This is a genomic window from Myroides sp. C6-3, assembly GCF_050522425.1.
Lineage (GTDB): Bacteria > Bacteroidota > Bacteroidia > Flavobacteriales > Flavobacteriaceae > Flavobacterium.
This window is the reverse complement of sequence record NZ_JBMVQP010000006.1, coordinates 1-57,671: the sequence shown is the minus strand read 5'-3', so window position 1 is coordinate 57,671 and position 57,671 is coordinate 1. Positions and strand designations below refer to the sequence as shown.

Sequence of the window (57,671 nt, the reverse complement as noted above, 5' to 3'; positions counted from 1 at the left end):
TGCCAAGTGCTAACCCAGAAGAGGTAAGCGATGACATTGTTGATCTATTGGGTTGTGATTACGAAGAAATTATTCCTGCTTCTGGTAAAACAGGGCTAGGAGTAGAAGAAATATTATCAGCGATTATTGAAAGAGTACCAGCGCCAAAAGGAAATGTAGAAGAGCCGTTACAGGCCCTTATCTTTGACTCTGTATACAATCCGTTTAGAGGAATTGAAGTAATTTTCCGTGTAATCAATGGAAAAATTACAAAAGGACAGAAGATTAAATTTATGGCTACTGGTAAAGAGTACTTCGCGGATGAAATTGGTACTTTAAAGTTGAATCAAGTACCGAAACAAGTGATCTCAAGTGGAGACGTAGGCTACTTAATCTCGGGTATTAAAGAAGCAAGAGAAGTAAAAGTTGGGGATACGATTACAGATGCTAAAGTGCCTACACAAAATATGATTGAAGGATTCGAAAACGTAAAACCAATGGTATTTGCTGGTATTTATCCTGTAGATACAGAAGATTACGAAGAATTGCGTAACTCGATGGAGAAATTGCAGTTAAACGATGCTTCTTTGGTATTTGCTGCGGAGAGTTCGGCTGCTTTAGGATTTGGTTTCCGTTGTGGGTTCTTGGGAATGTTGCACATGGAGATTATTCAAGAGCGCTTAGAACGCGAGTTTAACATGACGGTAATTACAACCGTTCCCAACGTGTCTTACTTAGCGTATACCAAGAAAGATCCGGAAACGCCAATTGTGGTTAACAACCCTTCGGACTTACCTGAACCTTCAAAATTAGAACGCGTAGAAGAACCGTATATCAAAGCAACGATCATTACAAAAGCGGATTTCGTGGGACCAGTAATGAGTTTGTGTATAGAAAAACGCGGAATTATTACCAATCAAACGTACTTAACGGAAGACCGTGTAGAATTGATGTTTGACATGCCTTTGGCTGAGATTGTATTCGATTTCTACGATCGCTTAAAAACAGTATCTAAAGGATATGCTTCGTTTGATTATTCGCCAATTGGAATGCGTACGTCGAACTTAGTAAAAGTAGACGTGATGTTGAACGCAAACGTAGTAGATGCCTTGTCGGCACTAATGCACGCTGATAACGCTTACCATATTGGGAAGAAAATGTGTGAGAAATTGAAAGAATTGATCCCACGTCAACAGTTTGATATTCCAATTCAGGCTGCTATCGGAGTAAAAGTAATTGCCCGTGAAACGGTAAAAGCCTTGCGTAAAGACGTTACAGCAAAATGTTACGGAGGGGATATCTCTCGTAAACGTAAATTATTGGAAAAACAAAAAGCAGGAAAGAAACGCATGCGTCAAGTAGGAAACGTAGAGATTCCACAAGAGGCGTTTATGGCTGTATTAAAATTAAATGACTAAGGCGAATTCGCCGCAAGATAAAAGACTATCTCAACTTGAGATAGTCTTTTTTTTTGTTTAAAAAGAAGTATTAAGCACCAAAGAACAACCTCTTTGGCCAGAAGCACCACAGAACTATGTTTTTAAGGGTAAAACATACGTTTTAAGAGCAGAAGGCAAACAAATGGATACTTATCTTTATGTGGATGATTCAGGGCGGGAAAAGGCCTTTAAATTATTTGAGGACTATAAATTATATTTGAGTGTGGATGGCGGTGATGAGCAATTGGTGTTAGATATCCCCCATTTCAATGATACGTTTGTAAAAGTACTGTTTGTGGGCGATTTAGATGGAGATGGAAATTTGGACTTTATTTTTGATACTTCTGAGCATTACGAACAAAAGCAAATCGAAGTGTACTTGTCAAAAGGAGCGAAACACCTTCTTTATTTGGCTGGAAGGACAAGTGTAGATTTTAGTTGTTAAACAATACTGTAGGAGGGAGGATTCGCAACTCTAGTGGTACCGTTCGATGGGGATTAGAGTACTCTTGTTCGGGGTGTATCCATAGTGAGTCCATGGTGAGTCCATAGTGAGTCCATTAAAACTAAGTTTTCAATAGAGGCACTATGGACTCACACTGGAGGTATTGCTGAGGCATCCAAAAGGAAACCTATATGTACCTTGACTATAGCTTTTAGATTCTGCTATTTCAAGATGGAACAAGACGTAAAAAAAAGAGGGTGTCACCTTTTGGGACACCCTCTTTTAGTACGTCTATTTTGTTTTAAAATCACCCACGTAAATGGTGGTGAATTTCGAAGGTTGCAAGTATTTATTAATTGCAGCATTCACTTGTTTTACGGTTAGTTTCTCAATATCAGCATTTAACTTGTCGAAATCGCTGAATGGAATGTCGAATGTCAAATATAAATTTGACAAGGAAAGCAAGTAGTTATCATTGCCAAGCGCTGCTTGTCTACTGCTCTTCCAACTTATTTTATTTGCTTTTAGCTCTTCTTCTGTAATTCCATCGGCAACTAGTTTTGTAAACTCCTCCTTGATCGCAGTTTCGACTTCTCCTTGCTTTGTTGGATTTAAGAAGGCGAAAATCATCCAACTTGCAGTGTTGCTTTTCGGATTATTCGGTACAGTTAAATTCGTACCTGCTCCATAGCTAATTCCTTCTTTTTCACGTAGTCTTTGTGGAATACGAGCCGTCATAAATCCACCACCCATGACTTCGTTTGCAAGCGTTAAGGCAGCATAATCCGGGTTTGATTTATTCATTTGGAAATTTAATTGTCCAACAGCTGCAGCATTCTCTTTGTCTGGTGTAAGGGTAATTTCCTTTCCTTTTTTGGTTTCAAAGAAAGTAGGATACGCTCTTTCAAAGGGGGCGTTGTTGTTCCAATCTCCTAAAACATGCTCCAATAATCCTTTGGCTTCTTCTTGGTTTTCCATACCTAAGACCGTTGCAACTCCATTGTTGGAACCAAAGAATTTTGCGTAGAACTCTTTGATGTCTTGTGTGGTAACAGCTTTTGCTCCATCAATATCTTCTTGTGTAGAAGAAGCATAAAAAATACTGCCCTTCTCTTCGTTTGAGGTCGCTTGTGCTAGTTTAGTAAAAGCAAGTTGTTCCGGATCATTTAAAGTACCCTCCAAATAGGTAATGTGTTCTAATTTTAATTTAGTCAATTCACTTTCAGGAAATACAGGATTCTTCAATACATCGTTTAAAATATCCATGGTTTCTTTGATTGTATTGCGATAAGAAGAAACTGAAATTAAAATGTGTTGACCTGAGAAACGAATACTAAGGCTTGATTTTAATTGATCCAATTGGTCCTGGATTTCTTGTTTTGATCTTGTTGTTGTCCCGGTGGTCAACAAATTAGCAGTAAAACTTCCAATGTATTGTTTGTGGAGTAAATCTTTTTGGTTTCCAACTGGAATTTGTGCAAAAATAGTGACTTTTTCTCCTTTTAGATCTTTGTCAATAATGCCGTATTTCATTCCATTGCTCAATTGACCAGTGGTATAGTTCTGCTCTAAGTTGGCAATCGTTGGTGCAAAAGCTCTAATATCGTGAGACGTTTCTTTTCCTTTGTACTCTTTTACTAAATGCTCAATATCAGAATTTAAGAATTCATCTGGTTTTACGCGAACTTCATCTTTGGTTGGAATAAATAAACCAATGGTTCTGTTGTTGTCTTTAAAGTATCTATTCGCTACGCGTTTGATATCTTCTACCGTTAGGTTTTCAATGTTATCACGGTGTAAGAAAGCTAAACGATAGTCGCCAGAGCCGATGATTTCAGTTAAGTTAATCGCCGTTTCAATGGTGTTGTTTTGAAGAGCCTCGATATCTTTAAGCAAACTTGTCTTTGCGCGATCTAAGTCTGCTTGCGTATATTGAATGTCGGCAATTTTTGCTACTTCGGTTTTAATGTCGGTTAACGTAGTTAATTGATCCTTGTCATTTGGCACGTCAAAGTTAAACAACATAAAACTAGCATCTCGTACAGTAGGACTATAAGCCCAAAGCGAAGAGACTTTTTGTGTTTCAACTAGCGCTTGGTGTAAATACCCCGATGGATCGTTGTTTAAAATATACTCTAGTGCTTCTAAAGCGGCGAAATCTTTATCCGCATAAGAAGCAGTATGGTATAACATTTGAATGTGTTTGCTATCTCCACTGCGCTTTACTTCAATGTATTTTTCACCATCTTGAGCCGGTTCTACCGTTAAGATTTCATCTAATATACGTGTTGGTCTTGGAATTACAGCAAAGTATTGCTCGATATACTCGATTGCTTTTTGTTCTTCAAATTTTCCAGCTACCACTAGTACAGCATTGTCTGGTTGGTAGTATTTTTCGTAAAAGCGTCTAAGTTGAGGTGTTTTTACGCGCTCAATATCTTCTTTAGATCCAATAGTACTCAAGCCGTAGTTGTGCCATAAGTAGGCCGTATTCGCCGTGCGTTCCAGTAATACACTAGTTGGATCATTTTCTCCAATCTCAAACTCATTGCGTACGACGGAGAACTCCTTGTCTAAGTCCTCTTGAAGAATGGTGGCATTGACCATGCGATCGGCCTCCATTTCTAAAGCCCAGGCTAAATTCTCGTCTGTAGCAGGGAAAATCTCATAGTAATTCGTTCTATCGTAATACGTTGTTCCATTTGCTGCACCTCCTTTATCCGAAAGCATTTTTTTGATGTCTCCTAAGTTTTTAGTGCTCTTAAAAAGCATGTGCTCTAATAAGTGAGCCATCCCTTTTTCTCCGTACCCTTCGTGCTTAGAACCCACTTTGTAAACAATGTTTACCACTACGTTGTTTTGGGAAGCATCTGGAAGTAATAAAACTTGAAGTCCATTGCTGAGTTTGTATTCTTTAATGTCTTCAACTTGGGTAACAAAAGTCGCTTTGCTTTTCTGTTGTGCGATTGTAAAATTGGTGAAACCAATCGCACTCGCCAGTACAAGGGTGTAAAAAATTCTTTTCATCTAGATTGATTGTGATGTGTTATCATTAGCTATAGCTAAGTCTCCTGTTGGAGATTTAATTCTATAAGAGATAGGTCGCTATTTTTTATAATTGTTACCGATGTAGCGTTGTAAATATGTTAAAAAACGTACAAAAAAAAGCACTTCGTTTAGGCGAAGTGCTTCGTTTGCTTTTTCATCAGACAAGAAATAGCGTGCTTAATACTTGTCTTTAAACTGATCAAATTGATACAGCAACGTTTGTTTATCTGTATATCCCGACTGTTTCCACAAGAGCTTTCCTTGTCTAAACAACATCAAGGTAGGAACACCTCTCATGTTGTATTGTGTACTGTATTGTGCGGTTATCGCTTGATTTTTATCCACGTCAATTTTGATAATAGTAATCGCCTCTTTTAAAGTTGCTTTTACTTCTTCCAAAACTGGGGCTTGCATTTGACAAGGTCCACACCAGGTAGCGAAAAAGTCGACCAATACAAATTGATCTGATTGAATTAACGCTTCAAACTTTGTCATGTCTTTTATTTTAAATTAGAAGAACAGGTAGAAGTACAGCTGTTGTCTTCTAATGCAATTCCCGTGTTTTTGATTGCTCCAAATCCACCAATAACGTCAATCATGTTGTGATATCCTCTAGCCTTCAAAATAGAAGCAGCAATGAGCGAACGATATCCACCTGCACAGTGAATATAGAAGTTTCCTGTTGTAGGGAATGTTGCTAAATGATCATTTAAGAAATCTAGTGGGGTGTGATTTAGATTTTTGTATTGAATGTGTGAAGCATTGAATTCTCCTTGTTTTCTCACGTCAAAAATGGTGATATCTTCAGTATTCATCGCTGTTTCTAACTCACTAGCTGTTACTTGTTGGATGGTGTCATATTCTTTACCTGCGTTTTTCCATGCGTCAAACCCACCTGCTAAGTAGCCAAGTGAATTGTCATACCCTACTCTAGATAAGCGGATGATACATTCTTGTTCACGACCTTCCGGAGCGATAATCAAGATGGGTTGTTGGATATCTGTAATTAGCGCACCTACCCAAGGAGCAAATTGCCCATCCAAACCAATGAATATAGATCCCGGAATATGGCCTTGGGCAAAGTCAGCTGCTGCACGAACATCGAGTAGTAAAGCACCAGATTCTTCTGCTAACACTTCGAAATCATTGGGCTGTAGGGCTTGGTTTTTTTGAATGATATTTTCTACGTTGTCGTACCCTTCTTTATTGAGCTTTACGTTTAATGGGAAATAAGCAGGAGGAGGAAGTAAGCCATCTGTTACTTCTTTGACAAATTCAGCTTCCGTCATATCTGCACGTAAAGCGTAATTGGTTTGTTTTTGATCTCCTAAGGTTCCAACGGTTTCTTTACTCAAGTTTTTTCCACAAGCAGATCCCGCGCCGTGTGCTGGATACACAATAACATCATCCGCTAATGGCATGATTTTATCGCGTAAACTGTGGTATAAAGTAGCGGCTAATTGTTCTTGCGTTAAGCTAGCTGCTTTTTGTGCTAAATCAGGACGACCTACATCGCCTAAAAATAAAGTATCACCAGTGAAAATAGCGTGATCTTTGCCGTTTTCATCCTTTAATAAATAGGTTGTACTCTCCATCGTATGACCTGGAGTATGCAAGGCCGTAATGGTGATATTTCCCAATTGAAACACTTCGTTATCTTGAGCAATATGTGCTTTAAATGTCGGGTTGGCATTTGGACCATATACAATAGGTGCGCCCGTTTTTTCTGCTAACGTTACGTGTCCACTAACGAAATCCGCATGAAAATGCGTTTCGAAAATGTACTTAATCTTCGCTTGATCCTTATCTGCTTTGTCCACGTACTGTTGTACTTCGCGTAAAGGGTCGATAATAGCAACTTCTCCATTGCTCTCTATATAGTAAGCACCTTGTGCTAAACATCCCGTATAAATTTGTTCTATCTTCATAAGTCTTGTTTATTTTATTGATTAGTAAAAGTAAGAAGATGTTTTGACTTGTGCTGTAACTTAGGTTACAAACTAAAAAAACACTTCTTTGCTGAATATGTATAAGGCCATGAGGAGTACAAAATAACCAAAGCCTTTTTTTAAGTTGTTGTCTGGGATATAACGCGTAAGGAATATGCCCAAGAAGATCCCAGCGACCGAAATGGCGCTAAAGGTTAACAGTAGATTCCAGTCAATCAAGGGGTTGTTTAGGTCACCTAAAAAACCGACGAGCGATTGGATCGCCACGATAAACAAGGAGGTCGCCACGGCTTCCTTCATGTTGCTGTTGGCAAATAAGACCAAGGCGGGAATGATTAAAAAACCACCACCTGCACCTACGGTACCCGCTACAATACCGATCAAAACGCCTTGGAGAATTAATCTACTTTGTTGCGGTTCATGCTGATGGGGTGTAATGGTTTTGGGGCGAATCATCTTCACGGAAGAGGCGAACATTACTAGGGCAAAAAGGACCATAAGGACTACATTCTTCGAAAGAGAAATAGATCCAAGGTTGAAGGTGTCAGGCACTAAAGGCAATACAAAAGCGCGCATTGCATATACCGCTAGTAGCGATGGAATTCCAAAGAGCAAGACTAGTTTGTAATTTACTTTGCGCTTGATTGCGTTTTGTATTCCGCCTACTAGGGCTGTTGATCCTACGATAAAAAGAGAGTAGGCCGTTGCCAAAAAAGGTTCTATTTTTAGGATATAGACCAAAATAGGAACCGTTAGTATAGATCCTCCACTGCCAACTAAGCCCAGTGAAATTCCCACTAAAAGTGCTAGACTATACCCGATAATTTCTACCTCCATAAGCCATTAGTTTTTGAGCAATTCAATGTATTTTCTGTTGAGGCGAATGATGCCTTGATTTTCTAAGGTTTTTAAAATACGAGAGATCACGACTCTCGACGTATTGAGTTCTTCAGCGAGTTCTTGGTGGGTGTTGTGGATGAATTTGCTGTTGTATATTTTAGCTTTATCTTGCAATAATTTACACAAACGCTCTTCCATATTCATAAAAGCCAAGCTGTCAATAGCAGATAACATCTCGTTCATTCTGTTGTTGTAGCTATTCAATACAAAATTGCGCCAACTCTTATAGCGAACAAGCCAATCGTCCATTTTACCAACGGGAACTAAGATTACACTTCCATCTTTCTCGGCAATAGAGCGCACTTGGCTCTTTGTTTCACCCAAACAGCAAGTTAAGGTCATTGCGCAAGTATCACCTTCTTCGATGTAATACAGTACAATCTCTCCCTCTTTTTGGTCTTCGCGAATAATTTTAATCGCTCCAGCTAATAAAAGAGGAATTTTTTTGATGTATTCGCCGATTTCCATTAGGCGCTCACCTTCTGTAAAGTCTTTAATTGTAGAGACTTCAATGATTTCATCTAGCAATTTTGCTTCAAAAAGATTTCGATATTTCTCTTTAATAATATGTCCCATACTAACGTATCTAGTTGTTTGGAATTAAAGATAGTCTAAATGCTTTTATGTATCAAAAAATGAAGCAGAACTACGCTTTTTTTTTAATGGGGCAACCATTTTTTTATCAGTCCATAGCACCAAGTACCTAACAATGCGCCGATAATGGCAATGATAATCGGATAAAAACCCGCGCCAAGCAAGGCGAACATCGGACCAGGGCAAGCGCCACCTAGAGCCCATCCCAGACCAAAAAATGTACCGCCAATTAAGTAACGGGGAATACTTTTTTCTTTTGGAGTGAAAACAATGGGATTACCTGAAAAATCGTTGCTGTTTTTTTTCTTGATATAGAGTGTAGCAAGTACAGCAAGTGTTAGCGCAGTTCCCATGATTCCATACATGTGGAAGCTGTCAAAGTGAAACATTTCATAAATTCTAAACCAAGAGGCTGCACCTGACTTGAACATGCCAATGCCAAATAACATACCGACCAATAAATAAGCTAATTTTTTCATAGTGTTTCAATTAAAATAGGAAGGGAAAAATAAGGTGTACCATGATTAATCCACCAATAAAAAAACCGATAACGGCGATGAGTGAGGGTAATTGAAAGTTACTCAACCCAGTGATGGCATGTCCAGAAGTACATCCACCTGCATATCTCGATCCAAAACCAACAAAAAAACCGGCAAGAAGGAGTAAAACAATGGTTTTGAAAGAAGAAAAAGCCTCTCCACCGAAGAGTTCTGTGGGAACATAAGCCTGACCAGCACTCTCAATACCTAAGTCACGTAATTTCTGAATGGTAGATTCTCCCAAAGGGATGGCTGCTCCCTCTATACTTAAAAAGTGATAGGCAATAAATCCGCCAAGTATTGTTCCTACTAGGAAGAGCAAGTTCCACGTTTGGGCTTTCCAATTGAAACAGAAAAAATCACAGGTTTTTCCTGCGCCCATCATCGAACACATCGTTCGTAAATTGGAAGAAAAACCAAAAGTTTTCCCCATGAAAAGGAGTAATACTAATGTTGTAGCGATAAAAATACCACCAATATACCAAGGCCAAGGTTCGTAAATCCAGTGCATCATACTAAGTCTATTAATTTATATGAAACAAATATCTCCCTTATTTTATAGCTGTACAGTAACTTTTGATACATTAAAGGATAATTCTAGAAAATAGGGGTATAAATGTTATAAAAAACAAAGGAAAGTATCGGATAATGAAAAAGGATTTAGTAGCTTTATAATTAATCAACAAAAAACAAAAACTAAACGAGTACAATTATGAATACAGGAAAGAAACATAGAGTTGTTTTTCAGATGAATACAGAAAATATCAATGAGCAAAACGCATTAATGACCTATGTAACGAATGTGCGCAACCACTGGGGCGAAGATGTTGAAATCCATGTAGTAGTTCATGGACCCGCAATCGGTATGGTGCGAAAAACAAAAACAATGGTGGGCGATGCCCTAAAACAAGCGATGCAAAAAGGAGTTCAGTTCTTTGCTTGCGAAAATACAATTCGCGTGAGAAAAATAGACAAAGCTGATATTTTTGAGCATGTTGCATACGTTCCATCAGGCTTAATAGCAATTATAGAAAAACAAGAAGAAGGTTGGGCTTATATTAAATGTAATTTATAGCGATCAAAAGATCGACTCTTTTTACCTTTGTGTCTAACTAAATAAAGGCAAACGAATGAATATTGATACTGCGAACTTCACTGCTTATTTACAGGCTGAGGTAGTTGGAAATATAGGGGAGACGCATTTCGAAATTAACCGCGTTTCTGTTGACAGTAGAAGTCTGTCTAATGATCATACAACTTTATTCTTTGCATTAGTTGGGCAAAATCACAATGGTCATGCGTATATCAACGAATTGATTCAGTTGGGGATACGCTATTTTGTAGTGTCAGATCGGACAAAAATTATAGCGCAAGAAGGGGTAACGTTTTTTGTCGTTCAAAATACGTTACACGCCTTGCAGCAAGCAGCTACTTGGAATAGGGCTAAATTTGATATTCCCGTTATCGGCATTACTGGAAGTAGAGGAAAAACGGTAGTGAAAGAATGGTTGAATTTCTTGCTGAGTAAAGAGTATTCCATCATTAAAAGTCCGAAGAGTTACAATTCACAAACAGGAGTTCCGTTGTCGATTTTCGGCATGACGGAACAACATACGCTTGGTTTGTTTGAAGTGGGAATCTCGACGGTTGATGAAATGAAATTTTTACAGCCCATTGTACAACCGACAATCGGTATTCTCACGGCTATTACAAGTGAGCATCAAGATGGTTTCGCGAGTGAAGAGCAAAAGATTCGTGAAAAGATGCAGTTGTTCACGCATACACCCACGATAATAGGCGAAAAAGACGATCGCATTCTGGCGGCTGTACCTGCTACTTCTAAGTATATAAGTTGGAGTTTAACTGACTTAGAAGCAGATTTATACGGTCAAGTACAAGCCAATCAATTAACGCTTATATATAATAAGGTAGAAACGTTTACCGTAGAGCTCCCTTTTGTAGCTCCCTTTGCAGTGAAAAATTGCATGACTTGTATTTTGACGATGCTCCTTCTGCAATACAGTATTGAAACAATACAAACGCGGATCAAAAAACTATATGAGGTTGAGTTGCGTTTACAAGTGAAAACGGGAATAAACAATTGTTCTATTATAGACGATGCCTATAGCTCCGATTTTCAATCCCTGCGTATTGCTTTAGATTTCTTGGAAAAACATCGCAGTAATCCCAATAAGACAGTTGTCCTATCTGATATTTTTCACAGTGGGTTAGCGCCTGCTGAATTGTATCAACAAGTTAAACAATTGTTGATCAGCTATCGCATTGGAAAAGTAATTTGTATTGGCGAAGAGATTAGTCAGTATATGAGCGATTCTCCTGCGGTGCGATCATTTTCTTCCACGGATGAATTCTTACAGAAAGTAGGGGTAGATGAATTTAAAGAGGAAGCTATTTTAGTCAAAGGTGCTAGAGGGTTTCGCTTCGATAAAATAGTCAGCTTATTAGAGGAAAAGACCCATGAAACTGTATTGGAAATTAACCTAACCGCTATTCGAAATAATTTAAACTTTTACCGTTCTAAACTCAAAGCAGAAACAAAGACTATGGTCATGGTTAAGGCTTTTGGCTATGGACACGGTAGTGTTGAAATTGCCAAGTTGTTAGAACACGAAAAAGTGAGCTATTTAGGTGTTGCATTTGCAGACGAGGGAATTGCCTTGCGAAAAGCGGGAATTAAAATGAATATTATTGTGATGAATCCTGAGATTGGCGCTTTTTCTGCGATGTTGGCGTACGATTTAGAACCAGAGATTTATTCGATCCGAGAACTACGTGCCTTTCTTCAACTTGTACGCGAAAAAAATGCCTATCAATATCCGATACATATTAAGGTAGAAACAGGCATGCATCGTCATGGCTTTTCGACGGAAGAGCTGGATGAATTGATTGCGATTTTAAAGCACACCAATGCCTTAGAAGTAAAGTCTATCTTTTCCCATTTGTCGTCTAGTGATATGGAGGAGTATAAGGATTTTACGTTGGAGCAAATTAAGCACTTTCAAAAAAATAGTACCTATATTAAGGAGCAATTACCTAGTAAACCACTTTTACACATCTTGAATACGTCGGGCATTTATAATTTTTCAGCTTATCAAATGGATATGGTTCGATTAGGTATTGGATTGTACGGAATAGGAAATGACGTAGAGGAAATGATGAGTCTCCAAAATGTCGGCACATTGAAGACGCGTATCATGCAAGTAAAAGAAATTGAAGTAGGAGAGAGTGTGGGATATGGACGTCGTTTTCGAGCTGTTCAACCAACTAAAATAGCCACAGTCCCTATAGGATATGCTGATGGTGTGCACCGTTTATGGGGAAGTAAAGGAGGCTACGTTTTAATTCACAATCAAAAAGCACCAATAACCGGTTCGATCTGTATGGATATGTTGATGGTTGATGTAACGCAAATAGATTGCAAAGAAGGAGATGAAGTGGTGATTTTTGGAGAAAAACTTCCAACAACGATTATTGCAAGAGCGATAGAAACAATTCCATACGAGATTATAACAAGTGTATCTCAAAGAGTTAAAAGAATTTTCTTTGAAGAGTAAAAAAAAGTTTTTTTTAGAATAAAATAAGTATTTTTGTTAAAAACAATCAATAAAAATTTAACTATGGGATTTTTAAAAGAATTTAAAGAATTTGCTGTAAAAGGCAATGTAATGGACCTAGCAGTAGGGGTTATCATTGGAGGGGCATTTGGTAAGATCGTTACCAGTATCGTGAATGATGTTATTATGCCTATAGTTTCTGCAATTATAGGAACACCAGATTTCACTAATATGTATGTAGTATTAAAAGGAGAGGCTCCTGACGGTGCGGCCTTAGATGCAGCAAGAGGGATTGATGGGAATGTTATTTTTGCTTATGGTAATTTTATTACAGAAGTAATCAACTTTACGTTGTTAGCGCTGTGTGTATTTATCATGGTAAAGGGAATTAACCAATTGAGAAAGAAAGAAGCTGCTGCTGCAGAACCAGCACCAGCGGGACCACCAGCACCAACACAAGAAGACTTGTTGGCGGAAATCAGAGATTTGTTGAAAAATCAAGGAAAATAAGGTTTACTACCTTTGTACATACAAAAAAGAGATTGGCAAGCGCCGATCTCTTTTTTTTTGTCCTTGCGTAATCTTTGATATTTATACTATAAGGTTTGATTTTAGTTAAATGTTTTTTTAAGAAAAATAGGTAGCTCTAATATTTTTTATAGTTATTGTTAACTTAATTTCTGTTTTTATTTGATACTTGTATTTCTTTTGGTTTTGTTAACTCCTTTTTTTTATGTATAGTGCAATATTTTAAGACTTTGTTATTCGCTGTGATAAGCTGTATATTGCATGCTGTGATTGGGTTTTAAGAGGTGCTTATCTAATTGCTTGCAAAACAAGGCGGTACATTTTTTAACTTTTTCAGATTGTAAAAAAATAACATAAAATTAGCATATGTCGATTTTTTGTTATTTGTTTGTTAAACAATTTAAAATTAATAAAACATGAGGAAAATTGTACTTCATTTCTTCTTTGTTATAGCCGCCTTACTAATGGTAAATGAGGGGTTTGCACAAAGTAGAAAGGTTACAGGACAAGTTACTGGTGAAGATGGGTTAGGTCTACCAGGAGCTAGTGTGTTAATTAAAGGAACCCAAGAGGGTGTTGGTACCGACTTCGACGGTAACTACTCTATTAACGTAAAAGACGAGAATGCTGTTTTAGTATTCCAGTTTGTAGGGACAGTTACAGTTGAGAAAAAAGTTGGTAAAGCTAGTGTTGTAAATGTTCTTTTAAAGGACGACAGCGCAGTGATGCAAGAAGTGGTAATTAACACAGGTTACCAAACTTTATCAAAACGTAAAGAAGCGGGTGCGGTTAGTCGTATCGAAGCTAAAGAGTTAAAAGTTGATGGTGTTACAGATGTAAGTAGAATGATCGAAGGAAAAGCTGCGGGTGTTACGGTACAAAACGTTACAGGTACTTTCGGAGCTGCTCCTAAAATTACTGTACGTGGTGCTTCTTCTATTATGGGAGATACAAAACCTTTATGGGTTATTGACGGTGTGGTACAAGAAGATATCGTAAACGTGTCTTTCGAAGATTTAGCTTCTGGTAACTCAGAAACGTTATTGAGTTCTGCAATCGCGGGATTAAACGCGGATGATGTTCAAAGTATCGATATCTTAAAAGATGCTTCTGCTACTGCTATCTATGGGTCTCGTGCGATGAATGGGGTTGTGGTTATTACTACAAAATCAGGTCGTAAAGAAAGTCCTTTAGCTATTTCATATTCAATGGAGAATACTGTTCGTACAGTTCCTAACTATGGACGTTACGATATTATGAATTCTCAAAAAACAATGGATGTTTACCAAGAATTAGAACGCAAAGGACACATTACTTATCCGAATTCATTGAATGGAAGATATGGTGGTGTTTATAATATGTACTATAGAGGAGTAAATAACTATGACTCAGAAGAGGATAAGTTTCAATACATCAATGATAGACAAGGGAAAAACACATTCTTACAAAAGCATGAGTTAGCTAATACAAATTGGTTTAAAACGTTGTTTAGACCTGCAATTTCTCAAAGTCACTCATTGAGTTTCTCTGGAGGTGGTAAGAATAATGCATACTTTGCTTCAGTTGGATATTTTGCTGATCCAGGATGGACAGTTGCTGATAAAGTTCATCGTTTGACAATGAACTTAAAGAATACATTCTTTATCAATGATAAATTTACTTTAGCTCTTTCAGTAAATGGATCGGTGCGTGATCAAAAAGCGCCTGGTACATATGATGGAGAAGTTGACGTTGTAAATGGAGCAGTATCTCGTGATTTTGATATTAACCCATTTAGCTACGCGTTAAACACAAGTAGAACATTACGTCCTTATACAGATAATGGTGAATATGAATATCACAGAAGTAACTGGGCGGATTTCAATATTTTAAATGAGTTAGAATCTAACTATATGGATATTGATGTAAAAGATATTCGTTTTCAAATTGATGCGGATTACAAGATTTCTCCTAAAGTAACGTATAATTTGAATGGAGCTGCTCGTTATGCTGCAACAAAGCGCGTACACAGTTTGACAGAAACATCTAACGTAATTGCTGCTTACAATGCTGCGACTAATACGGTAGAAAGAGATCAAAATATTTACTTATATAAAGATCCAAACGATCCAAATAAACCTGGAGTTGCTGTTATGCCTAATGGAGGTATGCGTAGAAACTTTACAAATGACTTAACGTCATTCTATTTGAGAAACAGTTTTACATACAATGACGTGTTTAATGAGAAACATGAACTTGATGTATTTGGTGGTACTGAGATGAGAGTTGTAAATCGTAGTAATGACTACTTTTTATCTCATGGTGTTCAGTATGATAGAGGGTTAACTTCTTACCCTAATATGACTGCTTTAGAAAAATTGATCGATAATGGAGGTCAGTATTTTACATTTGCTGAAGAAAGAGAACGTACATTAGCTTTCTTTTCACGTGTTGGATATACATTTGATAATAGATATACGATCGCTATAACAGGTCGTTATGACGGATCTAACAGACAAGGTGATTCTTCATCTTCAAGATGGTTGCCAACTTGGACTGTTGCTGGGAAATGGAATGCAAAACAAGAGAAATTCTTAATTGACAATGAGACAATTAGTAATTTAGCATTAAGAGCTTCTTATGGTTTAACTGCTAATGCTGGACCAGCTACTAACTCTGCTGCTATTTATAGAAGTATAATTCCTTACCGTAATTTACAAGGAAATCGTGAAAATGGATTGGAAATTGAAGCTTTACAGAATGCTGATTTGACTTGGGAAAAGCAATACGAACTTAACTTAGGTTTTGATTTAGGATTGTTCAATAACAGAGTTCAAATTGCTTTTGATGCTTACCAAAGAAATGCATTTGACTTGATTGATATCGTTCGTACAAGTGGTGTTGGAGGTGAACAACAAAAACTAGGAAATAACGCAGATATGAAATTAAAAGGTCTTGAATTTGGTATTACTACAACAAATATCAAAACAGAAGATTTTAGATGGACGTCTACAATTAATGCTTCAGTTTTTAAACAAGAAATTACAAGTTTACAAAATAGAGCAAGAGTTATTGACTTAGTTCAAGGTATTGGTGGAAACGTTGTTGGAAAACCGCGTAACAGTTTATACTCTTACCAATTTACAGGATTAAATAATGAAGGTTTACCAACTTTTATTATGGCGAATGGAGAAACAGATAATGTTACTGGTGCTAACTTTCAAGATTCTCAAAATATTACAGATTATTTAAAATATGAAGGTTCTTCAGAACCAAATAAAACATTAGGTTTCTCTAATACATTCACATACAAAAACTGGAGCGTTAACTTGTTCTTTGTAGCTTCAGGTGGAAACAAAGTTAGATTAAACCCTATGTTCTCTTCGACTTATTCAGATCTAGATGTGTTCTCTAAAGACATGAACGATCGTTGGATGATTGCAGGCGATGAGAATAGAACTGACATTCCAGTAATTACAGACATAACTCAGTTAGGAAACTATGGTGCTTCTAGCTTAGCTGTAGCTTACAACGCTTATAACTATTCTACAGCTAGAATAGCAAAAGGAGATTTCGTAAGATTGAAAAATATTTCTGTTTCTTATGAATTCCCTGATCACTTTAAGAAAAAAGTTGGATTTACTAACTTCTCTTTGAGAGCGATGGCAACAAACCCATGGTTAATCTATTCAGATAAAAAGTTAAATGGTCAAGATCCTGAATTCTTCCAAAGTGGAGGTGTAGCAATGCCAGTTACTAGCCAATATACATTAACGTTAAATGTTGGATTTTAAATTTGTTTAGATTATGAAAAAAATAAATATTGGAATAGGATTATTAATAGGGTTGTTTTTTGTTAACTGTAGTGGTTTCTTAGATGAGGCACCAGATAACAGAACGAAAATTGATTCTGTTGAAAAAGTTGGGGAGGTTGTGACTTTGGCTTATGCAAAGGGAACTCATTTTGAGTTTGCTAATATTATGAGTGACAATGCTGTGGATAGTGAAAATATTACCTTGGAGAACTTATCAAATACAGAAGCATTTTTTTGGGAAAATATTCGTTCAGAAAGTCAAGACTCACCTTCATTTTTTTGGTTTTCTTCTTATAACGCTATATCACAAGCTAATACTGCTTATGAGTCAGCTTTGAAACTTGCTGAAGACTTAGAAACTAAAGGAAATACTAAAGAATTAAGAAAGTTAAAAGGTTATATGGGTGAAGCTTTAATCGCTAGAGCTTATGCACATTTTATGCTAGTTAATATTTTTGGTAAAGCCTATGATCCTGTGACAGCTTCTAGTGATTTAGGTGTTCCTTATATGAAAGTGGTTGAAAAAGAATTACTACCTAAATATGAGAGAAATACAGTTCAAGAAGTATATGATATGATTGATGCTGATATTGAAGAAGGAATGAGTTTGATTAAGTATTTAGAGCGTTCTAATGCAACTTCAAAATATCACTTTACGCTAGCATCTGCTAAAGCGTTTGCTACTAAGTTTTATGTATTTAAAGGTGATTTCAATAAAGCACTAGAGTATAGCGCAGACTTAAAATTAGACGGATCATCTTTACGTGATTACAATTATTATCAGTCAGTTGGTCCAGATATTACGCAAGTAGAATATGCAAAAACAGAAACTGTAAGTAATTTATTAGTTTCGAGTGTTATGTCTGGTCTAGCATATAATACGGGGCATAGATATTCGTTCACTACCAAAGCTGCTACAGAATATTTGTTTAGCAGTGATTCACATCCATATAAAAAATCATGGAATTATGGTGAGTATGGTTATACAGGTAGTAAAATGTTTATTGGTTTAGGTAAATTCAACAGAACTTTTGAAGTTACAGATCCAACAAATCAAACAGGATATAGATATACAAATATTGTATTGTTCTCAAATGATATGTTGTATTTAGATCGTATTGAAGCTTTAATTGGTGCAAATCAATTAGGTGATGCTTTAACAATGATCAATACTTGGGTTAAGAAACATACTTTAGATGATACGGCTTCAAGAAAGGTTACAGAGAAGATGATTTTGGATTATATTCCAACAGCAAATACTGAACCATTTTACGCTGCTAATTTATCTAGCTCACAAAAAGCATATTTGGATTTTCTTGTAGATTTGAGAAGAAGAGATTCACACTTAGAAGGACAACGTTGGTTTGATGTTAAACGTTTTAATATTGAGGTTACTCACTATAATATTGCGGGAAGTGCTAGAGAAGAAGTATTGAAAAAAGACGATTACCGTCGTCAAATTCAATTACCTGACATGGCTATTTCAAATGGTTTAGAAGCTAATCCGCGATAATAATTAATTAAAAAGAGATTCTTATGAATTTATATAAAAATTTAAAGAAAATAGGTTTTTTATCACTTGTAGGGCTTGCTTTAGTAGGGTGTGAGAATGATAATGACCTAGGCCCAAGTGGGTTTGATTTAACTCCTGAAAAGAGAGGTGAGTTAGATCAATGGATTTACGATAATTACACTGAGACATATAATATTGCTGCCACTTATAAATGGAACCAAGCGTTTGGTTACTATGATAAAGTGTTATTCCCTCCTAAGCAAGAAAATGTTAAACCAGCTCTTCAAATGGTGAAGAAAATTTGGTTAGACAGTTATGCTCAGGCAGCAGCAGAAGGTGATAAATTAGTGAAGCGAATTGCTCCTAGACAATTTCACTTAATCGGTAGTTACAATGTGAATAATGATAATACGATCACTTTGGGAGAAGCAGGTGGTGGAGCTCGTATTACATTATTTAATACAGATTATGTTAAACATGATGATTTAGCAAGTATTCGTCAGTTTGTTCATACAGTACAACATGAGTATGTTCACATTCTTAACCAAACTAAAGATTTTGACCGTGTTGCATGGGCTGCAATTTCAAGAGGAGGTTTATATACAAGTTCTTGGTATTTGTATGATGATGAAGAGTCAAATGAAGTAGGTTTTGTAACTTCTTATGCTCGATCTAATTACGATGAGGACTTCGCTGAGACAGCTTCTTTTATTTTAATGAAGACTAAAGTGGAGTGGGAGGAGTTTTTAGCTGGAATTAAATCTCCAAGTGCTAAAGCTGATATCCTTGCTAAAGTTGATTTAGTTGTATCGTATTATCAAGAACACGTAGGAACCGATTTCTGGGAATTAAGAGATCGTGCTGAACAGAATACAAATGATGTTCTCAATGGGAATTTTTAATATAGAGTTATAAATTAGAAATTATGATGAAAAGATTATTGAATATAGGAGTATTATCTCTTTTGATTTCAGGAGCTATTGTTTCTTGTAAAAGTGATGATGGTGTGTTTTCACAAAATCCTATTGAACGCGAGCAAGAACAAGCAAAAGAATTAAAAGACCTTTTAGTAGGTGCTAAAGATGGTTGGAAATTCCAATATTTTACTCAAGAATCTGCATTAGGTGGTTTTACCTTTTTAATGACTTTTGAGGAAGACGGTCATGTGACTATGGTTTCTGATCACGCAGATGAAGGTTTCAATGCTTTGAGAACAGAATATGAAATCCAATTAAGAGGAACGACAAGTTTAGTTTTTGTTGACAAAAGTTGGATCCATGAATTATCTGATCCTACTAAATCTGCTCTTAGAATCGCTAAAGGTTTTGAAGGTGAGTTTCAGTACAGATACAATGGACATGATGAAAATTCTATTTTCTTTAAAGGTACAAGAGACATTAATAAAAATATGAGTTTTGTTCGTGCTACTAGCGAAGATTGGAAAAACTTTGAAGACAGAAAAGAAGCAATTAAAAACATTGGGAACGAAGATGTCCCTATTTTTAGAAGCTTAGAAGTTGATAAAGCAGGAGTTGTTACTAAATATGATGCTACTTATTCTGGAGTATTGAGATTTTTAGAATTCAACGTTGGTGATTCACAAGACTTAATACCTGGGAAAAAAGGTGTAGGAATTGGATTTACAAACACAGGACTATATGTTCAACCTGCAATTGATGTAGACGGTGAACAGTTCAGTGATTTTAATTGGAATGAAAGTACAAAAGAATTCGTTTCTTCAAATGGTTCTGGTACTGCAGTTAAGATTAAAAACGTAAAGTATCCTGAGGTGTGGACGGATGAATATAAAAGCTACATGTTTGCTAATAGAAATACGGGTACAGGATTTATTAAAGAACACTTAATGAGTGCTCCTAGTAATTCTGAGAAATTCCTTAGATTAATTAGACCAATTGCTCTTGATCGTATCCAATTTCAATTTGGAAGAAGTAGTGTTGAAATTGAATACCAAACACCAAGTGGGAATTTTACTTATATTGCTAGATTGACAGATACAGGTAAGTCTGGAAAAATGTCAAATGGTAGTTGGGCAACGTCAAACGTGCCTAATAACATAAAGGAATTACACGATGAATTATTCGGTTACGGTGATTTAATGTTAAAAGAACAAACCTATAACGTTAAGTTCACAAATAAAGTTGTGACTATATATTGTGGTGGAGTAGTAATGGATACATATAAATTCTAAGATTAATCTAAATCCAAAATAGTAAAAGAGGGAATTTTCCCTCTTTTATCTTTTAAAATTGAATGAATGATGAAACAAGTATTTTGGTTATTTTCATTGCTATTCGTTTTCGGTTGCTCAAAAAGTGACGATTCGAATAAAGGCAAAAGCTTTGATGATCAGCTTTACGGAAAGTGGTTGTTAATTAAAGAAGAACGCTTTGAAGGAAGTAAGCTTGTAGAAACAGTTAGCTTAAAAGCAGCGGAACATTGTGAATACGATGTCTTAGATTTTCTTACCTCTAATTCTATTAATTATCTAGCTTATTACCTTGATCTTGATACAGACGATTGTAATTCGCGCTATATGCCTAACGCCTATCGTTGGAAAATGATGGATCACCGCAGATTAGTAATCGATAATGGTGAAGAAAGACAAGAGTATATTATTGCTACTATTGATGATGCAGGAATGGTTCTTCAAGGAACTGTTAGTCGTCAGATACCGAGTACGGTTGGAGAAAATAAATATGTCACTGTTAATATGCGTGTCAGAATATATTACCAACGTGTGAAATAATTAAAGAGTCGCAAAAGCGGCTCTTTTTTTTTGTTGCTAACATTGTCGTATTTTTGTACGCATTCGAGACCAGTGCGTTTATGCTGGCATTGTAGTTATGGGAGTAGTAAAAGAAATAGCTGTAGAAAATGGAACTGTATATGTTTGGCATATCACAGAATCGTTGACGCAGCTCCAACAAGGCCTTACTTTATCAGAGGAAAGCCAAAAGCGATTAGCGAAGAAAAAGATTGAACAGCACCAAAAAGCTTTTTTTGCGGTGCGTCAGGTCTTGAAGCAAATCGGTAGGGATGATGATGACCTGCTTTATGACGAAAAGGGCAAACCAAGCTTGCGTTCGGGACACTATATTTCAATCTCACATTCGTTTGATTATGCTTTAGTGGCGATCAGCGAAGAAAATATTGGGATTGATATCGAATACAAACGCGATAAAGTTGTTCGACTTAAAAATAAATTCTGCAATGCGAACGAATTGAAGTTGTCGCCAATCGAAGGATCGGCCGAAAGGGATTACTTTACAGAAATTTGGTCTGTAAAAGAAGCCCTTTATAAAATGTGTAATTCTAGAAGCTTGAGTTTTGCTCAAGATATGAATGTTGATGTAGAGGCACAAGAAGCACAAATTCACAAAGGAGATTTTGTTGCATCGTTCTCCTATCAATCATTCGAACTAGAAGGTTATGTTTTGATTGTTAGTAGCGGAAAAAGAAAAGTATAATTGCGCAGTTTTTTGTAAATTGCACCAAAAATTAGAATTATGGAAGATAATCAACCTATTTATGCTGTTGCGCACGAGTCAGATGCAGTGAAAGCACAGTTTTATCGCCGTACGTATGGAAACTTAGCTTTAGGAGTCCTTGCGTTTATTGTTTTTGAAACTATTTTATTGAATACGCCTTTTATCGTTAATGGAATGCTTCAGCTGCTATCAACGAGTAAATTCTCTTGGTTAATCATTTTGGGAGCGTTTATGGGAGTTACTTGGTTTGCACAAGGGCTTACCTATAAAACAGCAAATAAACCGCAACAATACGCTGGATTTATGCTGTACGTATTAGCAGAAGCGTTTTTGTTTGTACCGATCTTGTATATTGCTTTAAGCATGACAGGTGATTCCTCACTGATCGTGCAAGCAGGTGTACTTACGTTAGCTTTGTTCTTAGGACTTACAGGGGTAGTGTTTGGTTCAAATGCAAACTTCTCTTTTATGCGTTCAATCCTTACAATTGGTTTTTTTCTCGCTTTAGGGACGATTGTAGCGGGAATGTTATTTGGATTTGATTTAGGACTTTGGTTCTCTTTGGCTATGGTTGCTTTAGCGTCAGGTTCTATTCTTTATTCCACATGGCAAATTAAAAACGAATATGCCGCAGATCAATATGTTCCTGCAGCGTTAAGTTTGTTTGCTTCGTTAATGTTATTATTCTGGTATATCCTTAGAATTTTAATGAGTAGAAATAGTTAAGTAAACTAATGTATATCGAAAAGCCATACCAACCGTATGGCTTTTTTTATCGTATATCAGATGATTGAATTTTTCTTTGGCGCTTATCGCGATACGAGCTGGCTCAATATAGGATTAGAGAGTATTGTCTTTATTTTTGGTATTTTGAGCGTTTGGTATGCTGGAAGGGAAAATATCCTAGTTTATCCAACGGGTTTAATAGCAACAGTGATAACCGTTTATTTGCTCTATTTAGCAGGTTATCTCGGTGATATGATTCTCAATGCCTATTACTCTTGTATGAGCTTGTATGGGTGGTATAATTGGTCTAGAATGAAAGGTGGAGATCAGCTTGTGAAGATTAGCCGTACGAATCAAAGGGAAAAGGGAATTGGCGGTGTCGTATTTGTGGTGACAATTGCTCTTGTTTACGGCGTGTATCGTATAACAGATACGCCGATCGCTCCAGAAAATTACATCGATATCTTGACGTCTGGGGTTTTCTTTTTGGGGATGTATTATATGGCGTTAAAAAAGATAGAGAATTGGAGCATGTGGCTGATAGGTAATGTTATTTCTGTCCCTCTTTATGCTTATAGAGGATTGGGAATTTTAGCTATTCAGTTTATTATTTTTACACTCTTAGTCATTCAAGCCTATATCTCTTGGTATAAAATTTTAAAGTCAGAAACAAGTAATGGATAAACAAGAATTGATCAAAGAACTGGAGTTTAAAGCAGTTCGAAGTAGTGGTGCTGGAGGACAAAATGTCAATAAAGTGTCGTCTAAAGTTGTTGTTTTTTGGAATTTAGTTGCATCATCGTTGTTGAATGCAGAAGAAAAAAGCAGGGTAGAAAAGAAATTAGCGAACTATTTGTCCAAAGAGGGCTTGATCATCTTGAGTGCTGAAGATACAAGGAGCCAAGTAAAGAATAAAGAAATTGTCATACAGAAACTCTTAGCGCTAATTAAAGTAGCTTTAGTACAACAGAAAATCAGAAAAGAAACGAAGGTGCCTAAAAGTGTACGTCGTAAAAACCAAGAAAGTAATAAAAAGCTCTCCTTAAAGAAAAGCTTGAGAAAGCGAATTATGTAATTCTTTGGAGTAGATTGCATTTTAGCGTACGGTAAAGTTTGAATTTTCTGTCTTTATAAGGTGTTTTTTTTATTTTTATTGGGAAGTGCATAATTGATATTTTGCGCAAAATAGTTGTTTTTTATTCTAAATAATACTGTCTATATTTGCAGTTCAAATCTCAAAGGGGTGCCTAGACAGGCTGAGATCATACCCGTAGAACCTGGGCAGGTAATGCTGCCAAGGGAAACAATGCAAGTCACTACGTTGCATGGGAAAGTGTAATTATTAATCAAACAATAATTGCCCCTTTTATTTGTGAAAGTATTTTTACGAATGAAAAAAGTAACTGTAAATTCATTATTTATCGTCAGTTTATGTTTAGGTGCAACCATACCTAGCTTAGCACAACACAAAACGGAACAAGATTCTATCCAAAAAACTGCGCTGAACGAAATTGTAGTATCAGCAGTACGCGTGGATGAGAAATCACCAATTGCCTACGAAAACTTATCGAAAAAGCAACTTGCTAAACGCAATTTAGGACAAGATATTCCTGTTTTAATGGGCAATATGACTTCTGTCGTTACTACAACTGATGCGGGAAATGGAATAGGATATACGAGCTTTAGAGTACGCGGATCTGATGCTACGCGCGTCAATGTAACCCTAAACGGAATTCCATATAACGACGGAGAATCTCACGGTTCTTTTTGGGTTAATATGCCCGATTTTGGTTCTTCTGTTCAAAACTTACAACTACAGCGCGGTGTTGGTACATCAACCAATGGTGCAGGGGCTTTCGGCGCGAGTTTAAACCTAAAAACCGATGACTATGCTCAAGAGGCAACAGGCGAAATCGCAAACTCTTTTGGTAGTTATAACACGCGAAAATCAACCGTAAAATTTAGTACAGGACTGATTAACGATAAATTTGAAATCGCTGGACGTCTTTCGGATGTGCATTCAGATGGTTATGTTGATCGCGCTTCTGCGGATCTAAAATCGTATTTCTTACAAGGAGTTTATGTAGGCAACACGTCATTGATTAAAGCATTGGTTTTCGGAGGGAAGCAAAAAACGTACCAAGCATGGAATGGAGTGACGCAAGAAGAGATGGATGAATATGGAAGACGCTATAATCCTGCAGGGAAATACAAAGACGATCAAGGGAATACGCTGTTTTACAACAATGAAACAGATAACTACAAGCAAGATCACTATCAACTTCATTGGAGTGAACAATGGTCAGATCTATGGAGTTCGAATGTTTCTCTCCACTATACCAAAGGATATGGCTATTACGAGAATTACAAAAGAAAACAAGCTTTTCTCGATTATGGATTAGACCCTATTTTTGTCAATGGAGAAGAAGTGAATCAAACGGATTTAATTCGCCGTAAAGCTTTAGATAACCATTTTTACGGTATGGTATTTAATACAAACTACAAAACAGACAAGCTGCAAGTTGTCTTAGGTGGTGGGGCAAATAAATATGAAGGAGATCACTTCGGAACCCTACTATGGGTCAAACAACCTGTGAATTTTGACTATAAACAAGAATATTATCGCGATCATGCGGTAAAAACCGATTTAAATTTCTTTGCTAAGGCAACATGGCAATTTGCGGCACAATGGAGTTTATATGGCGATATGCAATACCGTCGAGTAACCTATGAAGCGAATGGGTTAGATACGGGGTTAGTCAACGATAAATTCAACTTTTTTAATCCAAAAGCGGGAGTAACTTTCCAGGTGAACGATGAAAATCAGCTGTATTTCTCTTATGCGAGAGCGAATAAAGAACCCAACCGCAATGATTATGAAGGCAGAAAAGTGCAAAATGAAATGCCTAAAGCTGAAAAATTGGATGATTTTGAACTAGGATGGAGATTGAATACCCCTAATGCAACTGTTAATGTCAATGCATTTTACATGAAGTACAAAGACCAGTTGGTACTAACAGGTGAATTAAACGACGTTGGAGCATCGGTGCGTGAAAATATCGAAGATAGTTATCGCTTTGGAATTGAAATTGATGCGAATGTAAAACTGATAGAAAAATTACACTGGAGTCCAAGTCTTACCATCAGTTCAAACAAAAATAAAAACTTGTATTACTTATGGGAAGGTGAAATGCAGTATTTTGGAACGAAATCAATTGCTTTTTCACCCGATTTTATCGCCTCAAATGCTTTGACTTATATGCCAATGGAGGGAATGAGTATAACGCTGTTAACAAAATTTGTAGGCGAACAGTATATGTCAAATATTGAAGCGAAAAACTCCAAACTCGATTCGTACTTCGTAAATGATTTAAGTGTGAGCTACGAGTTTCCAGTGAAAAAGTGGTTTAAAAGTATTGGAGTGTCTGTCTTAGCGAATAATATCTTCGATGTCAACTATATTTCTAACGGATATTATTGGTCAGATTATGTTGAGGGTGAGAATAATAAAGGGGTTATGATTGATGGAGCAGGATATTATCCACAAGCGACTTTTAATATCTTAGCCGGATTAACGTTGAAATTTTAAAGCATAAAAACGCCCAAACAAGAAAAATGTTTGGGCGTTTTCTATAAGGAACACTTAGTATCGAACAACGACGGTTTCGCCTTCTCGTGTTACAGGATACGACTTTAATGTATACTCTAGTTTTTTATCTACGGGTCTACCCCAAAAACCGAGATCAATGCTGTAATATACTTTTTCTCCTTCGTGTAGCTGTGTCGCATTACAGTAAAAGAAAGAAGGTCTTTTGGGATCTTGAATTAAGATTGAAGAACCATCAGCTTGTATGCGGTGATTCGGACAGGTTAATTCGTATGCATAATATTCGTTTAACCCATCTCGAGAGTAGATCGCTACACCAGAAATACCCGCTTGTGCAGAGCGATCGACGTGTACCCCTCCAGGTTGCGTCAGGTTATTAGCCAATACCAATGGAATTCTCAAATTTACATTTTGATTGGGCAAATACGGATTAGAAGATCTATTGCTATCGTTAGAACAACCTAGAGCAAATAATAGCACAATGGTTAAGAATAAAATATTTTTCATTACATAAATTATTTGTAAAACAAATTTAATTAATTAACTTTGACAAGTAAACCTTACAAGAGTAGATAATTTATTTAAATAAATAATAAAAATATTTTTACGCACCAGAAAATCCCGTTTTATGGGATTTTTTCTATTTATATAAACCAGTTAATTATGAGTAAAATTTCGTATTACACTGCTGAGGGGCTGAAAAAGCTAAAGGATGAATTAGAGCAGTTAAAAAGTGTAGAGCGTCCAAAAGCATCACAAGCAATTGCTGATGCAAGAGACAAAGGGGATTTATCGGAGAATGCGGAGTATGATGCTGCAAAAGAAGCACAGGGGTTACTGGAACTTAAAATTGCTAAAATGGAAGAGGTAGTGGCTAGTGCAAGAATTATTGATGAGTCTCAATTAGACGAATCAAAAGCATTAGTACTTTCTACTGTTAAAATTAAAAACCAATCTAATGGAATGATTTTAACCTATACGTTAGTAGCGGAAAGTGAAGCTGATTTGAAAGCAGGTAAAATTTCTGTAACTTCTCCTATTGGAAAAGGACTATTAGGAAAATCTGTGGGTGAAGTAGCAGAGATTAAAGTTCCTAACGGACAAATGAATTTTGAGATTCTTGAAATATCAAGAGATTAACTTTAAAACAACGCGAGTATGAGTTCAATTTTCACTAAAATAATCAATGGAGAACTTCCAGCTTATAAAATAGCTGAGAACGATCAGTTTTTAGCTTTTTTAGATATCAATCCAAATGCTAAAGGACACACGTTGTGTATCCCTAAACAAGAGATTAATAAAATCTTCGATATGGAAGAAGATCATTATCTAGAATTGATGAAATTCTCTAGAAAGATTGCAAAAGCTTTAGAGCAGGCTGTTCCATGTAAGAGAGTAGGGATGTCAGTGGTAGGATTAGAAGTACCCCATGTGCATGTACACTTAATTCCTTTGCAGACCATGGATGATATTCGTTTTAGTAAAAAGGAAGCTTTAAGTCCTGCGGAGTTTGAAGAAGTAGTAAAAAAAGTACAACAATACCTCTAATCTTTCCTTAAAAAGAGAAGCGTAGAGAATAAAATAAAGGCAGTAGAAACACCCGTTTTTACTGCTTTTTTGTTTTTTGTTTGTGGATGAGCTTAGTGGCTTCTTCGAATAAAAAATAGAACGCCTCCAACTGGAAGAGGTCTTCTTGCTTGCCAAAGCATAAAGATCCTTAGCTCTCCACTTTTTTATACACAATTACGAATGTAGTTCCCTTGCCAATCTCGGAGTGATGAACTCTAATTTTTCCATTTTGATATTCCTCTACAATGCGTCTCGAGAGCGATAACCCCAAGCCCCATCCTCGTTTTTTGGAGGTATAGCCTGGTTCGAATATTTTGTTGAATTTATTTTTGGGAATCCCACTACCGGTATCTGAAATAAACAACTGAACGAATTGATCGGTTTCTGTAATCGTCACTGCTATTTGTCCTTTTCCCTTGGTAGCGTCAATGGCATTCTTAATCAAATTTTCGATGGTCCAGCTGTGTAATTCGGGATTTAGAAATACGGGGATTTCGCGCATGGGTGAGGCGAATTCAAACGCAATCTGTTTGGAGGCTCTTTGCTGAAAGTACGCATACGTTTTTTGCGTTTCACCAACTAAATCGAGGGGGAACAATTGTGGCTTGGATCCAATTTTAGAAAAGCGATCTGCAATCGTTTGTAAGCGCTTAACGTCTTTGCTTATCTCTTCTATGATAGATTCATTTACTTCCTCTAATTTCATGATTTCAATCCAACCTAATAAAGACGATAAAGGAGTTCCGATTTGATGAGCCGTCTCTTTTGCCATACCCGTCCATAAGCGATTTTGAACGGCTATTTTATTGCTGCGGTAAAAAATAATGATCAGTACAGTAAAGAAAATAAAAATCAAAATTAAAGCAAGAGGGTAATACTTTAGTTTGAGTAGTAAGGAAGAGTTTCCATAGTACAAATACTGTTTTTTCTTTCCTATTTCGACTTCAATTGGAGCATTTTCATTTTTTAGTTTACGCAAAAATAGAACGGCTTCTTGGTCGTCTTGTTGTACTTTTAACGGAACATTGACCATAGATAAAATGCTGTCCTGTTCGTTGGTTTGAATAATCGGGATTGTGGTATTATTGGTGAGAATCAATAGCGGAAGCTCTAAATTAGTATCTAGTGGATTTGCTTCGTTCAACGTGTTAGAAGCAGTAGCCCAAATTTCCATTTTAATGCGCTCTTCTTCTTTATACGTTTGAAAAAAAGAATAGGTATTCCACAGGATAAGCAATAGAACAACAAAGGCTGTCGCAATTAATGTCCAACGAATGATTTCTCTTTTAATAGTCAAAGTAATGGTCGATTTAAGGTTTAAAGATAATTAAAATAAATGGGGTTATAAATCTGCTACATCTGCTTTTTCAATGCTTTGTTTTTTTGTGGTTCAATCTGCTTTTACTACCTTTACTTTTCTACCAAAAGAAAGAAAAAAAATGAAAACAATAAACCCAAAAGATATTTCAACTGTTGAATTGCAAGGTTTTTTACAAGGGTCTGTAGGGCCGAGACCCATTGCTTTAGCTAGTACAGTTGATGCTGATGGAAAACCAAACTTATCGCCTTTTAGCTTTTTTAATTTGTTTAGCGCTAATCCTCCGATTTTAGTTTTTTCACCGTCTAGACGCGTTCGAGATAATACGTGTAAACACACGTTATTCAACGTTCAAGCTACAATGCAAGTAGTGATTAACGTGGTTAATTACGATATGGTGCAACAAACATCATTGTCAAGTACGGAGTATAAAGATGGAGTGAATGAATTCGTGAAAGCGGGATTTACGATGATAGAGTCGGAAGAAGTTCGACCTTTCCGCGTAAAAGAAAGTCCTGTGCAATTTGAGTGTATCGTTCAAGAAGTTATAGGATTAGGAACAGAAGGAGGGGCAGGAAATCTCGTGATATGTGAAGTGGTAAAAATGCACCTTGACGAAGCAATCCTAAATGAAAAAGGAGGGATTGATCAGCACAAAATTGATTTAGTTTCTCGTATGGGAGGCAATTGGTATAGCCGTTCTAATAGGGGAATGTTTGAGGTTGAAAAGCCATTGACTACTTTGGGATTAGGTGTGGATATTATTCCACAAGAAGTTATCGATAGCGGCATTTTTTCGGGTAATGATTTGGGGATTTTAGGTAATGTTGAACATTTGCCAACAGAAGAGGAAGTACAAGCCTTTTTAGATCAAAATCCAGAAGCTAAACAAATCGTAGCTTCCGGTAATTTGGAAAAGAAATTTCAACAAGCTAAAAAGTATTTAGAGGAAAATAATGTACCTTTGGCTTGGAATATGATAGTAGCAAAGTAACAATCAGGAAAAAAAAGATATAATGGAAGTAATAGGAAGAATTAAGGTGATTGGGCAACCACAAGATATTAGCTCAAGCTTCAGAAAAAGAGAAGTTGTGGTTACTACTGAAGAACAATATCCACAAGATATTTTAATCGAGTTTACACAAGATCGCGTAAATTTATTAGACAGTTTTCAAGTTGGAGAGCCTGTAAAGGTATCGATTAATTTAAGAGGAAGAGAGTGGACCTCTCCACAAGGTGAAGTGAGATACTTCAATACAATTCAAGGATGGAGAATTGAAAGAAACATGCCTGCACAAGGAATGGGTCAACCAATGGGACAGCCGATGCAAAATCAATATATGCAACAACCAACTATGGGGCAACCTGCGCAACAAGCAGGTGGATTCAACCAAAATTACCAAGGTAATCAAGGTACGCCAAATCAGTTTGCACAACAAGCACCGCAAGCACCTCAAACTCCACAATTCCCTCCAGCACCGTCATTCACGGAAGAGGATCACGATGATTTACCATTCTAAATAATAGTTATCCCCAATCAACAGATTGGGGATTTTTTTTCACTATGATTGCCATTTTAAACCCTCAGTACTTATCTTTTCCGCCTGTTGAAACGGCGCATGAATCGGGAATTCTAGCCATCGGTGGTGCACTCACTGCACCGTGGTTGCTCTTGGCTTATCAACAGGGCGTTTTTCCGTGGTTTGAAGAGGGGGAACCAATCACTTGGTGGGCACCAGATCCGCGAATGGTCGTTGATCCTTTATCATTTAAGCCTTCGAAGAGTATGCGAAACATACTGAATAGAAATCTATTTCAAGTGACGTTTAATACCTGCTTTAAGGATGTCATTAAACAGTGTCAGCAGGTAAAAAGACAAGGACAAAATGGAACGTGGATCACCGATGAAATGCTAGAAGCTTATTGTGAACTCCATCAGTTGGGGTATGCTAAATCCGTAGAAGTGTGGCAAGAAGGACAACTTGTCGGTGGATTATATGGTGTGGATATCGGTCAGCGAGTTTTCTGTGGAGAAAGTATGTTTTCTTTGGTTTCTAATGCGAGTAAAGTAGCCTTCCATCGGTTGATTCAAAAATTAAAAGAAGAGGAGTATCGCCTATTAGATTGTCAAGTGTACAACCCGCATCTAGATTTATTAGGCGCCGTTGAAATTCCTCGTGCTCAATATATGACGTATTTGCGTGAGAGAAAATAAAAGAAAATCCAAACGCTAAAAGCGCAGCGTTTGAATTTTCCAGTTGAATGTATCGATGATAATTAACTGATTGTGTAATGGGTTTTGCTCTAGGATGACTTTAAGTGTTTCTTGTGCCATCATTGTACCAATAATTCCCGGAAAGGTCCCTAGTACGCCATTCAAGCTGCAATTCGGAACATCATTTGGATCGGGTGCTTCTGGAAAAAGGGCGCGTAAATCTTTGGATTGACGATGGTTGAAAACGGCTAATTGTCCTTGAAATCCCATGATTGTCCCATAAATAAGCGTTTTATCGAATTGTACACAAGCGTCATTGACAAGATAACGCGTGGCGAAGTTGTCTGTTCCATCGACAATGTATTCATAGGACTCAAAAATACGTTGAACATTAGCCGCTGTTAATTTTTCTTGATATAGCTCTACTTTTATATGCGGGTTCAGCTGCCTAATATGGTTTGCAGCAAGTGTTGCTTTGTATTGACCAATATCACTTTCACGAAATAGAATTTGACGGTGTAGATTGTGTATTTCTACACGATCGAAATCGACAATACCCAAATGTCCAACACCAGAAGCAGCTAAATAGGTGAGAATGGGTGAACCCAATCCCCCAGCACCGACAACTAATACCTTTGCCTTTTTTATCCTTACCTGTCCTTCGACACCAACTTCATTTAAGTTCATCGGTCGACTGTAGCGTAAAAAATCGTGTACTTCTAACATATTACGACAATAAAAAGTTAGCATAACTCGCGTGCCAATCTGTCCAAATGGGTTCATATCCCTTGGATTTGATTAGTTGATAGATTTCTTCTGTAGTGCGATTGTCACAGATCTCAAATTGCGCCAGTGAATCTTGGTCCACGCTGTATCCGCCTGGGTTTGTTTTTGAACCCGCACTCATCGAGGTAACACCTAGCCCGATGATGTGATTGCGAAAATGCTCACTTTCTCTCGTGGATATGGAGAGTTCAACGTCTTCATTCCAAAGGCGATAGGCAAACATTAATTGAAGCAAGTCTTGGTCTTCCATACTAAAATTAGGCTCTACATTGCCTTCGGCAGGGCGTAATCGAGGAAAGGAAATGGAGTATTTAGTTTTCCAATACTTCTTTTGAAGGTAATCCAGATGTAAGGCTGTAAAAAAACTATCCACACGCCAATCTTCTAAACCGAGTAGTACGCCAAGGCCTATTTTGTGAATGCCTGCTTGACCAATTCGATCTGGAGTTTCTAGGCGATAGCGAAAATTAGATTTCTTCCCCTTGGGATGATACTGTTTGTACACGGCTTCGTGATAGGTTTCTTGATAGACCAAAATAGCATATACCCCTAATTGAGCGAGTACTTCGTATTCTCCTTGTTCTAAGGGTTGTACTTCCATAGATAGTGTTGAGAATGAATGGCGGATTTGCTTAATTACTTGTTCAAAATAGTTGAGGTTTACGGTGTGATTGGCTTCACCTGTTACCAATAAAATGTGATCGTAACCTTGACCTTTCAGTAAGTTTACTTCTCGTTCAATTTCGATAGCGGTTAGTGTTTTTCGTCGAACTTTATTATCAATACTAAAACCGCAATAGGTGCAAATGTTGTGGCATTCATTACTGAGATACATGGGGGTATAGAGCTGAATGGTTTTGCCAAATCGCTTGTGGGTGAGCTGCTGACTGATCTGCGCCATTTCTTCTAAGAACGGACGAGCTGCGGGCGAAATAAGATGGAGGAAATCGGTGAGATTTCGCTTGGATTTATACAAACTTTGTTTGACTTGTTCTGTTGTGGTATCCTCTATTTGTTGGTGAATAGAGGTCCAAGAATAGGTCATGTAAATATCGTAAAACGTCATAGCTATTGATACAAAAATGAAGTTAAGGGGCTAGAGGCAGTAGCGTGGTTCTGGATGGCTCCCAATTGAGCTTCGTAAGCCATGCGTCCTGCGACAACTGCTTGTTGAAATGCTTTAGCCATTTGTATTGGGTCTCCAGCAACGGCAATGGCGGTATTGACTAAAACTGCATCTGCACCAAGTTCCATTGCCTTGGCTGCATCCGAAGGAGCACCTATTCCCGCATCGACGATAACAGGAACTCGACTGTTTTCAATGATGATTTCCAAAAAATCTAAGGTTTTTAATCCCTTATTTGTACCAATGGGGGCGCCCAAAGGCATAACAGCGGTGGTTCCTACTTCTTCTAAGCGTTTGCACAAAACAGGATCTGCGTGGATATAAGGAAGAACAAAAAAGCCTTGTTTTACTAATTCTTCTGTTGCAAGTAGCGTTTCTATAGGATCGGGGAGTAAGTATTTTGGATCAGGATGAATCTCAACCTTCACCCAATTGGTTTCTAAGGCTTCGCGGGCTAACTGCGCTGCTAAAATAGCCTCTTTTGCAGTTCTAGCACCTGAGGTATTGGGAAGTAAATCGAGGTGTGGATGGTTTAGGTGTGCGAGTAATTGGTCGTTTTCATGGGCTAAATCTAAGCGCTTTAAGGCAACCGTTATGAATTGAGTCTCGCTGGCCAATGTCGCTGCTTCCATGAGCGCATGAGAGCCATATTTACCTGTTCCCAAGAATAATCTTGAATGAAAGGTTTTATCTCCTAGGTGTAAAGGGGTCATAAAAAATAGTTTTTTAATTGTTGTAAAATTTGTTGAGGTTCTTGCGATTGATGGAGTAGAGAGGAAATAGCCACACCCGATAATCCTAGCTGTTCTAAATGTGGGAGATCCGCAAGGACAACTCCTCCAATGGCGACAATTGGCGTTTTTTTCTCTTGTTCTGTGAGATTGGTTAGAATATGGCGATAACCGTCAAAACCTAAAATGGGACTTAAATTCTTCTTCGTTGTAGTGTATCGCAAGGGACCTAAACCAATATAGTCACAGCCTTCTGTTATGCGTTGTTGCACATCTAATAGCGTATTTGCTGTTCCTCCAATAATCTTATGGGGGAGCATTCGGCGTGCTTCAGCTATAGATGAATCCGTTAAACCCAAGTGGACGCCATCTGCATCAATGGCTTGGGCTAAATCTGGATGATCGTTAATAAGTAGCGTGGCTTTATAACTATCACAAAGTTTTTTCACTTGTTCGGCTGTCGTCCAACGTACTGAGGAAAGTGCCTCTTTGAAGCGGAATTGAATCCATAATTGTCCTGCATCTAAAATCGATTCGATGTGGTATAATTGCTCTTGGGGTGTGTTGCCTTGACTGATATAATGTACGGTATTAAACATGATAAGCGAGTAAAGTAGAATTAGAGTTTATAATTTTTTCAATGTATTTTTTTGCCGCTTGTATTGCTTGGGGTAATGAATAGCCTAAGGCGATATAGCTTCCAATAGCAGAGGATAATACACAGCCTGTACCGTGTTTGGTTGTTTGATAAACACGGGTAGGGGGAAAAGAATGTACAGTTCTTTCTATAACTAGCTGATCAACGGCTTTACTCTTTGGAGCATGCCCTCCTTTAAGCAGTATTGCACATTGTTGGCTGAGTTCTTTGGCCTTTTCAATAGGGGAAATGGCCGAGGTTGATAATCGATCGATTTCAAGATAGTTTGGTGTGAGTAGGTCAATTTGCTGTAAAATAGTATATAGGGTCTTTGGGCTCATTCCCTGTGAGAAATCAAATTGTGTACTTGAACGCAAAACAGGGTCCCATATAATAAAAGCATGCGGAGCATATTGTTTAATAAGTTCTAAATACAGCAAAAGGTCTTCACCAGATTGGATAATGCCAACTTTAATGACTTTAGGGATGTATTGCTGTAAAAGGGCTTCCAATTGGGTGAGAATACAGTCGCGTTTTTCCCAGTGCATAGCAACAAAGCGATCTTCTGTCTGCGTGGTGTTGGCCGTGAGAATCCCCATGGCATATACTTGGTGATTTTCAAACGTTTTAATATCTGCGAGTAATCCCGCACCGCCACAGGGATCAAACCCTGCTATTGAAAAAGCAATTGGTCTTGTTTGTAACATAAATCAAAAATTTTTAAAGGCTCATCCGCGTGCCAGATTGCGCCCAATAACGCAAAGTCGCCAAAACCCATAGTGTGAATTGTCCCAATACGCGCTGGGGTTATTCCACCTAAAGCGACGGTACAGATTGTCGGAAAGGGCCAATGTTGAATTTGCTGCTGCCATTCTACTGTTGGATGATAGCTACTTTTAGAAATACTCGTAAATACAGGACTGATAAATACGCGTTTATGCTTTGTTGATAACTTAACGTATTCCGCAACGTTATGAACACTTGTTGATAAATAGGGGAGATTTCTCTCATAGTTATTAACAAATGAACAATCTGTTGTTGATAAGTGGGCAAAATCAGCTTTTATACTGTTGATAAGTCTTAGATATCGTTTGAAAACTTCTTCCTTGTTGTTAATAACTGAAGGAGGAATGTGGATAACTAACCGATGACGATGTTGATAACTGATGTTTTCTACCCATAGTTGCAGTTGTTCAAAAGTCCAAGAGGGCTTTCGTACGTGCAAAAGAGGTAAGCCTCTATTCAACATTTCATTGACGAGGCTTATTTCTTTGCGGTAGTTGTCAGGTGGAGTTATCACAACCATGCTATAAATAGATTTCTTTTCCGGCTTTGATAAAGGCTGAGGATATGTCTTTCATCCCTTGTTCTGCCGAATCGCGAATTTCTTGTGAGATTTTCATTGAGCAGAATTTTGGTCCACACATGGAGCAGAAGTGAGCTACTTTTGCTGCATCAGCAGGGAGTGTTTCATCGTGAAATTCCCTTGCAGTATCAGGGTCTAAAGACAGGTTGAATTGATCTTCCCATCGAAATTCAAATCTCGCTTTACTCAAGGCATTATCTCTGTATTGGGCTCCTGGATGTCCTTTGGCTAGGTCGGCAGCGTGTGCTGCGAGCTTGTAGGTAATTACACCGTCTTTTACATCTTTTTTATTGGGTAGTCCCAGGTGTTCTTTCGGTGTAACATAGCACAACATGGCTGTACCGTACCAACCGATCATGGCCGCACCAATAGCAGAGGTAATATGATCATAACCAGGGGCTATATCTGTTGTTAAAGGTCCTAAAGTATAAAAGGGAGCTTCTCCACAGTCGCGCAATTGCTTTTCCATATTTTCTTTAATCAGGTGCATCGGTACGTGCCCCGGACCTTCAATCATCACTTGTATATCGTGTTTCCAGGCAATTTTGGTCAATTCGCCTAGGGTTTCTAATTCGGCAAATTGCGCTGCGTCATTTGCATCTGCTATCGAGCCTGGTCGCAAACCATCTCCTAGAGAAAAAGCAACATCATAGCGTTTCATGATTTCGCATATTTCCTCAAAGTGGGTGTATAAAAAGTTTTCTTGGTGATGAAATAAGCACCATTTAGCCATGATAGATCCTCCACGAGAAACAATACCTGTTACGCGTTGAGCGGTAAGGTGAATATAGCGCAGCAGTACACCTGCGTGAATGGTAAAGTAAGAAACTCCTTGTTCTGCTTGCTCAATTAAGGTATCTCTAAAAATTTCCCACGTTAAATTTTCAGCCACTCCTTTCACTTTTTCTAAGGCTTGATAGATGGGAACCGTACCAATCGGTACAGGTGAATTTCGGATGATCCACTCGCGGGTTTCGTGTATGTTTTTTCCTGTGGATAAGTCCATAATGGTATCTGCACCCCAACGACACGCCCAGACCGCTTTTTCAACTTCTTCCTCTATGGTTGAGGTAACGGCACTATTGCCAATATTGGCGTTGATTTTCACTAGAAAGTTGCGCCCAATAATCATCGGTTCACTCTCGGGATGATTGATATTGTTGGGAATAATGGCTCTTCCAGCGGCAATTTCATCACGTACAAATTCAGGTGTAATATAGTTTTTGGGTGTATTCGCTCCAAAGCTATTACCTTGATGTTGCTGTTTTAGTGCAGGGGAAACGGTATTCAGCTGCTCAATGCGTTGATTTTCGCGAATGGCTACATACTCCATTTCAGGGGTAATGATGCCTTGTTTGGCATAGTGTAATTGCGTTACATTTTGTCCCTCTTTAGCTACTTTAGGTTTGTGCGTAAATTCAAAACGCAAGTGATCAAGACTCGTGTCTTCTGCTCTTTTTTGACCGTAAACCGAAGTGAGGTTGTCCAACACTTCTACATCTTGTCGATCTAAAATCCAAGATTCTCTCAGACGGGGTAATCCTTTTTTGATGTTAATCTCTACGCTTTCATCCGTATAAGCACCGGAGGTGTCATAAACGGTTACCGGTGGGTTTTCCTCTGTTTTTCCCGTGCTTAACTTGGTGTCGTGCAAAGTGATTTCGCGCATCGCTACGCGGATAGGAAATAATTTACCCTCTACATGAATTTTTTTTGAATTGGGAAAAGGGGTTTGTGAAATTTTTTCGTGTTGTTCCATGAGTAATACTTTAGTTTGAGTTTGAATGAATTAAACAAAATGGAATCAACCGCCTTGGGTTGCCGTGATAAGGAGAATATCATCCGATTCGGATAAATAATAAGTCGCCCAATCGGATTTCGCAATTACACGTGAATTGATGGCAACAGCAATACCTTTCTGTTGCTTCGGCCAATGCGCATCAAGCATCATCTGAATACTTACAGCCGCTTGTTCAAATTGAAATTTTTGATTGTTGATTTGTAGTTCCATTCCTTTGTTGTCTTACTGTTATAACTTTAGGAATGGCTACAAAGTGGTACAGCATGTACCAAGTGAAGTCATCTTACTTTTCCCTACGCTAGTATGAACTAGATCAGGTTCAAAGGGTAAAATCTCAGCCTACTCGATGTAGACACCCCTAAAGTTGGAAGCAAATATAGGGATTATTTTATGGGATACAAGTTTTGTTCGCTTTGATTAATTTTATATATTGCTTGTAAATTAGGTAGTTATGAAAGTATCAGAAATAAAATTTATGGGAAATTGGGAAAGGAGAATGAAAAAAGGGCGTCTTCAGTATGGGATAGTAGATGGAAGTGTTTTTGGTGTAATCATGCTTTTGGTAACAGAACTCTTCTCCTTATTTTTAGAAGAGGGCTACGCGTTTAGTTGGGCTAATTTTGCTCTAGCATTTTGCATATGGATAATCGGTGGGATGCTAATTTATGGAACACTTATGTGGTCGATGCATATGTATTATTATAAAAAGTTTAGCAAGAAATTAGCTAGGCAAGTGCAAGGGGAGCATTGAACCAGAACAAGGAAATAACTGTTTGGTTTTTATGTTAAATTAGAAAAAAAAGCTATTTTCGTGCCCAAATTGAGTAGAAATGAGAAGAGTATTTGGTGTATTGGTTATAGCAATTAGTAGTTTGTTAAGCAGTTGTAGCTCGGATAGTGATTCTAGTAAGTTTACTGCAGAAGAGAGAGAATTGCGTACCCTGTTAAACCACGAATGGGAGGCCACAGATGCATATCAAGGCTTGACATATGAATTGCCTTTGTCTGAGGAATATATTGCTGATCTTTTGAACTTTGATTGGAGCGTACAAACAGGCGTTGTTGATCATTCAATTGTGGTTGGTATGAATAAAAAAGGCGGTTTTTATTTCATTGATGAAAAAATAAGAAAAGAAAATGGAGGAGAACCTTTACAGGATCTATTCTATAGTTGTACTTCTCAACAAGGCAATAAGTTTACAGGAGTATTTTCGGGAATGTCTGTAAAAGGAGCATATCGAGAATTTTATGTGCGTAAAGTAGATGAAAATACCATGAACTTGGTTATTGTATACAAGGAAGTGGAGCGGGATAATTACGCTTATGGATATTGTAGTGTTTATGCTTTTAAAAAGATAGGAGCTTGGGACGAGCAAACAACTTTTCGCAAGATTTTTCAACGTTACCGTTATTACGACAATATGTTAGATAAAATGATCTTGGCAGAAGAGAATTACGAAAGAGATTTAGCTCAAGGTAGCTGTCAATAAATAGTTAGATACAAAAAAGTCAGAAGATTTCTTCTGACTTTTTTTGTATGTATTGAGATGTATTTATCGTTTGATTAGTTTTCTGTCTCTACATTTGTAGCTTTTAGACTCATTTTATCGACAACAAGTGCAATGGCTCCATCTCCCATTACGTTACAAGCTGTACCAAAACTATCCATGGCCACATATAGGGCAATCATCAAGGTTTGCTGTTCGGTACTAAAACCCAATACCGATTGCAAGACCCCTAAAGCTGCCATGATTGCACCACCAGGTACGCCGGGAGCGGCAATCATCGTTACCCCTAGCATAAAGATAAAACCAATCATCGCCAAAGGATCAATAGGCGTATGTTGAATGAGCATCAAAGCGATAGCACAGGCTACAATTTTAAGTGTACTTCCCGCCAAGTGAATGGTTGCGCAAAGCGGAATGACAAAACCGGCAATTTTGGGATTAACCTCGTTTTTAAGGGTTGACTCTAAGGTTACGGGAATAGTCGCTGCAGAAGATTGTGTTCCTAAGGCTGTGAAGTAGGCTGGTAACATGCGTTTCATTAAAAGAAATGGATTTTTCTTTACGACCAATCCAGCAAGGGTATATTGGAAAATTAAAAATGCAAGATGAAGGGCGAAAATAACACCAATAATTTTCAAGAAGGTTTCTAAAACAACGAAAACTTGGCCGCTATAAGTCATAGTTAAAAACACCCCGAAAATAAAGAGGGGTAAGAAGGGGATAATCACCTTCTCTATTACAGTCATGATAATCGATTGAAACTCGTTAAAAACCCCTTTTAAATGCGTGAATGGACCTTTTGAAATACATATTCCGACGATGAAAGCAAATATTAGGGCACTCATGACATCAAATAGCGGTGGAATGGCAATAGAAAAGAAGGGAAGTAGCGTTTGTTCATTTGCTATAGCAAGTGCTGTAGATTGTGAGCTTAGAAGTTGAGGAAAAATGCTAATGGAAACGGCATAAGAGCTAAAACCCGCTAAGAGGGTAGATCCATAAGCTAATCCGGTGGTTAAAAGTAGCAGTTTTCCGGCTTCTTTCCCAATATTACCGATCGCCGGGATAATTAATCCAACGATGATGAGCGGAATAATAAAGCTTAAAAAATTGCCAAAGATGCTATTAAAAGTGCTGAAGATTCTGCTGATTTCTAACGGCAGTTTATCACCTAAATACGTGCCTAGGGCAATAGCAATGACAATTTGTAATAATAAGCTATTCTTGAGGAGTTTCATATTTTTTGTTTTAAAAATACGAAAATAAATAAAAAAACCTCAAACAAAATGCTTGAGGTTTGATATTTTAATTTTTTAAGGATAAATATTATCCTAATGTAGCTCTTTTGAATCCAGTGATTTCAACTCCAAAAGACTGAACGTAATCAGAAACTTTTTTAGCCTCATCTTTAATAAAGTTTTGGTCTAATAAAGCTTTCTCTTGGTCTAACGTTGTATTGTCACTGATGAAACGAGCAACTTTTCCAGGTAAGATTCTATCCCAGATGTTCTCAGGTTTCCCTTCAGCTTTTAATTCAGCTTTAGCATCTTCTTCAGCTTGTTTCAATACTTCTTCAGTAAGTTGAGCGTAAGAAATATATTGAGGTACATTTTTAAGTGTTTTACCTAAACGCACCAATTCTTCGTTTTCTTTAACGATAACTGCGATACGAGCTTCTGTTTCTTTAGCGATGAATTCTGCGTCAAAATCTTTGTAAGATAAAGTCTCAGCACCCATAGAAGCTACTTGCATCGAAACGTCTTTAGCAATTTCTTCTGCTTTAGCAACAGCTGAAGATAAAGCTGTGATCGCAGCGATTTTGTTACCGTGTACATAAGAACCGATGAAAGCTCCATCTAATACTTCGAAAGAACCGATTTCGATTTTCTCTCCGATAACTCCTGTTTGCTCGATACATTTGTCAGCAATTGTCATTTCAGCATTGTATGCTGAAGCTAAGAATTCTTCTTTTGTATTGAAGTTGATTGCTTTTTCAGCTAATTCTTTTGCTAATGCTTGGAAACCTTCATTTTTACCAACGAAGTCAGTTTCACAGTTTAATGTAATAACAACACCTCTAGTTTTGTCAGCGTTAACGAAAGCTACAGCAGCTCCTTCTGATGATTCACGGTCAGAGCGGTTAGCAGCAACTTTTTGTCCTTTTTTACGTAAAACTTCGATTGCTTTATCGAAATCTCCCTCAGCCTCAACTAAAGCTTTTTTACAGTCCATCATTCCGGCACCTGTTTGTTGTCTTAGCTTGTTTACGTCTGCAGCAGTAATATTTGCCATTTTAGTAATCTTTTAAAGAGTTAATAAATTAAAAAAGTCGTTATTGACAGTTGAATACAAAGGTAAACATCTATCAGCATAACGACTTTATGATATTGTTAAAAAATTATGCTTTAGCTTCAGCATCCGCTTTTACAGCTGGAGCTTCTTCTTTTTCAGATTTTCTCTCTGCATTACCTTCGATAATAGCAGCAGTAACTAAAGATAAAATTTTATCGATTGATTTAGAAGCATCATCGTTTGCTGGAATAACGTAGTCAACTTGACGTGGGTCAGAGTTCGTATCCACCATAGCGAAGATCGGAATGTTTAATTTTTGTGCTTCTTTAATCGCAATGTGTTCAGCTTTGATATCTACAACAAAAAGAGCAGCTGGTAGACGAGTCATATCAGCAATAGAACCTAAGTTTTTCTCTAATTTTGCACGAAGACGCTCAACTTGTAAACGCTCTTTCTTAGAAAGCGTCATAAATGTACCGTCTTTTTTCATTCTATCAATAGAAGCCATTTTCTTAACAGCTTTACGGATAGTAACGAAGTTTGTTAACATACCACCTGGCCATCTTTCAGTGATGTAAGGCATGTTTGCCGCAGCTGCTTTTTCAGCTACGATGTCTTTCGCTTGCTTTTTTGTAGCAACGAAAAGGACTTTTCTTCCTGATGCAGCGATTTTTTTCAAAGCTTCATTCGCTTCTTCAATTTTAGCTGCAGTTTTATATAGATTGATAATGTGAATACCATTACGCTCCATATAGATATAAGGAGCCATGTTAGGATCCCATTTTCTAGTCATGTGTCCGAAATGAACACCTGCTTCTAGTAATTCTTTTACTTCTACTTTGTTTGCCATTTTCTAATAGTTTACGTTCTGTTACTTTAGCAATGATTCAGTAGCGATTACTCGGTCTCAACCATTTAGATGCTAAACTACTTCTTACAAAAAATGCAAGTGCGCAACAAAAACCTAGATTTTTTAATAATAAATAAATATTAACGTTTAGAGAATTGGAATCTCTTACGAGCTTTCTTCTGACCGAATTTCTTACGCTCAACCATACGAGGGTCACGAGTCAATAATCCTTCTGGTTTAAGAACTGCTCTGTTCTCAACATCAATTTCGCACATCGCTCTAGCAATTGCCATACGCACTGCCTCAGCTTGTCCTGTAGTTCCACCACCATATACATTTACTTTGATGTCAAAGTTCTCAGCGTTCTCAGTAAGTGTAAGAGGCTGTAATACTTTGTACTGTAATGTACCTGTAGGGAAATAAATTTTAAAATCTTTTTTGTTTACTGTAATGTTTCCTGTTCCTTCTGAAACATAAACACGAGCTACAGCGGTTTTTCTTCTACCGATTTTGTGAATAACTCCCATTACTTAACTTCGTTTAAATTAACGGCTTTAGGTTGTTGAGCGCCATGTTTGTGCTCAGTTCCTACATTAACATTTAAATTACGGAATAATTGTGCTCCTAATTTGTTTTTAGGCAACATCCCTTTGATTGCTTTCTCTACTAATAATGCAGGGTTTTTTTGTTGCATTACTTTAGCAGTTAAAGATCTTTGTCCTCCTGGGTAACCTGTGTGACGGATGTAAGTCTTGTCATCTAATTTGTTACCAGTTAGGTTGATTTTTTCTGCATTGATAACGATTACGTTGTCTCCACAGTCTACGTGCGGCGTGTAATTTGTCTTGTGTTTACCTCTTAAAAGTGTTGCCACTTTAGAAGCAAGACGACCCAAATTTTGGCCTTCAGCATCTACAACTAACCATTCTTTTTGAACAGTTGCTTTGTTTGCTGATACAGTCTTGTAGCTTAAACTTTCCACAATAATTTTGTATTTAATTAAACATTCCATTCCCAATAAAGGGAGTGCAAAATTACATAATTTCTTTTATTATACAAATCCATACTGCTGTTTTTTGCTTTTATTTGCTTTTAACAAGCTGAGTTGTAATTTGTTTGAACTAAAAACTCCTCCCTTTCTTACCGGTGAAACTTGTCAAAAAAAGCAAAAAAAGTACTATTGGAAAAGAAGTTAGCTGGTTTAATTAGTACATTCCTTAAACTCAGTGTCTTCTAATTCTTTTAAACCGAGTAACTTCCTGCGCTGATTAACCGTCTCTTTATCACGCAAGCAAGGCTGCCCAAAGGAGCTTCCATAAGCTAGATTCTGCTGACGCGCCCAATAATACTTGTCTATAATCAAAGCGAAAGCTTCAGCTGACATTCGTCCAGACGCAACCTCTTGAAAGAACAGATTGTAATAGGCTGTGTTGCGAATTAATTTTTCTGGATTGTGTAATAAAATTGAAAAACCAGCCATCTTAACACATTCAATAGCATAGTTGTCCTTGCCTAGTAAATTTTCATTGGGCATGCCATTTTTTTGCACAAATGCAAGAAACTTAGTAAAGTTAATAGAATCAAGTTTAGGCAATAACTGATTACTCTTTGAGCCAAGCACCTTTGTTCTCAGACCTTGATCGGAACCATAGAGTTCGCAAAGTTCAAAAGCTAAAGCGTTTTGTTTTAAAGTTGAGGGTAGGCGATAACTTTTACAACTCGTTAGTAGTAATAGAATAAGGGAGAGCCCGAATACAATTTTCATGTTTTTAGCTAAAGATAGTACTTACAGTAAGTTAATACAATTTAGGATTGTAATTTTCTGGATACTTTGCCATTTCAGCATTGTAGTAAGGCGCAATCTCATCTAATAATTCTTCAAAAGTTTTATCGTTTACTCTGACTAATTTCACAATGCCACATTGCTTTTTCTTGTAATCCGCATAGCACAAGGCAATAGGTATGTCAGTTTGCCTGGCGATGTGATAAAATCCTTGTTTCCACTTTTCCGAATAGGAACGGGTCCCTTCGGGTGTATTGATTAAAGCAATGGTGTCTGCCTCTTCAATTATTTGAACTGCATATTCTACTAAATTCTGACTTTTCGTGCGGTCAACACCAATACAGCCAAGGGCTTTAAAGAAGAAACCAAACCAGGATTTCGTATAGTAATCCTTGATAAACATTTTAAATGGCATGCCCAAAATCCAAAAACAGGCCAAGCTGTAATAAAAGTCCCAATTGGATGTGTGGGGTACGCAGATTAGGATACTTTTCTTTTCCTGTTTAAATGATTCATCGTGTACTACTAATTTCCATCCTGTGATGGCTAACATGATTTTACCTAATGCTTTTTTCATTGATTTGATATAAAGATGGAGCAAAAGTAAGTCTTTTTATTAAAGAATAGATTCTGTGTGTGTTACAATAAAAAAGCCCTCACCGTTTGATAAGGGCTAAATATAGATTAATGAGCTTCTAACCAATTTTCTCCAATTCCTAAGTCTACAACTAGTGGAACAGCTAAGGTAAAGGCATTTTCCATTTCTTGTTTAACCATGGTTTTTAACGCGTCTAATTCTTCTTTGTGTGCATCAAACACCAACTCATCGTGTACTTGTAACAACATTTTGGATTTCCATTGCTCCCTTACTAAGCGTTTGTGGATATTGATCATGGCGATTTTAATGATATCAGCGGCGCTTCCTTGAATAGGGGCATTCACTGCATTTCGTTCTGCTGCGCTTCTCACCACTGCATTTTGAGAGTGAATATCTTTTAGATAGCGTCTTCGACCTAAGATCGTTTGTACATATCCGTTTTCTCGGGCAAATTCAATTTGTTGCGCGATATAATCTTTCAATTTTGGATACGTTTCGTAATAAGTGTCAATTAATTCTTTGCTTTCTGAACGTGATAGATTTGTCTGATTACTCAATCCAAAGGCAGAAACCCCATAGATAATACCGAAGTTTACCGTTTTGGCATGACTGCGTTGTTCTTTGGTTACCTCTTCTAACGGGACGTTGAATACACGAGCCGCTGTTGATCGGTGAATATCTTCTCCATTCTTAAAGGATTCAATCATGTTGGGTTCTTGACTCAAGGCTGCAATAATGCGCAATTCAATTTGAGAGTAATCCGCTGCCATTAAAACATAATTTTCATCGCGAGCAATAAAAGCTTTTCGAACTAATCGTCCTCTTTCTGTTCGAATTGGGATGTTTTGCAAGTTGGGGTTATTCGAACTTAAACGCCCTGTTGCGGCAACAGCTTGCATATATTCGGTGTGTACGCGATTCGTAACAGGATTAATTTGTTTCGGCAAAGCATCGACATAGGTGTTTTGCAATTTAATCAGCTGGCGCCAGTTTAAGATGTCTTGTACTATTGGGTGTTTCGTCGCTAAATCACTTAAGATTTCTTCTCCAGTAGCGTATTGTCCTGTTTTTGTTTTCTTGGGTTTGGATCCTCCTATTTGCAATTTTTCAAATAAAATGTCTCCCAATTGTTTAGGAGAGGCTAAGTTAAAGGTCTCTCCTGCCGTTTGGTAAATCGCTTCTTCCAATTGTTTGATATCGCTATCTAAGGTTGCGGAGAGCGATTGAAGAAAATCTACATCCAAGCGAATACCTTCATTTTCCATATCCGCCAATACGGATACCAAGGGGATTTCAATGTTTTTAAACAAATCAGCCGTGCGGGTTTCTTCTAATTGTGGGAGGAATTTCTGTTTCAACTGAAAGGTGATATCAGCATCTTCCCCTGCATATTCTTTTGTCAATTCTACCTCCACCTCACGCATCGTTTTTTGGTTTTTTCCTTTTTTGCCAAGTAGCGTTTCTATTGGCTGTGGGGTGTAGTTTAGGTAGGTTTCTGCCAATACATCCATGTTGTGACGCATGTCTGGATTGATCAGATAGTGTGCAATCATGGTGTCAAATAATGGATTGTTCACCTGCATGCCATATTGTTTTAAGACCTTGATGTCGTATTTTAAATTTTGTCCAATTTTTTCGATTGTTTCTGATTCGAAAAAAGGTTGGAAAGGAGCTAGTAGCTCTAAAGCAGCTGCTTTGTCCTCAGGAAAGGGAACGTAAAACGCTGTGCCTTTCTCAAAAGAAAAAGCAAGGCCAACGAGTTGGGCTGTTAAAGGATCTAAACCCGTTGTTTCTGTATCAAAACAAACACTTTGTTGTTGCATTAATTGTTGGGCTAATAGGCGAATCGCCATCGGCTTTTGTACCAACTGATACACGTGTTGTGTTGTTTCTAAAGATTGGAAGGCCGAAGAAGTAGAAGAACCTTCTGTGAGGCCAAATAAATCCAATTGATCTTCTTGTGGTGTAGCAGCCGAACCAACAGCTGTTGTTGTTTGCTGACCCGTAGCGAAAATCTTGTCGAATTGCTCTTTCATGCGTCTGAACTCCAACTCAATAAATAAGGCATCTGTTTTTTCAACATCGGGCTGCTCCAAAATATAGTTATCGGCGTTGAACGTCACTGGGCAATCAAGTATAATTGTTGCAAGTTTTTTAGAAAGTAATCCTTTCTCTTTATTCGCTTCGATATTTTCCTTCATTTTTCCTTTTAACTCGTGGGTATGAGCTAAAAGATTTTCCATGGAACCGTATTCTTTGATGAATTTTTTTGCTGTTTTTTCACCAACGCCTGGTAGACCTGGAATATTGTCAACAGCATCTCCCATCATGCCTAAAAAGTCAATAACCTGTTCAGGATGGTCTACTTCAAATTTTTCTTTTACTTTCTCTACGTCCCAAATTTCAATACCGTTGCCCATTCTCGCGGGTCTATACATTACAATATTGTCGGAAACAAGTTGGGCGTAATCCTTATCAGGTGTAACCATATACACCTTAAAGTTTTCTTTTTCCGCTTGTTTAGAAATGGTACCAATTAAATCGTCCGCCTCAAATCCGCTTACTTCAATGATTGGGATATGCATGGCTTTTAAAATTTCTTTGATATAGGGAACAGCAATTTTAATTGCTTCAGGTGTCACGTCTCGATTGGCTTTATACTCTGGAAAAATAGCCAAACGATCTTGACTACCTCCATTGTCAAAAGCAACTGCTAAATGATCTGGATTCTCTCGTTTGATGACATCTAAAAGAGAGTTCATAAATCCTAAAATAGCAGAGGTATCTAATCCTTTTGAGTTTACTCTTGGATTTTTAATCAGCGCATAGTAGCCTCTAAAGATTAAGGCATAGGCATCTAATAAAAAAAGACGTTTTTGTTGAGCCATTGAATGATGGTTTTATTTACGATTGAATTAATTTCAAAGATAGTGATTTTGTTTTGCTAAGCGGGAATATGTATAAAACGATCTCGTAGATTCGCATTTCTGATCTGTTAAAAACAAAGCGGATTAGTAGTGTTGCTGTTTGTTGAATTTCTGTGTCTTTCTGATAATTGTATTGTTTTGGAGGCTTTTTTTTCGATTTATTGAATTATTGTTGGTCTCCTTATGAGGTGTTCAGCATTTAAAAAAATGAGTTTGTGAAAAATATTCACTTTAAATTAGCTGTTTTAGACTAGACCGATGAAATCTATTTGTAATGGTCGCTTGTTCGAATGGACGGTATCGCTAAATCTGCAATGCAAACCAAGGGACTGACAGACCTAGAGCAGATCAAGTAGGAAAGCTATTAATCTTTGTTAAAGATATTTTGATACGTGCGACAAAAAACTAACTTTGTTACTTATCGCTTTTTACTATGTTGAACTTAGGATTCTTATTGCCTGTTTTACTGATTGTTGAGTTTTATGCCTATCAAGCAGTCAAGCAATTGACACATCGTCGATTTTTTCGACTTCTTTATTTGGGCTGTTCTGCGCTGATTATCGCTTATATCGCTTATGGCTTTTCTCGATTTGATCGCTCATCTGGGCAAAATCACCAATCGATGTTAGCGGCTGCCATGGTAATTTTGTTTTATCTACCTAAAGTCATTATTACCCTTTTGTTGCTTGTGGAGGATATTGTTCGAGTGATTCGCGGATTAGTTCAGTATTTTCGTCGAACAAAGTCAGCTGAAAAACAGCCTTTTTTACCTGGTAGAAGAAAATTTATTACGCAAATCGCTTTTGGAATTGCCGCGATTCCGTTCATCTCTGTGTTGCACGGAATAACCATAGGACGCTATAAGTTTCAAGTGTATAAACACGTGCTTACATTTGAGGATTTACCTGATGCTTTTGATGGCTTTACGATTACTCAACTTTCAGATATTCACTCGGGTAGTTTTGACAATAAGGAGAAATTGGAGTATGCGATTGATTTAGTCAATCAACAACAATCGGATTTGTTGTTGTTTACGGGTGATTTAGTCAATAGTTTGGCTGGAGAGATGATTCCGTGGATGGATGTATTTAAAAAAATGGAGCAGCATCCTTTTGGAAATTATTCAATTTTGGGAAATCACGATTACGGAGAGTATATCCAATGGGCAACAGACGAAGAACGCGAACGCAATTTTAAAGCGATCTGTGAGTTGAGTCCTGCCATAGGATTTAAGCTATTGCGCAATGAACATGTGCGTTTGCACAAAGGAGCGGATAGTTTAGTTCTTGTTGGTGTAGAGAATTGGGGTGAGCGTGCTCATTTTATGAAATATGGTGATTTAGATCAATCGACAAAAGGAGTGGAGGCATCCGATTTTAAAGTTTTAATGTCTCACGATCCTTCGCATTGGGAGGCCAAGGTTCTAGAGCATCCTAAAAACTTTCAGTTAACTCTTTCTGGGCATACACACGGGAGTCAATTTGGGATTGAGATTCCTGGGTTTATCAAATGGAGTCCGATTCAGTATGTCTATAAGCAGTGGGCTGGATTGTACGAGAAAATGGGAAAAATGATTCATGTGAATCGCGGATTTGGCTATCATGCTTATCAAGGGCGTACAGGAATTTGGCCAGAAATAACAGTTCTTGAATTGCGAAAGAAAAAATAGTTTATTTTACTAAAATGTAATATTTTTGTAAGAATCAGTTGTTAAAGAAGAAGTAAAATCATTAATTGAGAGGTTTATGTCAAAATTCGGAGATTTGGTAACAGCAGAAGTGCCTGTGTTAATCTATTTTTATGCGCAATGGAATGATGCCTGTACAGCCATGGATGCTGTGATCTATGAAGTTGCAGCAGCGATGGGAGAACAGTTGCGTATTGTTAAGATCGATGTCGCGAAGAACAGTGAATTAATAGAAGCCTTGCGCATTAAAAAAGTTCCAACCATGTTGTTGTATAAGAAGGGAGCCATGATTTGGAGACAAAGTGGTGTAATGGAGACTGAGGCCTTACTAAGTGTGACAACAACATTATAAACGTGCAAAAGTGTAACCTTCTTTCTTTGCATAGTCAATCAATAGAGGGAGGGTGTACTTCATGTTCTTGGCTGCTTTTATGCTGTCGTGAAAAACGATAATACTTCCCGGTTTAACGCGTTTAAGTGTGCGTTTTAAACAAGCTTCTGGACTTAAAGACGCTTGGTAGTCTTTGGTGATTACCGTCCACATAACGACGTCAAACTCTTCCTGTCGTAGGTATCTTCCTTGACTCTTTTTTATTTTTCCATAAGGAGGACGAAACAATCGCGTCGGTTGTTTTCGGTGTTTTTGAATTTCTTGTTGACATCGTTCTACATTGGAACTATACTCCTCTAATGAGGATTTCCATCCGTTTAGGTGATGAAAAGTGTGATTGCCAATTTGGTGCTCTTCTTTGAGTATTCGCTTAAAGATCATTGGGTGTTTACGAATATTATCACCAATACAAAAAAAAGTAGCTTTGATCTGGTGTTGTTGTAAGAGATCCAAGACCCATTCGGTGATATCAGGAATAGGCCCATCATCAAAAGTTAAGTAAATAACCTTGTCTTTTGTTAGCCTTTGCCAAGTGTATCGCGGAAATAAATAGGACAATATACGCATGAATCAAAGATAAGAAAATTGGATTGTTTTACCTCATGCCTGACTTTAGTTGGTCTATCTTCGAGGTATGTACGTGTTTCTTTCATAGTGAGTCCATGGTGCGTCTATTAAAACTAACCTTTTAATGGACGCACCATGGACTCACTATGGACTCACTATGGACTCACTCCAAACAAACTATGTCTCGTCCTACTATAACTGTACAGCTATAGTTAATAATCCTACTTCGTACTGTACAAGTTGTTGTTTTGTTTAAAAACGATCAACTTTATTTAGGGATACTCCCTTATTATTTTATTTCGATGTTCGTTGGATTTTTGCTGAGCCTCGATTTGTTTTTTTAAAAGCTTCGTCTTTTGTCTCCTTGATTACGCCTAAAAAAAATAGCAGTAAACTTTCGCTTACTGCTATTCTAACTATGGATGTGTTAAAGTATTATTCAATTCCTCCACCTAAAGAGCGATACAATTGTACTAAAGTAGTCAATTGGGTTAACTCTGTATTGATGTAACTTAGTTCTGCAGCAAGGGCACTTTCTCTAGCGGTTAATACATCTAAATAAGTAGCCATACCTTGAACAAGTAACTCTTCCGAATACTGTGTCGCTAATTGATAAGCTTCGTATTCTTTCTTCTTTAAATCTAATTTGTTCGAAGCACTTTCATAGGTGTATAAAGCATCGGAAACTTCTTTAGAAGCTGTTAGGATTGCTTTTTTATATCCTAGGTAAGCTTGTTCTTTTTTAGCTTGTGCAACTTGGTGTTGTGTTCTGATTTGTCTACCATTTAGTAAAGGTTGAGTCAAACCACCAATGAAGTTGGCGAAAATAGAGTTGGTGTTGAACAATTCGTCAAAATCAAGACTTTGAAGTCCGCCATTAGCTGTTAAGCGCAAAGAGGGGTAGAAATTAGCTCTTGCAACATTCGTCATTTCAAAAGCGTTTACTAAACCATATTCAGCTGCTCTAACATCTGGACGGTTAGCTAATAGTTGCATTGGAACACCTACAGTTAAATCTGTATTCACTCTTTGTGCACTTAGCTTTTCACGTTTAATCTTACCAGGATTTTGTCCAAGTAAAATACTAAAAGTGTTTTCAGTTATCTTGATGTTGTTGTTCAAATCAACGAGTAAAGCTTGTGCATTGTACAATTGTGCTTGCGTTTGTTTCACTGCGATTTCATCAACTTGTCCTGATTCTTTAAGTGCTAAAATAGTTTCTAAACTGTTTTTTCTATTGGCGATTGTGAGTTCAGTAATTTCTTTTTGTTTGTCTAGTGCTGTTAATTGGAAATACGTCGTAGCAATAGTCGAAATCAATTGTGTCTGAACAGCTTGTTGAGCTGATACAGTTTGTAAATAACTCGCCACAAAAGCTCTTTTATTACTTCTCAATTTTCCCCATACGTCTAGTTCCCAAGAAAATTGTCCTGTAATATCGTATAGATCTGTCTTGATGCGTTTGTCACCGCTCATGATTCCTTGCGGACCATTTTTGGATTGAACACTATGTGTGTAGTTTCCACCTACGCTTAAGGTAGGTGCATATCCCCATTTCCCTTGTTGCATATAAGCATGTGCAGCGTTGATGTTCTCAATCGCAATAAGCATATCTAGGTTATTCGCTAAACCTGTTTCAATATGTTGGATTAAGGTTTGGTCAGAGAATAACTCCTTCCATGACAGGGTCGCCATGGAAAGAGAGTCTGAGGTATTACTACCTCTATATTGTTCCTCTTGAATAACATCGGGTCTATCATATTTCTTTGCAACTATACAAGATTGCATGGTAAGCCCTAATATAGCAACAGGAATAGCTCTGTATATATATGTTCTTTTCATTTTATTCAGACTTAATTTCTTCAAATTTAATTGGTTTAATTTTCTCTTGAAGATATTGGAATATCGCATACAATACTGGGATTACAAATACCCCAATTATAGTACCAATCAATAGTCCAAATGCAGCACCTGTACCGATTGAACGGTTTCCGATATAACCAACTCCACCTGCAAATACTAACGGCATTAACCCTAAGATAAACGCAAATGAGGTCATTAGAATCGGTCTTAAACGAGCTTTTGCCCCATTAATCGCAGATTCTGCAATCGATTCACCATGTCTTCTACGTTGAACGGCGAACTCTACAATTAGAATGGCATTCTTCGCGAGTAGTCCAACGAGCATGACCAGGGCAATCTGGAAGTAGATATTGTTCTCTAATCCTGCAATTTTTTGCGCAAGGAAAGCCCCCATGATTCCTGTTGGTAACGATAAGATTACCGCAAATGGCAACATATAACTTTCATACTGTGCAGATAATAGGAAATAAACGAATACCACACACAAGAAGAAAATAAGTACAGTTTGGTTTCCTGCGTTAATCTCCTCACGCGATAATCCCGTAAAGTCAATACCATAACCTGATGATAGGTTTTGTTGCGCTACTTCTTGAACCGCTTTAATTGCATCCCCAGAACTGAATCCTGGTTTTGGAGCTCCTGTAATGTTCGAAGAGGTAAACAAGTTGTAACGGTTGATCGACTGTGGACCGTAAACTTTTGTCAAGTTCACAAACTGTGTAATTGGAGCCATTTCCCCAGAAGCAGTTCTCACGTAAATCTCATTTAAGCTATTTACATCGGAACGATATTCAGGTAAAGATTGAACCATCACACGGAATTGTTTACCAAAACGCGTAAAGTCAGCTGCGTAAATACCTCCAATATATCCTTGTAAAGCAGAGAAGATATCACTCACTAATACGCCTGATTCTTTGGCTCTTGGTACATTTAAGTCTAATTCATATTGCGCGTAGTTCGTGTTAAATGAAGATTGCGCATACATGATTTCAGGACGTTGCATTAAAGCGCCTAAGTACTCTTTTGATTTTTGGTCAAAATCAGTCAAAGCCCCCCCTGTTTTATCTAATAATTTTAACTCAAAACCAGAAGACATACCGAAACCAGGAATACTTGGTGGTTGGAAGAAAATCATTCTGGCATCTTGGAATTGAGTTGCGGCTAATCCGAATAATTTTCCAATTACTGCGTCAGTAGCTAATTCTGGTGCTTTTCTCTCTTTGAAATCTTTCAATTTAATCATCGCCATACCGTAGTTTGACCCCTGACCGTTAATGAAAGAGAATCCCGATACTACAGTTACACCATCAACACCTGGAATTTGTTGTACAATTTTAGAGAATTCTCTCTGAATAGCTACCACACGGTCTTGAGAAGCACCTGCTGGTAATTCGATGTTCCCCATGATAAACCCACGGTCTTCGCCTGGTACGAATCCAGTTGGCATTGTTTTCGCGGAGTAATAGGTAATTCCCAAACACGCAATCAAAACAACAAAGGTCAACCATTTGTGTCTCAATAAAAGCTTGAATGAGTTACCATAACGTTCAGTTAGGCTGTTAAACGCAATGTTAAACGCTCTAAAGAAACGCTGTAAAAGATTTTTTCTTTTACCGTTTTCAATTTCATGGTGTTTTAAGAATACCGCACATAAAGCCGGGCTCAACGTCAAGGCGTTTACTGCCGAAATTAAAATCGCAATGATTAAGGTAATACCGAATTGTTTATAGAAAACCCCAGTAGGACCACTAATAAACGTTACGGGAATAAATACCGCCGCCATAACTAAGGTAATCGAGATAATCGCACCAGAGATCTCGTCCATCGTACTCTTACTTGCTTCTAATGCATCTTCACCAGTGGCTTCCATCTTGGCGTGGACAGCCTCAACCACAACGATGGCGTCATCCACCACAATACCAATGGCGAGCACGAGTGCAAAGAGCGTTAGTAAGTTCAAGGAGAATCCAAAAATACCCAAGAAGAAGAACGTACCAATAATTGAAACCGGAACGGCAATCAATGGAATTAAGGTCGATCTAAAATCTTGTAAGAAAATATATACCACAAAGAATACTAGGATGAAGGCTTCAATTAACGTAGTAACAACTTTACTAATAGAAGCGTCCAAGAATTCGTTGGTATCCATCAATACTTTGTAGTGAATTCCCTCAGGGAAGTTCTTCGACAACGATTCTAACTCTGCATGTAGGTGTTTGTTAATTTCTTGTGCGTTAGATCCTGGTGTTTGATAGATCGCCATAGCAACGGCTGGATGTCCATCTAATTCTGAGTTTCCAACGTAAGACATTGCACCTAGCTCAATTCTAGCGACATCTTTCAACAAGAGTACTTGACCGTTAGACAATGACTTCACTACAATATTTTCATATTGTTCTTGTGTTTTGTATTTACCGCTGTATTTGATAACATATTGGAAAGCTTCCGCATTGTTTTCACCCAATTGTCCAGCTGCTGCTTCTAAAGACTGTTCGTTTAATACGCGAACAACATCAGAAGGTACCAAGCCGTAGGCTTTCATTTTTGACGGTTCAATCCAAATACGCATGGAGTAGTTACGCGAACCAAATGCCTGTGCATCTCCAACACCACTTACACGTTTTAACTCAGGAATAACGTTAATATTCATGTAGTTTTGAATGTAAATTGCGTCGTAGTTCGGATTTTCAGAATAGAACGAAAGGAACATCAAGGCACTCGTTTGTTGCTTTTGTGTTGTTACTCCCGAACGTGTAACCTCCGCAGGTAAAAGCGGTGTAGCACGAGCTACACGGTTTTGTACGTTTACTGCTGCAATATCTGGGTCAACCCCTTGTTTAAAGATTACTTGAATACTCGCACTACCATCATTACTGGCAGTAGAAGTAATGTAATCCATGTTTTCCACCCCGTTTACTTGTTCTTCAATCGGAATGATAACACTCTGCATCACAGTTTCAGCATTCGCCCCAGGATAACTGGCGTTAATCTGTACTGTTGCAGGCGCAATATCAGGATATTGCGTCACAGGAAGTGCGGTTAATCCCAGCACCCCTAAGATTACTATTAGGATAGAAATAACTGTCGATAGAACAGGTCTTTCAATAAATGTCTTTAACATAGTTTAGAATGTTGGTTTGATGCTGTTGTTGATCTCCTCAATGGTAGTAGGTGCAGGGGTGATTGCCGATCCATTGCGAAGGGTACCTAATCCAGTCGCTACAATTGTTTGGCCTTTCTCTAACCCTGATTTTACAACAGCTAGTTTGTTGATGCGATCCACAACTTCAATTTGAGTTGCTTTTGCTGTGTCATTTTCTACTTTATACACATACACTTGACCTTGTTGCTCAAACGTAGCTGACTCTGGTACAATCATGACATCTTTATGTGTTTGTGGGATGAGTAAAGTACCACTGTTTCCTGTACTCAAGATTCTATCTTTGTTCGGGAAAGCTGCACGTACTTGTACTGTACCTGTCGCTGTATTGATTTGTCCACTGATTGTTTCAATTTTACCTGTGTATTGGTAGGTAGAACCATTTGCTAATTGCAAGTTTACTTCTGGTAAATGTGCAAGCTTCTCTTTTAATGAGCTACCTTCGATTTTCTCTAGGAAATTGAAGTACTCTTTTTCGTTCATTGAGAAATAAGCAAATACCTCACTATCGTCTGAAACTACAGTTAATGGAGTTGGATCACTCGGTGAAATTAACGCTCCTTCACGGAAAGCGATTGCACCAACGATACCGTCTATAGGACTTCTTACAATAGAGAAATCAATATTGGCAACTACGCTGTTGTAGTTTGCTTTTGCTGAGGCTAATTGACTTTGTGCACTCGCTAAATTAGCTTTAGCTGTCTCGAGTTGAATGTTGCTTACAATTCCCTTTTGAACAAGAGGAACTAATTTGTCAACATTTACTTGAGCTACATTTACTTGTGCCTCAGCGGTGCGGATAGCTGCTTTACTAGCATCTGCATTTTGAGATAAAATATTTGTTTCTAAGCGGAATAAAGGTTGTCCTTTTTTTACAATGGCTCCCTCATCTACATATACTTCTTGTATATATCCTGTTATTTTTGCGCGAACGCTACTAGTAACCTTACCTTGTAGGGTAGTGGGATAAGAAGTATGGCCAACAACGTCTTGTGTTGGAACTTGAACAACTTTGTATGGCATTGGACCTTGCCCTCCTTGTGCTTGCTCTTTCTTACCGCATGAAATTACGGCTAGTGATGAAAGAGAACCAAGAACGATAGTATGCAAATAACGTTTCATATATAAATTACTGGTTTGTACTTTTTAATTTTTCTATTGTGTTTGCTAACATGATTTTACTGTTCTCTAAATGATCGATGTAAAGTTTCATCTTCGCTTGACAGTTGTTCGAATTGACTAATCCTTCATCTACATAACCTTTTAGCTTTAGGGTTAAGGCAGACTCTCTGTCTAGCATATTTTTAATCAACTCCAATCGCGTTGTAATAAAGTTGGAATTTAAACGGAAAAAGCGCTTCCGCTCGTCAATTTTATTAAAATGTTCGATTTGATTGTTGCTGATTAGTAAATTTAAACTCGTAGAAACCGAACTTTTACTAGCGTTTAGTCGTTCTACAAGCTCGTCAAATGTAACGCCATCTCTGTTGTTGTTAAACATGATGTAGGTATAAATCTGAGCCGTAAGAGGCGAGAAATGATAAACCACTTCATGATGAGCGCAGAAATCTTGAAACAAATCGACTAATCTTTGATCGTATTGCATTATGGAAATAACTCTTTATAATAATTATACAGCGCAAATATAGTGTTAGTTTTGTTCTTTCCGAATCAAACAAACTTAAAGTTCTCTTAAATTATGTAGACGACGTCCAAATAAGGTGGGAAGTCAATGTTAAAAAGAGATAGCGAGAGATTGTCTGTTTTTTATTTTAGCCTTTTTGGCTTTAAAAATGTAAAAAATAGTTTGATTAGTTATTTTTAAGTGGGTGTTTTGTTGGGTAATTCTGAGTATTTGTTAAGTGAAAAGGGGGGTGTAATTGAAACTGTATGTTCAAAAATACCGTTTAAACACCGTTTGTCATAAATTTTGGAGTGTAGAAAGAGGGGAAGAGGGATTGCAGAATAAAAATAAATGACCTAGCGAAAGGAAGAGGTTTGTTGTGTAAGGGAGAAAGTTGATAAATAGCGTGAATTTATGGATTGTGTTTGCGGATATCTTGTTGATATTCTGTGAGAATAAAAGAAATTAAAAAAATGGTGAAAAAATCTTTTTTTATTTCTTGCATAAAATTTGAAAAATGCCTTATATTTGCATCCACAATTGCGGAAGTAGCTCAGTTGGTAGAGCTCCAGCCTTCCAAGCTGGTTGTCGCGAGTTCGAGCCTCGTCTTCCGCTCCAAAACTTGATGAAAGTTTTTAAAGATCATCACCTGCGGAAGTAGCTCAGTTGGTAGAGCTCCAGCCTTCCAAGCTGGTTGTCGCGAGTTCGAGCCTCGTCTTCCGCTCCA

The 57,671-nt window shown here is 37.6% G+C and carries 54 protein-coding genes, 2 tRNA genes and 1 riboswitch (1 of these 57 running past the window's edge); of the genes, 26 read left to right on the top strand and 30 right to left on the bottom strand.

Going from position 1 to position 57,671, the window contains the following annotated elements:
• Together lepA and ACPDG9_RS04160 are read left to right on the top strand one after the other, a co-directional pair.
• Positions 1–1,397, top strand: partial view of a translation elongation factor 4 gene (gene lepA / locus ACPDG9_RS04165; RefSeq protein ID WP_430526503.1) — the 3' portion only. It extends 400 nt beyond the left edge of the window; 1,397 of the gene's 1,797 nt are visible here — the last part of the coding sequence; the start codon falls outside the window, past its left edge; it ends in the stop codon at positions 1,395–1,397.
• A 163-nt stretch (positions 1,398–1,560) separates the two neighbouring features.
• Positions 1,561–1,863: a hypothetical protein gene (locus ACPDG9_RS04160; protein WP_430526502.1), complete on the top strand. Its 303-nt coding sequence runs from the start codon at positions 1,561–1,563 to the stop codon at positions 1,861–1,863.
• Between the two features lie 291 nt (positions 1,864–2,154).
• Here the strand turns inward: ACPDG9_RS04160 and ACPDG9_RS04155 are convergent, their stop codons facing one another.
• The 7 genes from ACPDG9_RS04155 to ACPDG9_RS04125 form a co-directional block, all read right to left on the bottom strand.
• Positions 2,155–4,890: a M16 family metallopeptidase gene (locus ACPDG9_RS04155; protein WP_430526501.1), complete on the bottom strand. Its 2,736-nt coding sequence runs from the start codon at positions 4,888–4,890 to the stop codon at positions 2,155–2,157.
• Between the two features lie 198 nt (positions 4,891–5,088).
• Positions 5,089–5,406 carry a thioredoxin gene (gene trxA / locus ACPDG9_RS04150; protein WP_430526500.1) on the bottom strand — a complete coding sequence of 106 codons (318 nt, stop codon included), beginning with the start codon at positions 5,404–5,406 and terminating at the stop codon, positions 5,089–5,091.
• A gap of 5 nt (positions 5,407–5,411) precedes the next feature.
• Positions 5,412–6,839 carry an MBL fold metallo-hydrolase gene (locus tag ACPDG9_RS04145; protein WP_430526499.1) on the bottom strand — a complete coding sequence of 476 codons (1,428 nt, stop codon included), beginning with the start codon at positions 6,837–6,839 and terminating at the stop codon, positions 5,412–5,414.
• Between the two features lie 72 nt (positions 6,840–6,911).
• Positions 6,912–7,697, bottom strand: a complete 786-nt coding sequence (locus tag ACPDG9_RS04140) for a sulfite exporter TauE/SafE family protein (protein WP_430526498.1) — start codon at positions 7,695–7,697, stop codon at positions 6,912–6,914.
• A gap of 6 nt (positions 7,698–7,703) precedes the next feature.
• On the bottom strand, positions 7,704–8,336 hold the full coding sequence (locus ACPDG9_RS04135; RefSeq protein WP_430526497.1) for a Crp/Fnr family transcriptional regulator: 633 nt from the start codon (positions 8,334–8,336) through the stop codon (positions 7,704–7,706).
• Between the two features lie 83 nt (positions 8,337–8,419).
• Positions 8,420–8,833 carry a DUF6691 family protein gene (locus tag ACPDG9_RS04130; RefSeq protein WP_430526496.1) on the bottom strand — a complete coding sequence of 138 codons (414 nt, stop codon included), beginning with the start codon at positions 8,831–8,833 and terminating at the stop codon, positions 8,420–8,422.
• 10 nt (positions 8,834–8,843) lie between these two features.
• Positions 8,844–9,404, bottom strand: a complete 561-nt coding sequence (locus ACPDG9_RS04125) for a YeeE/YedE family protein (protein ID WP_430526549.1) — start codon at positions 9,402–9,404, stop codon at positions 8,844–8,846.
• A 201-nt stretch (positions 9,405–9,605) separates the two neighbouring features.
• Between ACPDG9_RS04125 and ACPDG9_RS04120 the strand changes: the two genes are divergently transcribed.
• From ACPDG9_RS04120 to ACPDG9_RS04060, 13 genes are all read left to right on the top strand, one after another.
• Positions 9,606–9,968, top strand: a complete 363-nt coding sequence (locus ACPDG9_RS04120) for a DsrE family protein (protein WP_430526495.1) — start codon at positions 9,606–9,608, stop codon at positions 9,966–9,968.
• Positions 9,969–10,023: 55 nt separating this feature from the next.
• Positions 10,024–12,468: a bifunctional UDP-N-acetylmuramoyl-tripeptide:D-alanyl-D-alanine ligase/alanine racemase gene (locus ACPDG9_RS04115; RefSeq protein WP_430526494.1), complete on the top strand. Its 2,445-nt coding sequence runs from the start codon at positions 10,024–10,026 to the stop codon at positions 12,466–12,468.
• A 63-nt stretch (positions 12,469–12,531) separates the two neighbouring features.
• Complete coding sequence (gene mscL / locus ACPDG9_RS04110) at positions 12,532–12,978, top strand: large conductance mechanosensitive channel protein MscL (RefSeq protein WP_430526493.1); 447 nt, start codon at positions 12,532–12,534, stop codon at positions 12,976–12,978.
• A gap of 434 nt (positions 12,979–13,412) precedes the next feature.
• Positions 13,413–16,769 (top strand): SusC/RagA family TonB-linked outer membrane protein, encoded by a 3,357-nt coding sequence (locus ACPDG9_RS04105; protein ID WP_430526492.1) that lies wholly within the window; start codon positions 13,413–13,415, stop codon positions 16,767–16,769.
• 13 nt (positions 16,770–16,782) lie between these two features.
• Positions 16,783–18,303, top strand: a complete 1,521-nt coding sequence (locus tag ACPDG9_RS04100) for a RagB/SusD family nutrient uptake outer membrane protein (RefSeq protein ID WP_430526491.1) — start codon at positions 16,783–16,785, stop codon at positions 18,301–18,303.
• 23 nt (positions 18,304–18,326) lie between these two features.
• A complete protein-coding gene (locus tag ACPDG9_RS04095) occupies positions 18,327–19,205 on the top strand; it encodes a substrate import-associated zinc metallohydrolase lipoprotein (protein WP_430526490.1) in 879 nt (292 codons plus the stop codon).
• Between the two features lie 23 nt (positions 19,206–19,228).
• Positions 19,229–20,512: a DUF4302 domain-containing protein gene (locus ACPDG9_RS04090; protein WP_430526489.1), complete on the top strand. Its 1,284-nt coding sequence runs from the start codon at positions 19,229–19,231 to the stop codon at positions 20,510–20,512.
• 66 nt (positions 20,513–20,578) lie between these two features.
• Positions 20,579–21,070, top strand: coding sequence for a hypothetical protein (locus ACPDG9_RS04085; protein ID WP_430526488.1), 492 nt, complete (start codon positions 20,579–20,581; stop codon positions 21,068–21,070).
• Positions 21,071–21,167: 97 nt separating this feature from the next.
• Positions 21,168–21,791: a 4'-phosphopantetheinyl transferase family protein gene (locus tag ACPDG9_RS04080; protein WP_430526487.1), complete on the top strand. Its 624-nt coding sequence runs from the start codon at positions 21,168–21,170 to the stop codon at positions 21,789–21,791.
• Positions 21,792–21,830: 39 nt separating this feature from the next.
• On the top strand, positions 21,831–22,538 hold the full coding sequence (locus ACPDG9_RS04075; protein ID WP_430526486.1) for a Bax inhibitor-1/YccA family protein: 708 nt from the start codon (positions 21,831–21,833) through the stop codon (positions 22,536–22,538).
• Between the two features lie 60 nt (positions 22,539–22,598).
• Positions 22,599–23,222: a nicotinamide riboside transporter PnuC gene (pnuC, locus tag ACPDG9_RS04070; RefSeq protein WP_430526548.1), complete on the top strand. Its 624-nt coding sequence runs from the start codon at positions 22,599–22,601 to the stop codon at positions 23,220–23,222.
• Positions 23,215–23,613, top strand: coding sequence for an alternative ribosome rescue aminoacyl-tRNA hydrolase ArfB (arfB, locus tag ACPDG9_RS04065; RefSeq protein WP_430526485.1), 399 nt, complete (start codon positions 23,215–23,217; stop codon positions 23,611–23,613). The genes pnuC and arfB overlap by 8 nt, the downstream gene beginning before the upstream one ends.
• Before the next feature lie 315 nt (positions 23,614–23,928).
• Positions 23,929–26,127, top strand: a complete 2,199-nt coding sequence (locus ACPDG9_RS04060; protein ID WP_430526484.1) for a TonB-dependent receptor — start codon at positions 23,929–23,931, stop codon at positions 26,125–26,127.
• 54 nt (positions 26,128–26,181) lie between these two features.
• Here the strand turns inward: ACPDG9_RS04060 and ACPDG9_RS04055 are convergent, their stop codons facing one another.
• Complete coding sequence (locus ACPDG9_RS04055) at positions 26,182–26,652, bottom strand: hypothetical protein (protein ID WP_430526483.1); 471 nt, start codon at positions 26,650–26,652, stop codon at positions 26,182–26,184.
• Positions 26,653–26,808: 156 nt separating this feature from the next.
• Here ACPDG9_RS04055 and greA point away from each other — a divergent pair, with 156 nt between their 5' ends.
• Positions 26,809–27,285, top strand: coding sequence for a transcription elongation factor GreA (greA, locus tag ACPDG9_RS04050; protein ID WP_182647310.1), 477 nt, complete (start codon positions 26,809–26,811; stop codon positions 27,283–27,285).
• An 18-nt stretch (positions 27,286–27,303) separates the two neighbouring features.
• Positions 27,304–27,693, top strand: a complete 390-nt coding sequence (locus ACPDG9_RS04045; RefSeq protein WP_430526482.1) for an HIT family protein — start codon at positions 27,304–27,306, stop codon at positions 27,691–27,693.
• A 169-nt stretch (positions 27,694–27,862) separates the two neighbouring features.
• Here the strand turns inward: ACPDG9_RS04045 and ACPDG9_RS04040 are convergent, their stop codons facing one another.
• Positions 27,863–29,011, bottom strand: a complete 1,149-nt coding sequence (locus tag ACPDG9_RS04040; protein ID WP_430526481.1) for an ATP-binding protein — start codon at positions 29,009–29,011, stop codon at positions 27,863–27,865.
• 142 nt (positions 29,012–29,153) lie between these two features.
• Here ACPDG9_RS04040 and ACPDG9_RS04035 point away from each other — a divergent pair, with 142 nt between their 5' ends.
• The 3 genes from ACPDG9_RS04035 to aat are packed head-to-tail and all read left to right on the top strand — an operon-like array spanning position 29,154 to position 31,247.
• Positions 29,154–30,026 carry a flavin reductase family protein gene (locus ACPDG9_RS04035; protein WP_430526480.1) on the top strand — a complete coding sequence of 291 codons (873 nt, stop codon included), beginning with the start codon at positions 29,154–29,156 and terminating at the stop codon, positions 30,024–30,026.
• 22 nt (positions 30,027–30,048) lie between these two features.
• Positions 30,049–30,552: a DUF3127 domain-containing protein gene (locus tag ACPDG9_RS04030; protein WP_430526479.1), complete on the top strand. Its 504-nt coding sequence runs from the start codon at positions 30,049–30,051 to the stop codon at positions 30,550–30,552.
• A gap of 44 nt (positions 30,553–30,596) precedes the next feature.
• Positions 30,597–31,247, top strand: coding sequence for a leucyl/phenylalanyl-tRNA--protein transferase (gene aat, locus ACPDG9_RS04025; protein ID WP_430526478.1), 651 nt, complete (start codon positions 30,597–30,599; stop codon positions 31,245–31,247).
• A 15-nt stretch (positions 31,248–31,262) separates the two neighbouring features.
• On the opposite strand, the gene ACPDG9_RS04020 is transcribed toward aat, so the two are convergent.
• From ACPDG9_RS04020 to thiS, 8 genes are read right to left on the bottom strand one after another with little or no spacing between them, the layout of a single operon-like run.
• Positions 31,263–31,973: a HesA/MoeB/ThiF family protein gene (locus ACPDG9_RS04020; protein ID WP_430526477.1), complete on the bottom strand. Its 711-nt coding sequence runs from the start codon at positions 31,971–31,973 to the stop codon at positions 31,263–31,265.
• 1 nt (position 31,974) lies between these two features.
• Entirely contained in the window at positions 31,975–33,099 is a 1,125-nt protein-coding gene (gene thiH, locus ACPDG9_RS04015; RefSeq protein ID WP_430526476.1) for a 2-iminoacetate synthase ThiH, read from the bottom strand.
• Between the two features lie 2 nt (positions 33,100–33,101).
• On the bottom strand, positions 33,102–33,872 hold the full coding sequence (locus ACPDG9_RS04010) for a thiazole synthase (RefSeq protein ID WP_430526475.1): 771 nt from the start codon (positions 33,870–33,872) through the stop codon (positions 33,102–33,104).
• Entirely contained in the window at positions 33,869–34,489 is a 621-nt protein-coding gene (gene thiE, locus ACPDG9_RS04005; RefSeq protein ID WP_430526474.1) for a thiamine phosphate synthase, read from the bottom strand. Before thiE ends, ACPDG9_RS04010 begins: the two co-directional genes overlap by 4 nt.
• Positions 34,482–35,234 (bottom strand): hydroxymethylpyrimidine/phosphomethylpyrimidine kinase, encoded by a 753-nt coding sequence (locus ACPDG9_RS04000; RefSeq protein WP_430526473.1) that lies wholly within the window; start codon positions 35,232–35,234, stop codon positions 34,482–34,484. Before ACPDG9_RS04000 ends, thiE begins: the two co-directional genes overlap by 8 nt.
• The gene (locus ACPDG9_RS03995) at positions 35,201–35,833 is read right to left on the bottom strand and encodes a thiamine phosphate synthase (protein ID WP_430526472.1); all 633 of its coding nucleotides are present in this window, start codon (positions 35,831–35,833) and stop codon (positions 35,201–35,203) included. Before ACPDG9_RS03995 ends, ACPDG9_RS04000 begins: the two co-directional genes overlap by 34 nt.
• 1 nt (position 35,834) lies before the next feature.
• Positions 35,835–37,652 carry a phosphomethylpyrimidine synthase ThiC gene (thiC, locus tag ACPDG9_RS03990; RefSeq protein WP_430526471.1) on the bottom strand — a complete coding sequence of 606 codons (1,818 nt, stop codon included), beginning with the start codon at positions 37,650–37,652 and terminating at the stop codon, positions 35,835–35,837.
• 45 nt (positions 37,653–37,697) lie between these two features.
• Positions 37,698–37,904 (bottom strand): sulfur carrier protein ThiS, encoded by a 207-nt coding sequence (gene thiS / locus ACPDG9_RS03985; protein WP_430526470.1) that lies wholly within the window; start codon positions 37,902–37,904, stop codon positions 37,698–37,700.
• A gap of 63 nt (positions 37,905–37,967) precedes the next feature.
• A riboswitch (TPP riboswitch) is annotated at positions 37,968–38,064 on the bottom strand.
• 105 nt (positions 38,065–38,169) lie between these two features.
• On the opposite strand from thiS, the gene ACPDG9_RS03980 reads away from it, so the two are divergent.
• Complete coding sequence (locus ACPDG9_RS03980) at positions 38,170–38,445, top strand: hypothetical protein (RefSeq protein WP_430526469.1); 276 nt, start codon at positions 38,170–38,172, stop codon at positions 38,443–38,445.
• Positions 38,446–38,524: 79 nt separating this feature from the next.
• Positions 38,525–39,184 (top strand): hypothetical protein, encoded by a 660-nt coding sequence (locus ACPDG9_RS03975; protein ID WP_430526468.1) that lies wholly within the window; start codon positions 38,525–38,527, stop codon positions 39,182–39,184.
• Positions 39,185–39,258: 74 nt separating this feature from the next.
• Here ACPDG9_RS03975 and ACPDG9_RS03970 read toward each other — a convergent pair whose 3' ends face one another.
• From ACPDG9_RS03970 to polA, 8 genes are all read right to left on the bottom strand, one after another.
• Positions 39,259–40,440, bottom strand: coding sequence for a dicarboxylate/amino acid:cation symporter (locus ACPDG9_RS03970; protein ID WP_430526467.1), 1,182 nt, complete (start codon positions 40,438–40,440; stop codon positions 39,259–39,261).
• Between the two features lie 88 nt (positions 40,441–40,528).
• On the bottom strand, positions 40,529–41,494 hold the full coding sequence (gene tsf, locus ACPDG9_RS03965; protein WP_430526466.1) for a translation elongation factor Ts: 966 nt from the start codon (positions 41,492–41,494) through the stop codon (positions 40,529–40,531).
• Positions 41,495–41,600: 106 nt separating this feature from the next.
• Positions 41,601–42,344 (bottom strand): 30S ribosomal protein S2, encoded by a 744-nt coding sequence (gene rpsB, locus ACPDG9_RS03960; protein WP_430526465.1) that lies wholly within the window; start codon positions 42,342–42,344, stop codon positions 41,601–41,603.
• Positions 42,345–42,484: 140 nt separating this feature from the next.
• Positions 42,485–42,871 carry a 30S ribosomal protein S9 gene (rpsI, locus tag ACPDG9_RS03955; protein WP_002987796.1) on the bottom strand — a complete coding sequence of 129 codons (387 nt, stop codon included), beginning with the start codon at positions 42,869–42,871 and terminating at the stop codon, positions 42,485–42,487.
• Positions 42,871–43,326: a 50S ribosomal protein L13 gene (gene rplM, locus ACPDG9_RS03950; protein ID WP_158962259.1), complete on the bottom strand. Its 456-nt coding sequence runs from the start codon at positions 43,324–43,326 to the stop codon at positions 42,871–42,873. Before rplM ends, rpsI begins: the two co-directional genes overlap by 1 nt.
• 219 nt (positions 43,327–43,545) lie before the next feature.
• Positions 43,546–44,109 (bottom strand): hypothetical protein, encoded by a 564-nt coding sequence (locus ACPDG9_RS03945; RefSeq protein WP_430526464.1) that lies wholly within the window; start codon positions 44,107–44,109, stop codon positions 43,546–43,548.
• Positions 44,110–44,140: 31 nt separating this feature from the next.
• Entirely contained in the window at positions 44,141–44,704 is a 564-nt protein-coding gene (locus ACPDG9_RS03940) for a 1-acyl-sn-glycerol-3-phosphate acyltransferase (protein ID WP_430526463.1), read from the bottom strand.
• A gap of 107 nt (positions 44,705–44,811) precedes the next feature.
• Entirely contained in the window at positions 44,812–47,613 is a 2,802-nt protein-coding gene (polA, locus tag ACPDG9_RS03935; protein WP_430526462.1) for a DNA polymerase I, read from the bottom strand.
• Between the two features lie 472 nt (positions 47,614–48,085).
• Here polA and ACPDG9_RS03930 point away from each other — a divergent pair, with 472 nt between their 5' ends.
• Positions 48,086–49,321 (top strand): metallophosphoesterase, encoded by a 1,236-nt coding sequence (locus ACPDG9_RS03930; protein ID WP_430526461.1) that lies wholly within the window; start codon positions 48,086–48,088, stop codon positions 49,319–49,321.
• 76 nt (positions 49,322–49,397) lie between these two features.
• Positions 49,398–49,691 (top strand): thioredoxin family protein, encoded by a 294-nt coding sequence (locus ACPDG9_RS03925; RefSeq protein WP_430526460.1) that lies wholly within the window; start codon positions 49,398–49,400, stop codon positions 49,689–49,691.
• On the opposite strand, the gene ACPDG9_RS03920 is transcribed toward ACPDG9_RS03925, so the two are convergent.
• The 5 genes from ACPDG9_RS03920 to ACPDG9_RS03900 form a co-directional block, all read right to left on the bottom strand.
• Positions 49,686–50,297, bottom strand: coding sequence for a polysaccharide deacetylase family protein (locus ACPDG9_RS03920; RefSeq protein WP_430526459.1), 612 nt, complete (start codon positions 50,295–50,297; stop codon positions 49,686–49,688). The genes ACPDG9_RS03925 and ACPDG9_RS03920 overlap by 6 nt on opposite strands.
• Positions 50,298–50,732: 435 nt before the next feature.
• Positions 50,733–52,139: an efflux transporter outer membrane subunit gene (locus tag ACPDG9_RS03915; protein ID WP_430526458.1), complete on the bottom strand. Its 1,407-nt coding sequence runs from the start codon at positions 52,137–52,139 to the stop codon at positions 50,733–50,735.
• A 1-nt stretch (position 52,140) separates the two neighbouring features.
• Entirely contained in the window at positions 52,141–55,281 is a 3,141-nt protein-coding gene (locus ACPDG9_RS03910; RefSeq protein WP_430526457.1) for an efflux RND transporter permease subunit, read from the bottom strand.
• Between the two features lie 3 nt (positions 55,282–55,284).
• Positions 55,285–56,442 carry an efflux RND transporter periplasmic adaptor subunit gene (locus tag ACPDG9_RS03905; RefSeq protein WP_430526456.1) on the bottom strand — a complete coding sequence of 386 codons (1,158 nt, stop codon included), beginning with the start codon at positions 56,440–56,442 and terminating at the stop codon, positions 55,285–55,287.
• Between the two features lie 7 nt (positions 56,443–56,449).
• Positions 56,450–56,926 carry a GbsR/MarR family transcriptional regulator gene (locus tag ACPDG9_RS03900; RefSeq protein ID WP_430526455.1) on the bottom strand — a complete coding sequence of 159 codons (477 nt, stop codon included), beginning with the start codon at positions 56,924–56,926 and terminating at the stop codon, positions 56,450–56,452.
• A 560-nt stretch (positions 56,927–57,486) separates the two neighbouring features.
• On the opposite strand from ACPDG9_RS03900, the gene ACPDG9_RS03895 reads away from it, so the two are divergent.
• Both ACPDG9_RS03895 and ACPDG9_RS03890 read left to right on the top strand, forming a co-directional pair.
• Positions 57,487–57,562, top strand: a tRNA-Gly gene (locus ACPDG9_RS03895).
• A gap of 33 nt (positions 57,563–57,595) precedes the next feature.
• Positions 57,596–57,671: transfer RNA gene (locus tag ACPDG9_RS03890), tRNA-Gly, on the top strand.

Bases quoted from the DNA above. Each gene is read 5' to 3' on its own strand.
- ACPDG9_RS04160 (WP_430526502.1), top strand. From the start codon at position 1,561: ATGGATACTTATCTTTATGTGGATGATTCAGGGCGGGAAAAGGCCTTT.
- ACPDG9_RS04155 (WP_430526501.1), bottom strand. From the start codon at position 4,890: ATGAAAAGAATTTTTTACACCCTTGTACTGGCGAGTGCGATTGGTTTC.
- trxA (WP_430526500.1), bottom strand. From the start codon at position 5,406: ATGACAAAGTTTGAAGCGTTAATTCAATCAGATCAATTTGTATTGGTC.
- ACPDG9_RS04145 (WP_430526499.1), bottom strand. From the start codon at position 6,839: ATGAAGATAGAACAAATTTATACGGGATGTTTAGCACAAGGTGCTTAC.
- ACPDG9_RS04140 (WP_430526498.1), bottom strand. From the start codon at position 7,697: ATGGAGGTAGAAATTATCGGGTATAGTCTAGCACTTTTAGTGGGAATT.
- ACPDG9_RS04135 (WP_430526497.1), bottom strand. From the start codon at position 8,336: ATGGGACATATTATTAAAGAGAAATATCGAAATCTTTTTGAAGCAAAA.
- ACPDG9_RS04130 (WP_430526496.1), bottom strand. From the start codon at position 8,833: ATGAAAAAATTAGCTTATTTATTGGTCGGTATGTTATTTGGCATTGGC.
- ACPDG9_RS04125 (WP_430526549.1), bottom strand. From the start codon at position 9,404: ATGCACTGGATTTACGAACCTTGGCCTTGGTATATTGGTGGTATTTTT.
- ACPDG9_RS04120 (WP_430526495.1), top strand. From the start codon at position 9,606: ATGAATACAGGAAAGAAACATAGAGTTGTTTTTCAGATGAATACAGAA.
- ACPDG9_RS04115 (WP_430526494.1), top strand. From the start codon at position 10,024: ATGAATATTGATACTGCGAACTTCACTGCTTATTTACAGGCTGAGGTA.
- mscL (WP_430526493.1), top strand. From the start codon at position 12,532: ATGGGATTTTTAAAAGAATTTAAAGAATTTGCTGTAAAAGGCAATGTA.
- ACPDG9_RS04105 (WP_430526492.1), top strand. From the start codon at position 13,413: ATGAGGAAAATTGTACTTCATTTCTTCTTTGTTATAGCCGCCTTACTA.
- ACPDG9_RS04100 (WP_430526491.1), top strand. From the start codon at position 16,783: ATGAAAAAAATAAATATTGGAATAGGATTATTAATAGGGTTGTTTTTT.
- ACPDG9_RS04095 (WP_430526490.1), top strand. From the start codon at position 18,327: ATGAATTTATATAAAAATTTAAAGAAAATAGGTTTTTTATCACTTGTA.
- ACPDG9_RS04090 (WP_430526489.1), top strand. From the start codon at position 19,229: ATGATGAAAAGATTATTGAATATAGGAGTATTATCTCTTTTGATTTCA.
- ACPDG9_RS04085 (WP_430526488.1), top strand. From the start codon at position 20,579: ATGATGAAACAAGTATTTTGGTTATTTTCATTGCTATTCGTTTTCGGT.
- ACPDG9_RS04080 (WP_430526487.1), top strand. From the start codon at position 21,168: ATGGGAGTAGTAAAAGAAATAGCTGTAGAAAATGGAACTGTATATGTT.
- ACPDG9_RS04075 (WP_430526486.1), top strand. From the start codon at position 21,831: ATGGAAGATAATCAACCTATTTATGCTGTTGCGCACGAGTCAGATGCA.
- pnuC (WP_430526548.1), top strand. From the start codon at position 22,599: ATGATTGAATTTTTCTTTGGCGCTTATCGCGATACGAGCTGGCTCAAT.
- arfB (WP_430526485.1), top strand. From the start codon at position 23,215: ATGGATAAACAAGAATTGATCAAAGAACTGGAGTTTAAAGCAGTTCGA.
- ACPDG9_RS04060 (WP_430526484.1), top strand. From the start codon at position 23,929: ATGAAAAAAGTAACTGTAAATTCATTATTTATCGTCAGTTTATGTTTA.
- ACPDG9_RS04055 (WP_430526483.1), bottom strand. From the start codon at position 26,652: ATGAAAAATATTTTATTCTTAACCATTGTGCTATTATTTGCTCTAGGT.
- greA (WP_182647310.1), top strand. From the start codon at position 26,809: ATGAGTAAAATTTCGTATTACACTGCTGAGGGGCTGAAAAAGCTAAAG.
- ACPDG9_RS04045 (WP_430526482.1), top strand. From the start codon at position 27,304: ATGAGTTCAATTTTCACTAAAATAATCAATGGAGAACTTCCAGCTTAT.
- ACPDG9_RS04035 (WP_430526480.1), top strand. From the start codon at position 29,154: ATGAAAACAATAAACCCAAAAGATATTTCAACTGTTGAATTGCAAGGT.
- ACPDG9_RS04030 (WP_430526479.1), top strand. From the start codon at position 30,049: ATGGAAGTAATAGGAAGAATTAAGGTGATTGGGCAACCACAAGATATT.
- aat (WP_430526478.1), top strand. From the start codon at position 30,597: ATGATTGCCATTTTAAACCCTCAGTACTTATCTTTTCCGCCTGTTGAA.
- ACPDG9_RS04020 (WP_430526477.1), bottom strand. From the start codon at position 31,973: ATGTTAGAAGTACACGATTTTTTACGCTACAGTCGACCGATGAACTTA.
- thiH (WP_430526476.1), bottom strand. From the start codon at position 33,099: ATGACGTTTTACGATATTTACATGACCTATTCTTGGACCTCTATTCAC.
- ACPDG9_RS04010 (WP_430526475.1), bottom strand. From the start codon at position 33,872: ATGACCCCTTTACACCTAGGAGATAAAACCTTTCATTCAAGATTATTC.
- thiE (WP_430526474.1), bottom strand. From the start codon at position 34,489: ATGTTTAATACCGTACATTATATCAGTCAAGGCAACACACCCCAAGAG.
- ACPDG9_RS04000 (WP_430526473.1), bottom strand. From the start codon at position 35,234: ATGTTACAAACAAGACCAATTGCTTTTTCAATAGCAGGGTTTGATCCC.
- ACPDG9_RS03995 (WP_430526472.1), bottom strand. From the start codon at position 35,833: ATGGTTGTGATAACTCCACCTGACAACTACCGCAAAGAAATAAGCCTC.
- thiC (WP_430526471.1), bottom strand. From the start codon at position 37,652: ATGGAACAACACGAAAAAATTTCACAAACCCCTTTTCCCAATTCAAAA.
- thiS (WP_430526470.1), bottom strand. From the start codon at position 37,904: ATGGAACTACAAATCAACAATCAAAAATTTCAATTTGAACAAGCGGCT.
- ACPDG9_RS03980 (WP_430526469.1), top strand. From the start codon at position 38,170: ATGGGAAATTGGGAAAGGAGAATGAAAAAAGGGCGTCTTCAGTATGGG.
- ACPDG9_RS03975 (WP_430526468.1), top strand. From the start codon at position 38,525: ATGAGAAGAGTATTTGGTGTATTGGTTATAGCAATTAGTAGTTTGTTA.
- ACPDG9_RS03970 (WP_430526467.1), bottom strand. From the start codon at position 40,440: ATGAAACTCCTCAAGAATAGCTTATTATTACAAATTGTCATTGCTATT.
- tsf (WP_430526466.1), bottom strand. From the start codon at position 41,494: ATGGCAAATATTACTGCTGCAGACGTAAACAAGCTAAGACAACAAACA.
- rpsB (WP_430526465.1), bottom strand. From the start codon at position 42,344: ATGGCAAACAAAGTAGAAGTAAAAGAATTACTAGAAGCAGGTGTTCAT.
- rpsI (WP_002987796.1), bottom strand. From the start codon at position 42,871: ATGGGAGTTATTCACAAAATCGGTAGAAGAAAAACCGCTGTAGCTCGT.
- ACPDG9_RS03945 (WP_430526464.1), bottom strand. From the start codon at position 44,109: ATGAAAATTGTATTCGGGCTCTCCCTTATTCTATTACTACTAACGAGT.
- ACPDG9_RS03940 (WP_430526463.1), bottom strand. From the start codon at position 44,704: ATGAAAAAAGCATTAGGTAAAATCATGTTAGCCATCACAGGATGGAAA.
- polA (WP_430526462.1), bottom strand. From the start codon at position 47,613: ATGGCTCAACAAAAACGTCTTTTTTTATTAGATGCCTATGCCTTAATC.
- ACPDG9_RS03930 (WP_430526461.1), top strand. From the start codon at position 48,086: ATGTTGAACTTAGGATTCTTATTGCCTGTTTTACTGATTGTTGAGTTT.
- ACPDG9_RS03925 (WP_430526460.1), top strand. From the start codon at position 49,398: ATGTCAAAATTCGGAGATTTGGTAACAGCAGAAGTGCCTGTGTTAATC.
- ACPDG9_RS03920 (WP_430526459.1), bottom strand. From the start codon at position 50,297: ATGCGTATATTGTCCTATTTATTTCCGCGATACACTTGGCAAAGGCTA.
- ACPDG9_RS03915 (WP_430526458.1), bottom strand. From the start codon at position 52,139: ATGAAAAGAACATATATATACAGAGCTATTCCTGTTGCTATATTAGGG.
- ACPDG9_RS03910 (WP_430526457.1), bottom strand. From the start codon at position 55,281: ATGTTAAAGACATTTATTGAAAGACCTGTTCTATCGACAGTTATTTCT.
- ACPDG9_RS03905 (WP_430526456.1), bottom strand. From the start codon at position 56,442: ATGAAACGTTATTTGCATACTATCGTTCTTGGTTCTCTTTCATCACTA.
- ACPDG9_RS03900 (WP_430526455.1), bottom strand. From the start codon at position 56,926: ATGCAATACGATCAAAGATTAGTCGATTTGTTTCAAGATTTCTGCGCT.